Origin of the sequence: Arcicella lustrica (assembly GCF_034930985.1) — a bacterium.
In the GTDB taxonomy this organism is placed as follows: Bacteria; Bacteroidota; Bacteroidia; order Cytophagales; family Spirosomataceae; genus Arcicella; species Arcicella lustrica.
Genome location: NZ_JAYGIM010000001.1, coordinates 346029 through 403699 on the forward strand (window position 1 = coordinate 346029; position 57671 = coordinate 403699).

Below are 57671 nucleotides of genomic sequence, written 5' to 3' on the forward strand. Positions count from 1 at the left end.
AATTATATTTTTGGAGGACAATTGGCTGCTGGTTATGGTGCAAACAATATTGCGAATCCAGACTTAAAATGGGAATCAACAGCGATGTTGAATGTTGGTATAAATACTCGTTTGTTGAACAATCGTTTAGACTTAGCCGTTGACTGGTACAATACCAAAACTTCCGATTTATTACTCTACGTATCAATCGCTCAAAGTACAGGTTTCAGTACTGTTTTGTTGAATTCTGGTTCATTGACCAACAAAGGAGTTGACTTTGAGCTCAATTACAAAGCCATCGACAAAGGAAGTTTAAAATGGGATATTGGTGGAAATATTTCATTCGTAAGAAACGAAATTGCTGATTTAGGAAAAAGTACGCCATACTTTGCAAGTAGCCCGAGTGGTCACTTAGGTATTGATGGAAGTTGGGTAGAAGCTGGAAATCCAATTGGTGTTTGGCGTGGTTACGAGTACGCTGGTTTATTCAAAACGGATGCAGAAGGAGCGAGCTATTCAGCCAAAGCGGGTTATCCAAAATACACTGATGTAAACAACGATGGAAAATATACTTCGGATGACTACAAGATTATCGGCAATCCAAATCCAAAATTTGTGTGGGGCTTGAATACTTCACTGAAATACAAAAACTTTGATTTAGGCGTATTTTTCAGAGGAGTACAAGGCAACCAAATCCGTAATCTTCAACAGTCAGAAATTGGTGATGGTGTTCAGAAAATCAATCAGTTAGCTAATATTTTGACAGATTCTTGGAGTTCAGAAAACCAAAATGGCACTCGCCCTGTGATTGACGGAAGAAGAGATTTTATTTCATTCCGTAAATCTTCATTCTTTATTCAAGATGGTTCTTTTATTCGTCTTCAAAATGTTTCATTGGGTTATAGAATTCCTGTAAACAATAAATTTATTCGTTCGGCAAGAGTATCAGTAAGCGGACAAAATTTATTCTTGATTACGAAATACAAAGGTTTTGACCCAGAAGTAAACAATGGCGGACAAAGTAATTTGAATCGTGGAGATGACTATGATGCTTATCCAAGAGCAAGAACGATTACGTTCGGTTTAAACCTTGGTTTTTAGGCTTTTATCAAAATTAAATTTTACTGTAAATTAAATTCTTAGCAATATAAGAAATGAAAAATTTCATCTTAAAAAATACAAAATCACTCCTTGCTTCGGCCATTATGTTGTCGGCAACGGGATGTTCGGATTTGAAAGAAAATCCAGATTTTATTAATCCAAGTACTTTTTATCAATCAGCTAAAGAACTTGAATTAGGCGTAAATGCCGTTTACGATGACCTTACGATGGGCAATGGCGATTGGTTCAATCACTTTTACAATCGTTATGTATTTGAATGTTTGGTGGGTTATCAAGTAGGTTGGGAGAAAGGTCCACTTCAATATAATTTAGGAAATATTAGTGCTTCTGATGATTATATTAATGCTTATTGGCAACAGTGTTATCGCTCGATTGACCGTGCGAATAATATCATCGAAACGGCTGATAAAATCCAAGATGTAGCCAATGCTGATAAAGTAAAGCGCATCAAAGCAGAAGCTCAGTTTTTAAGAGGTTTTTATTATTATGAATTGGTAAGATATTTTGATAATCCACCTTTGAAAACTACTTCTACGCAGAGTTACAACGATTTACCAAGTAATGATGGCGGAAAACAAAAAGTACTTGAACAAATCTATGCAGATTGTAGTGCAGCGGCAAGCGTATTACCTGCTTCATATTCGGGTACTGATGCTGGTAGAGCAACTAAATGGGCGGCAAAAACTTTGTTGATGAAGGCTCAATTATGGGGACAAAAATGGGCAGAAGCCAAAGCCACTTCTGAAGATATTATCAATAATAGTGGGCTAACTCTTTATGCAGATTTTGGAAGTAATTTTGATATAAGCCATAAAAATCAAGGAGAAAGAATTTTTGAAGGACAGGCTTCTGCCAAAGTAAATTCATCAGAATACACTAATAGCTCTGCACACTTTAACCCTGAAGATTTTCCAAGTGATTTGGGTGGAGCTGGTTGGAGTTGGCTAAGTGCTACAAAAGATTTCAGAATGTCTTATAAAAGTTCTGATAAAAGAATTGACGCTACTTTTATTGAATCGTATCCAACAGGACGCACAGCTAAAAATTCAAAAGGAGAATTCCCTATTGTAAAATGGAGTGAAAAAGCAGATTATAATCTTTCTCGTTTTGGTGGATTAGTTGACCCGAATGCAAACCCAAACAAACCTGAAGAACTGATTTTCAGTAAAGCTTGGTCGGGCAAATTGGTGGAAATGAACACAAACTGGTCAACAACTGAGAAAAATACCATTTATTTACGCTATGCCGATGTTTTACTTGGTCATTCGGAAGCTTGTAATGAAAGTGGTCAAGGTGATGCTTTTGCAAGTATTAATAAACTACGTGATAGAGCTGGTTTAGAACCTTTGAAAGGACTTTCGCAATCGGCTTTGAGAGATGCAATTGTTGATGAAATTATTCATGAGTTTGCTTTTGAACAAGTGGGTTATCCAGAACTTCGTCGTAAAAGTAAATTTGGAGGAAATCCAGATTACCTTGGAGCGTACATCAAACGCTATTCAGATACTTATAAAGTTGGAAGAACTGTAAAAGCCAAAGATTATGTATTGCCGATTCCATTGATTGAAATTCAAGGAAATCCGAAAGTGAAACAGAACATAGAATGGCAATAGTTTTTGATTGAAAATAATAGTTTAAACATTCCAAATCTTCAAGATTTGGAATGTTTTGTTTTTGAAAAGTGATGTTCACTCAACCGCTATTTAAATTTGAACTACCTCAATGAAGAGATTATCAGTACTTCTCCTTTTGTTTTTTTGTGCTTGTCAACCTGAAAAAGGAAAGCTTTTTACCGTAATTCCTGCGACTGAAAGTGGAATTTCTTTTCAAAATACGGTTGTTGAAAATGATTCATTCAATCTGATTGATTACTATTATGTCTATAACGGTGGAGGCGTTGCCGTCGGCGATATTAATAATGATGGTTTTACTGATGTGTATTTTACAGGAAACCAAGTACCCGATAAATTGTATTTGAATTTGGGGAATGCTGAAAAATCATCTTTCAAATTTGAAGACATTACCGAAAAAGCGGGGATTAAAAAAGGAGGTTGGAGTACGGGCGTAACAATGGCAGATGTGAATGGCGATGGACTATTAGATATTTACGTGTGTAAATCGGGAAATTATCCATTTTTTCAGCGAGCTAATCAATTATACATTAATCATTCAAGCGGAGGAAAAATTCGTTTCATCGAATCGGCAAAAGCGTATGGTTTGGCAGATACAACTTTCAGTAACCAAGCCGCTTTTTTTGATTTTGATAAAGACAATGATTTAGATTTATTTCTTATCACAAGTACAAATTCTACCCGTAATCCCAACGCTTTGGTAGCTCCCATTACAGACGGAAGTGGATTATCTGCCGATAAACTTTTTCAAAATAATGGCAATGGTACTTTTACAGATATTTCTCGAAAAGCAGGAATTTTACACGATGGCATGAGTTTGGGTTTATCCATTGCCGATATTAATGAAGACGGTTGGGAAGACATTTTTGTTGGCAATGATTTTCTTTCTAACGATTTACTCTACATCAACAATCATGACGGTACTTTCACAGAATCCGCTAAAGAAAGTTTTGGACATCATAGTCAGTTTTCGATGGGAACTGATGTTGCAGACTTTAACAATGACGGGAAGTTTGATGTAATGTCGGTTGATATGCTTCCTGCCGATAATGAACAGCGAAAAAAAATGGCAGGGCCAGCCAATTATGTGCAGTACGAACAAAGTTTAGCTTTGGGCTATCATCCGCAATTCATGCGAAATATGTTGCATTTGAACGTCGGAAAAACGCCCGATGGCAAAGTACATTTTTCTGAAATTGGTCAGTTGGCAGGCGTTCATAGCACTGATTGGAGTTGGTCTCCATTGTTTACTGATTTTGATAATGATGGCAACAAAGATTTATTCATCAGCAATGGTTATTTGCGAGACATTACCGATTTAGATTTTGTAAGTTATAATACAGAAATGGCGCAAGCGAGTACTTCCAAAAAAGAAATGGATGACTTGATGAAAAAAGGAGCTTTGAAGATGAATACGCTTAAAAAAGTGAATTACTTGTTTCGTAACAAAGGCGATTTGACTTTTGAAGATATTTCCGATAATGCTTTTGGCGATTTGCCTTCGCTTTCAAATGGAGCCGCTTATGCCGATTTTGACAATGACGGCGATTTAGATTTAGTCGTGAATAACATTAATCAAGAGGCTTTTCTGTTGAAAAACAACACGCCTTCAAAAGCTTTTTTAAAAGTAAAACTACAAGGTACAGCTCAAAATACTTTTGGCTTGGGAACAGATGTTACGCTTTTTCAACAAGGGAAATTGCAGAAGATTCATCAGTCTGTCACTAAAGGTTTTCAATCTTCTAGTGATTTTTTGATTCATTTTGGTTTAGGTGAAAATCCTAAAATTGATTCTTTACAAGTACTTTGGTCGGACGGAAAATCGCAGACCATCAAAAAAATCAAGAGTAATCAAACCTTGCTTGTTGATTATAAAAACGCCAAAGTAAACGTTTTAGTACAGCAAAAGCTTCCAAGAATTTTTACAGAAGAATCTGATATGTTGAAAGATTATGTTCATCAAGAAGAACCCTACATGGACTATAATCAGGAAACATTATTGATGCACAAACTTTCTCAGCAAGGACCAAAAATGGCTTCTGGTGATGTAAATGGCGATGGTTTAGACGACTTTTTTGTGGGAGGTTCGTATTTACACGAAGGGAGATTTTTCATTCAAAAACCAAATGGAAAATTTCAGCAAACCGCTCTGACGAAAGTGAAACAGGAAAAAAATGAAGAAGATGTAGGCGTATTATTATTCGATGCTGATAACGATAAAGATTTGGATTTATACATTGTGAGCGGCTCAAACGAGTATTTTGATGGTTCAAAGTACTATCAAGACCGACTGTATTTTAATGATGGAAAAGGGAGATTCACCTTGACAAACAATCACTTACCCAATATTACCCATAGTGGTTCTTGTGTAGTAGCGGCTGATTTTGACCATGACGGAGATTTAGATTTGTTCAGAGGTGGAAGGCTAATGCCTTTGCAATATCCAAAAGCTGGCGAAAGCTATTTATTGAGAAATGAAGGAGGATATTTTAGAAATGTCACCGAAAGTTTTGCGCCAAATTTGAAAACAATCGGGATGATTACTTCAGCCGTTTGGGCTGATGTTGACCATGATTCTTGGGAAGATTTAATCGTAGTAGGTGAATGTATACCCATTACTTTATTTCAAAATAAACAAGGGAAATTGGTAGAAACCAATACTTTTCCAGCATCAAATGGTTTGTGGAATTGTATCAAAGCCGCTGATTTTGACAAAGATGGCGACATCGATTTTGTGCTAGGAAACCTCGGAACAAATAATCGTTACCAATTTTCGAAGCAAGAACCACTGACGATTTACGGAGCGGATTACGATAATAATGGTCGTTGGGATGCTATTCCTTCTTATTTCTTGAAAGGCGTTGAATATCCAATTCCATCCAGAGACGAGCTTGTTCGGCAAATTCCTTCTTTCAAAGCCAAGTTTAATACTTACGCATTGTATGCCAAAGCTACCATGAACGATGTACTTTCTGAAGAACAACGCAAAGCGGCGACGATAACAAAAGCGTTTCTTCAAGAGAGTATTTTTCTTGAAAATTTGGGAAATCAAACTTTTAAATTGAAGGCTTTGCCCAAACCTGCTCAATGGTCAGTTTGTCAAGATATTTTGATAGAAGACTTGAATGCCGACGGAAATTTAGATATGATTTTAGTAGGAAATGATTATGGCGTAGAACCTGTGGCTGGGCGATACGATGCCTCTTACGGAACGGTTTTAAAAGGAAATGGCAAAGGAAATTTTGAAGTACTGGCTTTAGAAAAAACAGGTTTTTTTGCAGATGGCGACTGTAAAAGTATCATTTCAATTCGTAATTCGGCTGGTAAAAAGTCGGTGATTGTTTCTCGAAATGCTTCTTCTTTAAAAGTATTAAGTTTTGAAAAAAGACTTCCAAAATAATAATTGATTTAATTTTTAGAGACTTTTAAACCATAATATTATCCATCAAATTCAAGATAAACTCTATGGTTTTAGGCTCTTGAAATGAGTTGTTTTGTAGAAATGTTTAATCCATCAAAAGACAGGTTTTAGAAAAATGTATAAAAAACAATTACTAATCGGTTTATTTTTCTTAGGAATTTTATTGAATTTTTCCGTAGGCATTTTCGCCCAACAGAAAATCTCATTGGCAGGAACTTGGGAACTAAAACTCGACCCACAAGATAAAGGTCTTCGTGAGCATTGGTGGGCATTACCTTATTCAGATAAAGTAAAATTGCCCGGTTCATTAACTGAAAATGGCAAAGGCGACGATGTTACTTTACAAACCCCGTGGACGGGCGATGTGATTGATAGTAGCTATTACTTCTCAGAAAAATATGCCAAATATCGCCAAAATGATATAAAAATCCCTTTTTGGTTGAAATCAAACAAGTATTTTGCTGCACCCGCTTGGTACAAAAAGAGAATCACTATCCCTGAAAATTGGGCTAAGAAAAAAGTAATCTTGAATTTAGAACGTTGCCATTGGGAAACAAGTGTTTTTGTGAATGGAGCATTTTGTGGTACTCAGAATAGCTTAGTGACGGCACATGAATATGATATTACAGGACTTCTGAAAGAGAAAAACAATGAGATTGTGATTCGTGTTGACAATAGAATTAAAATCTATATCGGTCCCAATTCATCAAGCATTACTGAGCATACACAAACCAATTGGAACGGAATTGTTGGGGAGATTTCTTTAGAAGCAAAAGCCTTGACGAATATCGAAGATATTCAGATTTTCCCCCATCTTTCTGCTTCGTCAGTACAGATTGAACTGGGCTTGAAGCAGGCAAGAAATCAGGCTTTTAAAGGAAAAGTAATTTATCAAGTACAAAGTCTGCAAGGAAATAAAACGCTTTTGCCAGCGCAAGAAGAAGCGGTTAATATTTCTTCTGAAAAGACTAACCTTAGCGCTACTTATCGCATTCCAAATCCTGAACTTTGGGATGAATTTTCACCTAATTTATACCAACTAAAAACCCAATTAGTGGATGAAAAAGGGACAGTCATTTCAGAAAAAGTATCGACTTTCGGTATGCGTGAAATGTCCACAATGGGTTCTCGAATTGCTATCAATGGTCGCCCGATTTTCTTGCGTGGCGATGTAGATTGTGCAGGTTTTCCACTGACGGGCTATCCTTCTACCGAGCGTACTTTTTGGAATAAAATCTTTACAACTATCAAAAGTTACGGACTCAATCATTTACGTTTTCACTCTTGGTGTCCGCCAGAAGTTGCTTTTCAAGTGGCAGATAGCTTGGGTGTTTATTTATATGTAGAAAGTCCGCTTTGGGCAAATCAGGGAAGTGCCGTTGGAACAGGTGGTTTGGTCGATGATTTTATTTACAAAGAATCAGAACGCATTTTGAAAAATTATGGTAATCATCCTTCTTTTTGCATGATGTCTTACGGTAATGAACCAGCGGGTATCAACCAAAATGAATTTCTTGGAAAATGGGTTGAGCATTTCAAACAAAAAGATACTCGTCGTTTATATACCAGCGGTGCGGGTTGGCCAATTTTGCCCGAAAATCAATTCAATATTAGTCCAGATGCTCGTATTCAACGTTGGGGTGAAGAGACGAACAGTATTATTAACAAAGATAAACCAAACACCAACTACGATTGGAGAAAGATAACTGGAAGAACAGCCAATCAGCCATATATCAGTCATGAAATTGGGCAATGGTGTGCATACCCCAACTTAAAGGAAATATCGAAATATACTCGTGTTTTGAAGGCAACCAATTTTGAGATTTTCAAAGAAACCTTAGAAGCCAAAGGCATGGGCAATCAAGCTGAAGATTTTCTTTATGCTTCTGGACGTTTGCAAACACTTTGTTATAAAGCCGATATTGAAGCCGCTTTACGTACTCCCGGTTTTGGTGGATTTCAGTTATTGGGCTTGCATGATTTTCCCGGACAAGGTACAGCTTTAGTCGGTGCTTTAGATGCGTTTTGGGAATCAAAAGGTTATACTTCGCCCGAAGAATACCGTACTTTTTGTAATACTACCGTTTTGTTAGCTCGTTTTCCATCTTTGATTTATACCAATCAAGAAAATATGGAAGCTACTTTAGAGATTGCGCATTTCGGAGTAAAAGTTTTAAAAAATGCTAAAATCTTATGGCAGATTGTAGATGAATCGGGCAAAGTACAGCGAAAAGGATTTTTTATCAAAGAACAAGTAGATATTGATAATGTACAAAAAATTGGTCAGCTAAAAGAATCGTTATCAAGCTTTACGAAAGCTCAGAAATTAGTCTTGAAATTAAGTATTGAAGGCACTGATATTAAAAATAGCTGGGATTTTTGGGTTTATCCTTCCAAACTTGCTGTTGAATCTGCTACGGGAAATGTTGTAATTGCTGAATCTCTAAATCCTGAGATTATACAACAATTAGAAGCTGGAAAAACGGTTTTATTATTGCCTTACAGTCGTGTAAAAAAGGGAAAAGGAGCAGAAGTAAAAGTTGGGTTTTCAAGTATTTTCTGGAATACGGCTTGGACAAGCGGACAAGGTCCACATACTTTGGGAATTACTTGTAATCCGAAAAGTCCAATTTTTAAGGAGTTCCCAACGGAATCTTTTAGCAATTATCAATGGCAAGATATTATGAGTCATTCACAAGCGATAATTCTGGACGAATTTCCCACTTCTTTGAAGGCAAGTATTCAACCAATTGATACTTGGTTTGAAAATCGCCGACTAGCTTTGGCTTTTGAGGCAAAAGTAGGCAAAGGAAAACTGATGGTTTGTAGCATTGATTTAACTAATAATATTGACCAACGACCTGCTACTCGTCAATTAAAATATAGCTTATTAAAATACCTAAACAGCAAAGATTTTAGTCCGACCCAACAAATGGAAGTATCAGCTTTGCAAGGTTTGTTTGAAACTAATAAGTAGTCTTTATTTTACATCTCCTAACTGTGTTTTGTAAAACCTTAACCAAGAAATTACACACAAACTATGAATAATCAATTAGTGAATGTTTGGGAAGAAACCGTCGTGATTCCTACTTATGGCATTGGAAAGCCAGAGAAGAATCCAATGTTTTTAGAGAAAAGAGTATATCAAGGCAGTAGCGGTGTGGTTTATCCGCACGCTGTCATTGAAAAAATAGAAGATACCAAAGAAGATAAAAGTTATCATGCCATTTATCTGGAAAATCAATATTTGAAAATTATGATTTTGCCAGAATTGGGAGGAAGAATCCAAATGGCTTATGACAAAGTAAAACAACGTCATTTTATTTATTACAATCAAGTGATAAAACCCGCTTTGGTGGGTTTAACGGGCCCGTGGATTTCAGGCGGTATTGAATTTAACTGGCCACAACATCACCGTCCGAGTACTTTTGAAGCCATTGATTTTTCGATTGAAGAAAATGCCGATGGCTCAAAAACAGTTTGGGTTAGTGAAGTAGAAAGAATGTTTCGTACCAAAGGCATGGCAGGTTTTACTTTACATCCAGATAAAGCTTATTTAGAAATTCAAGGAGTACTCTATAATCGCACGAGTATTCCGCAGACTTTTCTTTGGTGGGCAAATCCTGCTGTGAAAGTAAATGATTATTATCAATCCGTTTTTCCACCAGATGTTTACGCTGTTTTCGATCACGGGAAACGAGATGTTTCTTCGTTTCCAATCGCCAAAGGCACTTATTATAAAGTAGATTATTCGCCCGGAACGGATATTTCTTGGTACAAAAATATTCCTGTGCCTACTTCTTATATGGCGATAAAATCGAAGTACGATTTTATGGGCGGCTATGAAAATGACAGTAAAGGCGGTTTATTACACGTTGCTAATCATCATGTTTCGCCCGGGAAAAAGCAATGGACTTGGGGAAATGGAGAATTTGGCTATGCTTGGGACAGAAATTTGACGGATGAAGACGGCCCATACATAGAGCTGATGACGGGCGTTTTTACCGATAATCAACCTGATTTTTCTTGGATAATGCCCAATGAAGAGCGTCGTTTTTTGCAGTACTTTATGCCTTATAGCGAAATAGGTATCGTAAAAAATGCTACGAAAGAAGCAGCGATTAATCTGGAATACGAAAATAAAATTATTCACATTAAAGCTTATGCCACGGCTTCGTATCCGAATGCTAAGATTGAATTGAAATTAAATGATAAAGTTATTTTTGCTGAAATAATTGATATTTCGCCAGAGCAAACTTTTCATCATTATTTGCCTTTTCCTGCGGTTCAATTAGAGCAACTACATTTACGTTTATTAACGGCTAAAGGCGTAGAATTGGTCGCTTATCAGCCCGAAGTAAAAGTTGAAAAAGAGATTCCAGAACCTGCTATGGCGGCGAAAATTCCCGCTGAAATTGAAAGTAATGAACAGTTGTTTCTAACAGGACAGCACATCGAACAGTATCGCCATGCTACTTATTTGGCAACTGATTATTACGAAGAAGTACTCCGTCGTGACCCACAAGATACTCGTTCAAACAATGCGACGGGTTTGTGGTATTATAAACGTGGACAATTCGCCAAAGCGAAACCTTATTTTGAAAAGGCAATTCAAACGTCAACGCAAAGAAATCCAAATCCTTATAATGGCGAAGCGTATTTCAATTTGGGACTTTGTTTGACAAAACTGGGACTTTATGATAAAGCCTACGAAGTATTTTTTAAAGCTACTTGGAATGCCGCTTGGCAAGATAATGCCTATTTAGCTTTGGCAAGAATTTCAGTTCGTAAAGGAAAATACGCACAAGCTTTGGAAGAAGTAAGTAATTCGATGCTCAAAAATTGGCATGGACACACTGCTCGTCATTTGAAAGTAGCCATTCTTCGCCATTTGAACAGAAAAGAAGAAGCGTTAAAGCTGATAGAAGAAAGTTTACAAATAGACCAATTCAATGTGGGCTGTTTGTTTGAAAAATATCTCATAGAAAAGTCTTTTGATAAAAATTTAGCAAAAGAAACTTTCACAAGATTTACTACGCTTTTACGCCAAAATGTACATACTTATCTGGAATATGCTACCGATTATTTAGAAGCTGGTCTTTTTCAGGAAGCAGCCGATTTGCTGTCTGTTCATCTTTCTGAAAGTAAAGAAGCCTATCCGATGATATATTATTTTATGGCTTTTACTTACGAAAATCTTGGAGATAATGCACAAAAAACACGTTTTCTTGAGAAAGCTCAACAGGCAAATCCCGAATACGTTTTCCCGAATCGTTTAGAAGAAGTAGTGGTTTTGACATGGGCTGTAGAACAAAATCCATTAGATGCCAATGCTTATTATTTTTTAGGAAATTTTTGGTATGCCAACCGTCAATATCCTGAAGCCATTGCTTGTTGGGAACGTTCAGCGAATTTAAACGACACTTTTCCGACGGTTTTTAGAAATTTATCTTTGGCTTACTTTAATAAACTCAATGATGCAAAAAAGTCACTTGAAGCGATGGAAAAGGCTTTTTCTTTAGACCAGAAAGATGCTAGAGTATTGATGGAGCTTGACCAATTGTATAAAAAATTGAATCATAATCCACAAGAAAGGCTCAATTTACTAGAAAAAGACCTTGAAGTAAGTAACCAGCGAGACGATTTATTTTTAGAGAGAATTACTTTGCATAATCAGTTAGGAAATTATGCAAAAGCGGTTGAATTATTAGCGTCTCGTCAGTTTCATCCTTGGGAAGGCGGCGAAGGAAAAGTAGTAGGACAATACTTGATTTGCCATCTTGAATTAGCCAAAAAGACGATTGTAAATCAAAACTTTGAAGAAGCTTTGAACTTGCTAAATGCAGCCGAAAAGTATCCGATAAATTTAGGAGAAGGCAAATTGTTTGGAGTGCAGGAAAATGATATTTTCTATTTAAAAGGATTGGCTTATGAGGGTTTAGCTATGCCAGAAAAAGCGAAAGAAAATTTTCAGTTAGCGACAATAGGCTTAGATGAACCCGTTCAGGCGGTTTTTTATAATGATCAACAACCCGATAAGATTTTCTACCAAGGTTTGGCTTGGAAAAAATTAGGAAATCTTGAAAAAGCAGAAGCACTTTTTCATAGACTGATTGGTTTTGGAGAAGTTCATCAAAATGATGAAGTAAAGATTGATTACTTCGCTGTGTCTTTACCCGATTTATTGGTTTTTGATGCAGATTTAAACGAAAGAAATCAAATTCATTGCTTTTACTTGATTGGTTTGGGGCATTTAGGTTTAGGTTTTTATGAAGAGACTCAATCTTTTTTTGATAAAATACTGAGCTTGAACATCAATCACCAAGGAGCTATTTTACATAAAAATATGATTGATTTTTTGAAAAGATAGTCGTGTAGTTAATGAATACCATTTTGAGGATTTTTGTGGGAATGATGATAATTAGATGTAATACTGATCACCAATCACTATTTTCTAATCACTAAAAAATTAATGTTTCCCCATTTTTCTGAAATCACGAGGCGACACGCCCATTACGGTTGTGAATACTCTGCTGAAATGATAAGGGTCGTTATAACCAATTTGATAAGCAATCTCTTTGATTCTCAGTTTGCTATATTCTAATAAACGACATGCTTGTTGAATCTTGAGGAAAGTGAAAAAGTTGATAGGTGAGCTTTGTACTTTTTGGCGAAATACTGCTGAAAAGTGCGAAGCTGACATTCCCGCTACTTCTGCTAATTGTTCCAAAGTAAGCGTTTCAGTAAGGTGTTCTTTCATATAAAAAATCACTTTGCTGATGGGGTCTGCATCAGAAGATTGCTGAGGATTTGGGTTGAAAACTGAGGCTTTGAAAGTAGTAAGAAAATGGGCAAAGCTGGTGTTTGCATAGACAATATTATCGTCGTTGAATGACATCTCAATATGTGAAATAATGTCATCAAACATTACTATCCGTTCGCTGTTGGGAGGCATCATAATCGGTGCATAATTTTCTGAAACATCAATCAGAAAATCAAGATAATGAGAGGAGCGTGAACCCGTAAAATGCACCCAATAAATAGACCAAGGGTTACTTAGGTTTGCACCATAACTATGAGCAATATTGGCAGGGAGAATAAAAAAATGGTCAGGTTTTACAAGATATCTTTGGTTGTTAATCTCGAACCAACCTTCGCCATGCACACAGTAAATCAAAATGTGTTGTAAACAGCCATACTTGCGTTCACGAGCGTGAAAACCTGCTTTGGGGTAATAACCAATATCAGTAATATGTAATGCTTCAACCAATGGATGCTTGGCAATTCTGGTCAGTAATTCATTAGGCATGATGTAAGTTCGTTGCCCGACAAAGCCTTCTTGTTTCTCAATCATCAAAATATTGTTTAATAATATTGTCTATGTATTTCGTAAAAATAGACATGTAAAAGTAGTATTGAAACTGATAAATTTGCAATTAAATATAAATATATTTAAACATATTAATGGAAAATATAAACAACAATACTCGATATACATTTGTCATTTCATTCATTTCAGCACTTGGCGGTTATCTTTTTGGTTTCGACTTTGCCGTTATTTCTGGAACATTACCATTTTTAAGAGAAGTATTTGCTCTTAATGCTTGGTGGGAAGGTTTCCTAACTGGCTCATTAGCATTAGGTTGTATGTTGGGTTGTATGTTGGCTGGAAGAATTGCCGATAAATATGGCAGACGTCCCGCACTGATGATTTCCGCTTTGGTTTTTGCCTTATCATCTTTGGGAATGGCGTTTTCCAGTACATTATCCATCTTTATCAGTATGAGATTTATTGCAGGCGTTGGTGTGGGAATGGCTTCAATGCTTAGTCCGATGTACATTGCTGAGGTTTCTCCTGCTGAAATTAGAGGTAGAAATGTGTCAATCAACCAATTAACGATTGTTATTGGAATTTTAATTACCAATTTGGTTAACTACAAACTCTCAACGATTGGTCCAGATGCTTGGCGTTGGATGTTTGGTTTAGGCGCAATTCCTTCGCTTGCTTTTTTTATTGGAGTATTTTGGTTGCCAGAAAGCCCACGCTGGTTAATTCAGAATGGGCAAGTAACTTTAGGAGAAGCTATTTTAACTAAAATTGGTGGAAAAGATTTTGCCCAGAAGACTTTAATCGATGTGGAAAAATCATTGTTAAATGTTCAAAAAGAATCTTTTGCCTTACTCTTCAAAATTGATTACCGCCCTGCTGTTTTGGTGGGAATCGGTTTGGCTGTTTTTCAACAATTATGCGGTATCAATGTGGTTTTTAATTATACTTCAACCATTTTTGAAACGGTAGGTGCAAATCTCGACAGACAACTTTTTGAAACTGTTGCGATAGGAATTATCAATCTGATATTCACGATTGTAGCGATGTATCAAGTAGATAAATTAGGACGAAAACCTTTGATGTTAATTGGTTCTTTAGGACTTTCGGTTTTGTACATCATCATTGCTTTACTCTTGAAAAGCCAAGCTGACCCACGTGTACTTTCGGTGTTTGTATTGATGGCAATCAGTATTTATGCTTGTTCTTTAGCGCCTGTTACTTGGGTGTTGATTTCTGAAATTTTTCCGAATAAAATTAGAGGTAAAGCTTCTTCAATTGCCATTTTAGCTTTGTGGGCAGCCTATTTTGTTCTGGTATTTACATTCCCAATTTTAGCTGAAAAAATGGGTACTTTCGGTCCATTCTGGATGTACGCTGTGGTGTGTTTTGCGGGTTTTTGGTTTATTAAATTGAAAGTAAGAGAAACCAAAGGAAAAACTTTAGAAGAATTAGAAGATGTGTTTTTGGGACATTAGAAAAGAGTTGTGAATTGTGAGTGTCGAATGCTGAGTAAAGAAATGTCATTGCCTAAAGCATATAGCCTATCGCTTTTTCATTACACTTACAGACAGCATTTTAAAGATTTATCTACTATTTAGAAGTGTATTAATTGTTAAGGTATCCCAAGTTTAAAAGACTTTCAATTAATTAATCACTAAATCACTCATTCAGTCAATCACTCAATAGATTAAGAAATCACTCAATAAAATCTTATGAATACAAATAAATTACTCTTCATTAGTAGTATTATCATTATCGGAGGATATTCTGTGTATTCATTTTTAGGTGAAAAAAATAAAGTTGATTATAGCACAGAAGTAAAACCGATTTTGAATAAACATTGCATTGCTTGTCACGGTGGCGTGAAAAAGCAAGGTGGATTTAGTTTGTTGTTTCGTGAGGAAGCTTTGGGTAAAACAGAATCTGGGAAACCAGCCATCATTCCTGGTGATGCCAAACATTCTGAGTTTATCATTCGCCTAACGCACAAAGACCCAGAGGAAAGAATGCCTTTGAAAAAAGAGCCTTTGAAGAAAGAGGAAATAGAAATCTTAACAAAATGGGTGAATCAAGGAGCGAACTGGGGTGAACATTGGGCTTTTGTAAAACCTGAAAAGCCATCAGTACCCAACAAAGGTTTTTTTGCTGGATTTTTTAGCTTGTTTTCTGAAAAATGGGAGAAAAATGACATTGACTATTTCGTGAAAAATAAGTTAGATGAAGAAGATTTAGCTCCTTCTAAACAAGCTGATAAGGCGATTTTATTAAGAAGAGTATGTTTAGATTTAACAGGTTTGCCACCAACCGAAAAGCAAATGCAAGCTTTTTTGAACGATGATTCAGAAAATGCTTATGAGAAATTAGTTGATACTTTGTTGGCTTCTCCACAATATGGCGAACGTTGGGCAGGAATGTGGTTGGATATGGCTAGATATTCTGATACCAAAGGCTATGAAAAAGACGAAGGCCGAAATATTTGGCAATATCGAGATTATGTCATTAAGGCTTTTAACAAAGATTTGCCTTATAATCAATTTATTAAAGAACAATTGGCTGGCGATTTATTGAAAAATCCAACAACGGAACAATATATCGCTACTGCTTTTCATCGTAATACAGTTAATAATGATGAAGGCGGAACGGAAGATGAAGAATTTAGAAACGCCACAATGGTTGACAGAGTAAATACTACTTGGGAGGTTTTTCAATCGACTACTTTTGCTTGTGTGCAATGTCATTCGCATCCTTATGACCCCATTCGGCATGAGGATTATTATAAATCAATGGCGTTTTTTTACAATACTCGTGACGAAGATGTGCCTGATGATTCACCTTATTTAAGACAATTCAATCAGCCAGAAGACAAAGCTAAATTGGCGAATTTACAGCATTGGTTGAAGACAAATTTCAGTGTTCAGCAAGAAAAAGAAATCACCGAATACTTAACTTTTTTAGAACCTAAAATTCATCCGCATTCAGGCGATCAATTTATCAATGGAGCTTTGGCAGATACTAAATACTTGGGTGTGAGAAATGGCGGTTCTGTTCGTTTTAAAGCTTTGCCTTTGTCTGGAAAACGACAGCTTTTAGTGGCTTATGGAAACAAAACGGGAAGTCCTACTTTGATGGAAATTCGTTTGGGTTCTTTAACGGGAAAAGTATTAACCACGATAAAATTAGACACGACTGAGAAAAGAGGTTGGACGAATTCTTGGGATTATCAATTGTATGATTTGCCAAAAATGGACGGTCGTCAAGATTTGTATTTGACTTTTAAAAATCCCAAAGTGAAACCCGACCAAAGTACTTGTATCATCGGAAGCTTTACTTTATTGCCAGAATTTCCGGGAAGAGAAAGAGCAGGTTTTGCCGAAAAGAAAAAGATATTTTTGGAATTGGTCGGAGCAAATACAGAAAACACGCCAGTGATGCTTGATTCTCCCAAAGAGTATGCTCGTCAAACACACGTTTGGGAGCGAGGCAACTGGTTAACTAAAACAACATTGGTGCAGCCAGATATTCCTGCTTCTTTAGGAAAATTACCTAAAAATGCACCTAAAAATCGCTTGGGTTTGGCAATGTGGTTGGGAAGTAAGGAAAATCCATTGACAGCCAGAGTAGCCGTTAATCGTTTTTGGGAACAACTGTTCGGAACAGGTTTGGTAGAAACTTTAGAAGATTTTGGTACGCAAGGTTTTACGCCAACCAATTCGGATTTGTTAGATTTTTTGGCGGTAAAATTCATGGATGAGTATCAGTGGAAACCTAAGAAATTGTTGAAAGAAATGGTGATGTCGGCTACTTATCAACAAGATTCAAAAGCCAATGAGGATTTATTAGCCAAGGACCCGATGAATCGTTTGTTGGCTCGTGGACCAAGAGTACGTTTGTCTGCCGAGCAAATCCGTGACCAAGCGCTTCTGGTCAGTGGTTTACTGAGCGATAAAATGTATGGAAAAAGTGTAATGCCTTACCAGCCAGAAGGCATTTGGAATACGCCTTATAGCAGTATGGCTTGGAAACTGAGCGATAAAGAAGACCAGTATAGAAGAGCGTTATATACTTATTGGAGACGTTCAACGCCTTATCCTTCGATGATTACTTTCGATGGTGCAAACCGTGATATTTGTTTGGCAAGAAGAATCAGAACAAACACGCCTTTGCAGGCTCTCGTTACTTTGAATGACCCTGTGTATCTGGAATGTGCCAAAAATCTGGCAAAGAAAATGGATAAAACAGGAGGGACGATTGACGAACAAATTCGAGGTACTTATCAATTAACGATGTGTAAAACGATTAGCGAAAAGAAATTAGCATTATTAAAAAAGCTATATGTAAGTACTTTTTCAACTTACCAAAAGAATAAAGTGGAAGCAGAAAAATTACTCAATGTTTGTCCAGATGATAATATAAAACCCAAAAATATTCCAGACTTAGCGGCTAAAACATTGGTAGCAAATACTTTATTGAATTTGGATGAATTTATAATGAAAGAATGATTTTGATTTGGGATTTGTGGTTTCGGATGTCGGATTTATTTTTTTAAAGCCTAAAAACCTTTATTCACTGAATGAACTATGAAAAATTTACAACAAGAGCTTCTTTTTGAAACGCTTCGTCATGAAACTCGTCGGCATTTTCTAAAACAGTGTACTACTGGTTTGGGTATGATGGCGATGGGTTCTTTATTACAAAGTTGTGGAAGTACTCAGCAAAATAATTTGGCAAATATTGCCAATCCATTATCGCCAAAAATGCCCCATTTTGCAGGGAAAGCAAAATCGGTTATTTACTTGCACATGGCGGGCGCTCCTTCGCAATTAGAATTATTCGATTATAAACCTGAACTCATGAAACTGGATGGACAAAGCTGTCCGCCATCATTTCTGGAAGGGAAAAAATTTGCTTTCATTCGTGGAGTACCACAAATGATGGGACCACAAGCACAATTTCAACAAGTAGGAAAAAGTGGAGCGTGGATGTCGGATAATATTCCTCATTTACAAACGGTTGCGGATGATCTTTCATTTTTGAAATCAATGTACACCGACCAGTTTAATCATGCTCCAGCACAACTACTTCTTCATACAGGTTCGGCACGTTTGGGGCGACCAAGTACTGGCACTTGGGCAACCTATGGTTTAGGTTCAGAAAACCAGAATTTGCCAGGTTATATGGTACTTACTTCGGGTGGAAAAAATCCAGATGGTGGAAAAGCCTTGTGGGGAAGTGGTTTTTTGCCATCGGTGTATCAAGGCGTTCAATGTAGAAACCAAGGCGAACCCGTTTTGTATATTTCTGACCCATCGGGTGTAAATCGTGATATACGAAAAAGTACGATTGATGCCATTACCGAAATCAATAAAGAATCGTATCAGGAATTCCATGATCCAGAAACTTTAGCCAGAATTTCGCAATATGAAATGGCTTTTAAAATGCAAACTACCGTACCAGAAGTAATGGATATTACTAAAGAACCAGCTTATATTCATGAAATGTATGGGACACAATTGGGTAAAGAATCTTTTGCCAATAACTGTTTATTAGCCAGAAAATTAGTAGAACAAGGTGTTCGTTTTGTGCAATTGTTTGATTGGGGCTGGGATTCTCATGGTGGTGCTTCCGAAAGTACAGATGTTCGGAATGGCTTGAAAAATAAATGTGCTACAGTCGATAAACCGGTTACAGCTTTAATTCAAGATTTAAAACAGCGTGGTTTGTTAGATGAAACACTCATCGTTTGGGGAGCGGAATTTGGTAGAACGCCAATGGCAGAAAATCGTGAAGGCAAAGCCGCAGCATTTAAAGGAAGAGACCATCACACAGAGGCTTTTACTGTTTGGATGGCAGGCGGAGGAATCAAAGGCGGTTACTCGCATGGCGAAACCGACCCTGTTGGTTACGTAGGCATTAAAGACAGAACAACCGTTTTTGATTTACAAGCTACCATCATGCACTGCTTAGGTTTTAATCATGAAGAATTTACTTATCCATTCCAAGGAAGGAATTTTAGATTGACTGATACAGGTGGAAAAGTGATTCAATCTGTGCTGTCCTGATTGGGCAGGATAGAGCAATTAGAGTATAATCAGCAAGATATATCTTACCTCTGTAAAACAAACCTTATATAATATCATGAGAAAGATACAAATTGCATTTTTAGTTTTATTGACAAGTTTGTCAGCCATTGCTCAGACTGGCTATACGCCAAGTCCAGAAAACATTAAAGCTCGTGAAGAATTTCAAAAAGCACGTTTTGGGATGTTTATTCACTGGGGTTTATCAAGTGTTTTAGGCGATGGCGAATGGGTCATGCAAATTAAAAATATTCCTGTAAAAGATTATACCAAACTCCAAAGAGCTTTTAATCCTGTTGATTTCAATGCTAAAACTTGGGTGGACATTGCCAAAGGTGCTGGCATGAAATACATTACTTTGATTACTCGTCACCACGATGGCTTTAGCAATTTTGATACAAAACAATCGAGCTGGAGTATTATGAACACGCCTTACAAACGTGATATTGTAAAAGAATTAGCTGATGAATGTCACAAACAAGGTATCAAAATCTGTTTCTATTACTCTTTGTTGGATTGGTATCGTGACGATTATCCTTATGAAACTGGTAAAACAGGAAAAGGCACTGGACGTACTAAAAAGAGTGATTACGCCAGTTATTTAGCTTTTATGAAAAACCAATTGACAGAGCTTTTGACGAAATACGGTGAAGTATCAGCCATTTGGTTTGATGGACACTGGGATCAATTGGAAAATGACCACGACAAGACTTTACAATCTAAAATTGATTGGAAGTATGAAGAAATTTATAGTTTGATTCATAAACTACAGCCACAATGTTTAATCGGAAATAATCACCATTTGAGTCCGATTCCGGGAGAAGATTTCCAAATGTTTGAACGTGATTTGCCGGGAGAAAATAAAGGAGGTTTAAGTGGACAAGAAATCTCAGCTTTACCATTAGAAACTTGCGAGACACTCAACGGAGCTTGGGGTTATAATATCAAAGATGATAATTATAAATCGCCAAAACAATTGGTAGATTACTTGGTACGTGCTGCTGGTTATGGAGCAAACTTTTTATTAAACGTTGGTCCAATGCCAAATGGTGAAATTCAACCTGAATTTGTAGAGCGTTTAGCCAAAGTAGGAGAGTGGACAAAAGTATATGGAGAAACCATTTATGGCACAAAAGGTGGTTTTATTCGTCCGCAAGAATGGGGAGCAGTCACTGAAAAAGGGAACAAAACATACCTTCATTTATTGAAATTCAAGGATGATAAATTCATGTTGAAAATTCCTCAAGCTTTTAAAATAGCAAAATTGTTCAAGAATGGAACGCCGATTAAATTCCAGAAATTAGATAATAATTACTTCGTTTTTGATATAGCTTCTTTAGATAAAAACGAAATTGACAACGTAATTGAATTAGAAAAATAAGATGAAAATAGAAAAGACAATTCCTTTGTTGAGAATCTTTGATGTCGATAAAGCACGAGAATTTTATATTGATTGGCTTGGTTTCAAAGAAGATTGGACTCATCAATTTGAAGAAAATACGCCTTATTACATTCAGATTTCGAGACAGGAATTGACTTTTCATTTAACAGAACACGTTGGCGATTGTTCGCCTGTAGCAAAAATATTCATCAACTGTACCGACATAGAAAGTTTTTTTAAAGAATTACAAGCGAAGCCATATAAGTATTATCGTCCTTCAATTGAAGAAGCTTTTTGGGATGCCCGAATTATCAACTTAATAGACCCTTTTGGTAATAAATTAGTTTTCAACGAATATCACAAATCATAATCAATGAACGAGCATCAATCAAGAAGAAATTTTCTGAAAACCAGTACTTTAGCTATGGGGACAGGTTTGATTGCTAATACAGCATTAGCTAATAAAATTCCAAAGAAAATGGACGAAGTAATCATCGGACACAATTCACACAAGTACAAAGTAGTGGCAGGATGGGGCGTTTTGGATGCTGATAAAAACCCTGTAAACGATTGCCACGAAATGGTGGAAGACGCCAAAGGTCGTTTGATTATGTGTACCAACGAAACCAAAAACAATATTTTGATTTATGATAAATCAGGAAAATTGTTAGAAGCTTGGGGAACTACTTATCCCGGTGCACATGGTTTGACGATTTCAAACGAAGGCGGAGAACAATTTCTATTTATTTGTGATAATGCTCGTCATCAAGTGATTAAAACAGATTTGAAAGGTCGTGAAGTAATGAAATTGGAGTACCCAAAAGAAACAGGCGTTTACGAATCTCCTAACCGATTTGTCCCAACGGAAACAGCGGTAAATCCAGCCAATGGAGATATTTATGTGGCTGATGGATATGGTTCACAATACATTACTCAGTACGATAATAAAGGAAGATACATTCGTCATTTTGGTGGATACTCGAAAGAATATGCAGATGAGAAATTCGATACTTGTCATGGTATTTTAGTAGATACTCGTGATAAAAAGAATCCAACTTTACTCATCACTGACCGTTCTCATACTTGTATGAAAAGGTTTACTTTAGACGGTAAATTCTTAGCCGTTTATCATTTGCCGGGTACTTTTGTTTGTCGCCCAGTATTGCATGGTGATTATATTTTTGCGGCAGCATACAGAAGTTCAGACCAATCGTGGAATAACTCAGGTTATATTCAAGTAATGGATAAAAACATGAAAGTAATATCAACACCGGGCGGTTCTGAACCGATTTATAAAGACGGGAAATTACAACGCCAGCATAAAGACGACCCGAACCAAGTATTCATGCACCCACATGATGTTTGGGTTGATTCAGACGAAAATATTTACGTTCCACAATGGAGTTCTAAAAAAACATATCCAATTAAATTAGAAAGAATCGCTTAGGAGTGATGAGTTTTGAGTTCGGAATGAGGAGTGATTTTTTGGGTAGTTCAACTGATGGCATGACTCGCAGTCATGCCATCAGTAAATCAGAGTCTTAACTCGCTTAAACTGTATAGTAGCTCAGATTTTCTGTATTCCAATACAGATTTAACGAGCTGGAATACAGAAAATCTGAGTACCAGCTCGCCCACATTGAGTTATTACTCAATAAATCTGAGTTAAAGCTCACTCAAACTGTATTGAAGCTCAGAAAATCTGAGTACCAGCTCACCCATACTGATTTAGTACTCAATAAATCTGAATTAAAGCTCGCTTAAACTGTATTGAAGCTCAGAAAATCTGAGTACCAGCTCGCCCATACAGAGTTAGTACTCAAAAAATCTGAGTTAAAGCTCTGAAAGGCTGTATTGGAACACTCCCTATACCAATCACTTAAAAAAACAACTTTAAACCCTTAAAATATGGATGATTACGCAATAATAAGAAAACTGAAAAGTGAAGGAGTTATTCGGAATTGGTTAAAAGAAGAACTCAAAGATTTTTTGAAAGAACATAATTACAAATTTGCTTCCATACATGGGATTTATGGACTTGTACAACGAAATGAATTGACTGCAAATATATCTACAATTAGTCAAGACTCTAGTGGTTATTTATCGCTAAGAAATCCTTTAATAAGTTTTAAAAAGGTAGAGGACTTGATATTTAAAATAACTCAAGAAGAAGTATTTGCACATGATAGTACTACTGTTAGTATATGTACCCAGAAAATTTCAGATGTTATAGAAAATAGTAGTTTTATTATCAATTCACAAGAAGATGTTAAAATAGCGGCTGAGGTATTTAAGAAGAATTTTGTAGAGTTATATCTTCCAGCCTATGAAAAGTACAGCAACCTCGAAAATGTTTTAGCACTTTGGGATAGTTTGCCAACGCTGGAATGGAAAAATGCTTGGTTTAATGGGCCGGAAAAATATATTAAAATTATCATTATTTCAAAGCTATGCCATGATACTCGCTATTCTTCACGATGTGAAGAATATTTGGAATATTATAAAAGCTTAATAAAAAATGGTAAAGATTATTACCAAGAATTAAAATGGTGCGAAGAGGTGATAGATTATTTATCAAAAAATGAGATTTAATAGCCTTTGTTTCCGTGGCTGGTCTCCCGACCAGACACCAAGCAAATATTATTTTTGTAATTTTTGCAAATACGGTTTAGAATAGAATTCGGGATAATCAATGTGGACTGGGGAGACCAGCCACGGAAATAGGGAATTTATGGGTATTTCCTTCCGAACAGCAATGGTCGGGAAACCAGCCACAGAAACAAAGTGCTTTTACAAAGAGTAAATTTTAAGTAGAAAAAGCTTATAGCCTAAAGATTATAGCTTTTCCAAAACAATAAACAATGATTGTATTACAAGCCAATGCTCCTTCAGACTGGGTAATATTTTTTGGGCATTTTCATCCTGTGGTTGTTCATTTACCCATCGGGATGTTGATGATTGCAGCGATTTTAGAAATTGTTTCACGTAAAAAAGGATTAACAGCCTTACAACCAGCCATCGCTCCAATTTTATTTTGGGGGATGCTAACGGCTGTTGTTTCATGTATTTTTGGTTATTTACTTGCTAGCTCAGGTGAATACAGTGAAGAAACGCTATTCCTTCATCAATGGATGGGCATTGGTGTAGCATTGGTTGCTTTAGCTGCTTGGTATATGAAAGTAAATTGGCAAGAAGACCCAACCATGAAAAAGGCATACATGCCTGCCATTTACTTGATTGTGATTTTGTTGACTGGCACAGGACATTTAGGCGGGAACATGACGCATGGCGAAGATTATCTCTATAGTTTCACTCCAGAGCCTTTTCGTTCTTTAGCAGGTTTACCACCGAGAGAAAAAGGGACATCTGGTGAAAAAAAGGCAATAGAAAATATCAACGAAGCATTGGTGTATCAAGATATTGTAGCACCTGTGATGGAACAAAAGTGTTGGTCGTGCCACAATGCCAACAAAATAAAAGGTGGTTTACGAATGGATACTCAGGAGCTTTTGATGAAAGGAGGTAAAAACGGAGTAATCATTAAAGCAAATGATGTTGCTAATAGTGAATTAATCAAGCGTTTGTTATTGCCCGAAGAAGATGAACACCACATGCCACCAAAAGGGAAAACGCCTTTGACAGCACAAGAAATTTCACTTTTGCATTGGTGGATTCAAAACGGAGCGGCTTTTGATAAAAAAGTAGCACAACTAAAACCCGATGAAAAAATAAAACCATTGTTAGCCTCTTTGGCAAGTGGAAGTGAAGGAAACAATACCGCAACGAGTGGAGAAAGTATTTCAGCGGTCTTTAGTGAGAAAGTTTCTGCTGCTACTGAAAGCGATATTAAGAAACTATCAGTTATGAATGTGATGGTAATGCCAGTATCAAAAAGCCATAATTTTCTGGATGTCAATTTTGTGAATGCCCGAAACTTTGATGATTCAAAAATTAATCTCTTGACAAATTTATCAGAACAAATTATCTGGTTGAAGCTAGGAAGTACAAAGATCTCAGATAAATCATTAACTGAAATTGCTAAACTAAAACATCTCACAAGTTTGCATTTAGAACATACAGCCATTACTGATGCTGGAATAGCTCAATTGAAAGATTTACAATTTTTAGAATACATCAATCTGTTTGATACCCAAATAAGTGATGCTGGATTGAAAGAATTAAGCAAGCTCAAAAACTTAAAGAAAGTATATTGTTGGCAAACAAAAGTAACGAAAGCTGGTGTAATAGCCTTTCAAAAAGCCTTGCCAAATGTAGAAGTAAATATAGGTTGGGAAGATAAAGTCACAAAGGCTGATTCTAATAGAGTAATTGCTCAGAAATAGTTTAGGAAACATGAGTTATCCAGAATTTTATAATCAAACAAAAAAGCGGTCGAAATTAGTTTTTCGACCGCTTTTTTGTTTGATTATAGTTCCGTTAGGAACTATATATCGGTAGATATATCTTGTTTTACTCCTTCAAGCCCCATCGGGGCGAAATATCTCGCCCCGATGGGGCTTAAAGGGATATTTTTACCATAAATATAAATGCTTCTACTACCGATATTTCGCCTCTCCGAGGCTATCTTGCTTTAATTTTATATAGATTTCTATTTTATGAAAAAATCGGATGGATTATTTCATAAAACCTACCAAACATAAGTAGCAACCACACCAGCATCAAGTGTTTGAATCGCTTTTTTTCCTTGATAAGAAATATTGAATTTCTGTGCTTTATTACTTTCGTTTTGAACAATCAAAACCTTTTTGCCTGAAGGTGTTTTGAAAGCAACATTAGGTAAACTTACGGTTGTGTTTGAAAATATTCTAACAGAATTCGGTCTTACAAATTTGGAAGCGTGTGCAATGATATAGTAAGCTGGATTTCTAATTACGTTATTTTTATCAATGGTAATCGCTCCTAAGCATTCTGTACATCCACCTTCAGTATGTGGATTTTGTTTTGGGTCGGCAGCTAAATTCCATTCTAATACTGTTTTACACCAGTTTTTGGGCGCACCGATAATGAGGTTTTTTACATGCCAAGTTAAATCGCCTGAAAAATTTCCTGGACTGCCAATCCATTGTTCTGTAAAATATAAGTTTTTATCTGGATGAGCATTATGTACATCCGACAATGTATTGATATAACCTCCGTACAAATGAAACGCAGAACCATCAATGTATTTTCTGGCTTCTAGGTCGTTCAAAATTGTGATTGGATAATCTGGACGGTCGGCATTATGGTCATAAATGATGATTTTAGTATCCACTTTTGCCGCTTTGAAAATCGGTCCTAAATGTCTTCTTACAAAAAGTCCTTGTTCTTCGGGCAACATCAATAAACTTGGATTATTTCCGGGATGAAGTGGTTCGTTCTGAACTGTCAAAGCATCAATTCTGATGCCTTCTTTTTTCATTTCTTGAATATACTTTAATAAATACTTCGCATAAGTAGTATAATATTCTGGCTTTAAACTTCCTCCTTTTGAGCTTGCATTGCTTTTCATCCAAACTGGTGGCGACCAAGGCGAAGCAAGTATTTTAATTTCAGAATTAATCGCTAAAATTTGTTTTAATACAGGAATTAGATATTGTTGGTCGCCAGCCAAATTGAATTTCTTCAATTCTGGGTCGGTTTCTCCTTCGGGTAAATCATCATAAGAAAAAACATGATTGTCCAAATCAGAAGCCCCAACGCTGATTCTGAGATAACTAATACCAATATTAGCATCATTCGTCGCAAAAAGTTCTTGCAATAAAGCGGCTCTTTCTTTGGTGTTCATCTGGTTGATAAGCATGGCACTTCCTCCAGTCAAAGTAAAGCCAAAGCCATCCATTTTCTGGAAAACCTTACTTTCATCAATAATAATATTCGGTAAAGTATTATTGGTATATTCAAAATTGAAAGTTTTTGCTTGCTTCTTAAATAGAATAGATTCGTCTGAACTGGTTAGCCAAATTTCAGCGAATTGTTTTTGTGCTTGAATGTCAAAAAATGTTAGAAGATTTAAGCCAATGAAGAAGAGTATGTTGAATATAATTTTCATAAGAAAAAAGATTATTTTACACAGTATTAGATTTGTGTGCAAAATAATCTTTTTTACTGAGGAAGTAATATTCTGACTTGTCTGTTTTATTCAGAATAGCAATTTTGGATAAAAACGAATTGAAAATACTTAAAGTCCATTTTCCATTTGCTCCAGAATCAAAGCATGATACTTATCTAGATTGTCTTGTAATTTTAATAGTTGTTCTTTTGAACCCAAATAAGTAATATTTCTTTGATGAATGGATTCGGGGACAATGTCTAAAATATTTTGTGTACCATCGAATGATAAACCACCTGCTTGTTCAATCACAAAAGCTAATGGATAGCATTCATAAAGTAAACGTAATTTTCCTTCTTTGGCTTTTCGAGTTGGAGGATACAAGTAAACGCCGCCTTTTAATAAATTTCGATGAAAATCACCGACTAACGAACCAATATAACGAGCCATGCAGCCAGATTGCTTTCGCATATCCACGATAAAATCTTTGATAGGATTGGTAAATTCATCAAAATAAGCCTCGTTTACTGAATAGATTTTCCCGTTTTCAGGCATTTTTATATCAGCATGTGAGAGGAAGTATTCGCCCAAAGAATTTTCATAAGTAAAGCCATTTACTCCTTTCCCTGTGGTATAAACCATAATCGTCGAAGAACCGTAAAGAATATAACCAGCTGCCACTTGCTTGCGTCCGCCTTGAAGAAAATCTTCCTCAACGGCAGGAGTACCAATTGGACTTACTCTTCTATAAATTGAAAAAATCGTTCCGATAGAAACATTTACATCAATATTAGAAGAACCGTCTAGCGGGTCCATTGCTACCACATATTTCGCATTAACATTACCTGTTTGAATAATTTCATCGTCTTCTTCAGAAAGAATTCCCACCACTTCACCACCATTTACCAATGCTCTAATAAAACGAATGTTGGCAATCATGTCTAGTTTTTGTTGGGCTTCACCCTGAATGTTCTCACTTCCTAAAGCACCCGTAATATCAATCAAGCCCGCTCGATTAATTTCACGATTGATGATTTTGGAGGCAAGTGCAATGTCTCTTAGTAATTGAGAAAGCTCTCCTTTGGCATAAGGAAAAGCCTCTTGTTGGCGATTGATAAATCTATCAAGCGTTGTTCCAACAGGTAAAGCAAGTGTCAGATTACTTTTCATATTCTAAAAGGGTTTATGTATGCGATATTTAGCTTTGAGCAATTGGCTGTGAGCTACGAGCTTTTTACTTTTTATTATTTTAAAAATCTCATAGCTCAAGGCTCATAACTCATAGCTTAAAGCTATTTCCCACTAATTCTCCTATAGTTTTCTTCAAAAGATATTGCCAGACTTCTCGCCTTTTGGTCATAAGCCTCTTTGTCTAACCACGTATTTTTAGGGTTAAGTAAATCTTTAGGCACATCTGTACACATTGTGGGCATTTCTAAACCAAATATATCATGTTTTATGAAATTTACATTGTCAAATTCACCTTTTAATGCAGCATGAATCATCGCACGAGTATATGGTAATTTAATGCGTGAACCTACACCATAACCACCACCCGACCAGCCAGTATTAATTAACCAAACTTTAACATTGCCAGCCTCTAATTTTTCACCCAAAAGATTAGCGTACTTCAATGGATGAAGTGGTAAAAATGCAGCACCAAAGCAAGCTGAAAAAGTAGCTTGTGGTTCTTTAATTCCCATTTCTGTACCTGCCAATTTTGAAGTATAACCTGCCACAAAGTAATACATGGCTTGTTCTATACTTAGTTTTGAAATAGGAGGTAATACACCAAAAGCATCTGCCGTAAGGAAGAAAATATTCTTTGGAGCATTGCCTACAGAAGGAATTGCTACATTCGGAATATAATGAATTGGGTAAGCTGTTCTTGTATTTTCTGTAACACTTTGGTTGCTGTAATCTACACTTTTTGTGTTTTCTTTAAAGCGAGTATTTTCTAAAATTGACCCATAGCGAATCGCTCCAAAAATCTCAGGTTCTTGTTCTTCGCTTAGATTGATTACTTTGGCATAACAACCTCCTTCAAAATTAAAAACCTGTTTGTCGTCCCAACCATGTTCGTCGTCGCCAATCAGATTTCTGTATGGGTCAGCAGAAAGTGTTGTTTTTCCAGTACCAGATAAACCAAAAAATAAAGCAGTGTCTCCGTCTTTCCCAATGTTGGCTGAACAGTGCATTGAAAGTACTTTTTTCTCTTCTGGTAAGATATAATTCAGTACCGTAAAGATGCCTTTTTTCATTTCACCAGCATAAGCTGTTCCGCCGATAAAGATGATTTTTTTCGTAAAATCAATAATGGTAAAATTACTTTGACGAGTACCATCAATTTCAGGATTTGCTTCAAATTCTGGAATGTCTAAAATTGTCCATTCTGGTTCAAAATTTACTAATTCATTTTCAGTTGGACGAATGAATAAATGATGACAAAACAAATTATGCCAAGCCAAAGTATTTACCACCAAGATATTTATTTTATGTTCTGGTGCTGCACAAGCACAAGCGTAGCGTGCATAAAGCTTTTTATTGGCAATAAAAGTTAACATTTTTTGATAAAGTGCCTCAAATTTATCTGCATCAAAAGCCTGATTGATTTCTCCCCAAGCCACAGTGTCAGCCGTTTTGTCGTCATAGACCGTAAACTTGTCTTTTGGCGAACGTCCTGTGAACTTACCTGTATCGCACATAAATGCGCCTGTATCAGTAAGAGTGCCTTCTCCATTTTTTAAAGCTTCCTCAACCAAGGTTGAAACGCTGAGGTTCAGTCGAATATCAGCATGAAGACTTAATAATGGGTGATTTACTTTTTGTTTAGCAGCGTTGCTAAAATCAGAAGTAAGGATGTCATGTTTCATGTTTGTAATTGTTAATTTGATCAAGACTCAAATAAAATTTAGAAGCATTCGAACGCATTGCAAAAGTAATTAGCGTAAAATTAAAAACAAGCGAAATTTCGCTAAAAATAAAAATAATTTATATTTTGCGGTTTATTTTATATGAAATATTTGAAAAGTATAAAATGTGAGTGCTTTTTTGAGCTTGAAAATGAATTTTACAGCAAAAATGTCAAATGAGAAATATTAAGCGAAAATTCGCTATTTTGATTTTTGGAGAAAATCTTTCAATAAATCTTATTAGCTTTGTGGAAATTATAAAGCGATGAGTGTGAATAGCGATAAAGTAAAAATAATTTTCGGACTAAAAATAAGACAATTGCGTCTTGACAAAAAACTCTCTTTGAGTGAAGTCGCCGAAAAGTCTAAACTTTCAATTTCATATTTAAATGAAATCGAAAAAGGAAAAAAATATCCGAAAACAGAGAAAATAATGGCTTTGTCAGAAGCCTTAGAAATAGATTATGATTCATTAGTTTCGCTGAAATTGAGTAAGCAATTAGAGCCGATTGCAGAATTACTCAATTCCAATATTCTAACGGAATTGCCCTTAGAAATTTTTGGAGTAGAACCTTCTGATTTTATCGAGTTGATGTCGGAAGCGCCAGCCAAAATCAGTGCATTTATCAGTACGATAATCGAAATCAGCAGGAATTACGATATGCGTGTGGAGCAGTTTTACTTTTCTGTATTGCGTTCATATCAAGAAATGTATGATAACTATTTTGAAGATTTAGAGCAATCTGCCCAGCAATTCAGAAAGCTTTTTGAAATCTCGGCAACTACTTCACCTAATGAAAAACTGTTAGCTGAAATTTTAGAAAACTTTTATGGCTACCGCATCGAAGAATTTTCAAAAGAACAGTATCCCGAATTAGTTACGATTCGCTCGGTTTATAACCCAGCTACTTCTAAACTATTAATCAATAAAGATTTAAGTACCGAACAAAAAACGTTTACGTATGGTCGTGAAATAGGCTATCAGTTTTTACAACTTAAAAAAAGATCGAATATTTCATCCGTAATAGAAGTAGGTTCTTTTGAAGAAGTACTTAATAACTTTAGAGCATCTTATTTTGCGGGAGCGATTTTAATCAACAAAGATATTTTGATTGATAGGCTCACGTACTTTTTTGCTTCACCCAAATGGGACGAAAACATGTTGCTGAGCATCATGCGTTTGTTCAACGTAACGCCAGAAGTATTTATGCACAGGTTATCGAACTTGATGACAAGTCACTTCAAGATTAATAATCTATTCTTTTTGCGTTTTAATAATCAGGTTGATGACGATTTGTTTTATTTAACCAAGGAAATGCACTTGGCAAAATTGCATACGCCCCATGGCACGGCATTGAGTGAGCATTATTGCAGAAGATGGAAGGCTCTCACTATTTTAAAAGATTTAGAGAAAATACAGAAAGAAGAAGGCTATGATGCCGAAGAAGTATTATGCAAAGCGCAAGTTTCGGAATACATAGACACGGGCAATCATTACTTAGTGATTTGTTTAGCGAAACCTTCGCCACCTAATTTAAAAATGAATAGTAGCGTTACTTTGGGTTTTGCCATTGACGATAACCTGAAAAGTATGGTAAAATTTCTTCCAGATTCATCATTGATTCACCGAAAAGTAAACGAAACATGTGAGCGTTGCGGTGCAATGGACTGTACCGACAGAATGAAACCACCTTATGTATTGCAAAAACAACAAGCCAGAGAAAAAATTAAAGAGTCAATCGCAAAATTGAATTAAGCAAATCTTAGAAAATTTATTAAATCGACCAGAAGAATTTTAAGTGCTTGAAAATCAAATATGATTTCTATGTAATACTTAAAAATCTTTGAAATGTACAAGGCTTTTGATAGTTTGTTGTACAAAAAGAATAAAATTTTGATATTATGGATATTTCAGAATATAATTTTGAAATAAAAAGGTTTTTATTCTTTTTTCGGTTGAAAAAATAAGTTTCTTCAAGATGTTGTATTGTTGCTTAATTGATATATATTTGCTAAATATACTATATCGTATTATTTCTATGAAAAATCCAAATTGTCCTCGTTGCGACGCTCAAAATGTTACTAAAAGTGGCGTAATCAAAGAAAAACAACGTTTTAAATGTAAAGACTGCAATTATAATTTTACGGTTGAGAAACTAGGAAAAGGCATTTCGGCATATTACGTCATCAAAGCCTTACAATTATATATTGAAGGAGTAAGTTATCGTGAAATAGAGCGACTTTTGGGAGTTTCACACGTATCAGTAATGAATTGGGTAAAGAAATATCAAATCAAAATCCCTAAAAACTCAGATTATTATCCTACTTATAAGATTATGAATCACAAAGAGTTAGCCGCTTTTTATGCTGATAGAGAGAATTTGAGAGATTCTGGGATGATTGTAACTGAGCTTGGCGATAAATTTATGTTGATAAAGTGGGAGCGTTTAAAGCATTAATCTTTTACGCAACAAATTTTTTTTGGATATCATGAAAATGGGTTTAGAATATTTTTCTAAACCCATTTTTTATGTAAACTATACTTAAATACCGTTACTATACCAATACTATTGACTGTATAGCTTTTTTTGTGACCTTTGGATTTTGTGCTTGTACAATATAAACACGTTAAAGTACAAATAAGCCTTCGATTTTGAAACATGATTATCAGATTTTGACAATCGAAATACACAGCTTTAATCAATAAGAATAATTTTAGCTTGAATAACCGAAATCCTAAATCCAACATCCCAAATAAAGATATTCACTCAATCAAAACCCCTTATCTATAAACACTATGTCAGAACACACAGTAAAAAAAACATCCACTAAAGCACTCGCCGCCATTATTGGGGCATCATCAGTAGGAACACTCATCGAATGGTACGATTTTTATATATTCGGAAGTTTAGCAACAATTATTTCAACACAATTTTTCCCGAAAGATAATCCCACAGCAGCTTTTCTTTCAACTTTAGCCACTTTTGCTGCAGGTTTTGTAGTTCGTCCTTTTGGCGCATTATTCTTTGGTCGCTTGGGCGATTTGATTGGTCGAAAATATACTTTTATGGTTACTTTGGTGTTGATGGGCGGAGCAACTTTTGCCATTGGATTAGTACCAAAATATGAAACAATTGGTTTTTTTGCGCCATTAATTGTATTGATTCTTAGGTTATTACAAGGTTTGGCGCTTGGTGGAGAATACGGTGGTGCAGCCACTTATGTAGCCGAACACTCGCCAGCAAATGCAAGAGGTTTTTGGACTTCGTGGATTCAAATTACCGCTACAGCAGGTTTGTTTATTTCTTTAGGCGTAATCTTGTTAACCAAAAATTCGATGTCGAAAGAATCATGGGAAGATTGGGGCTGGAGAATCCCATTCATGGTTTCCATCATCATGGTTTATGTTTCAGTCTTGATTCGTAAAAACATGTCGGAATCGCCTCTTTTTGCCAAAGCTAAAGCTGAAGGAAAAACATCAACCAATCCATTGAAAGAATCATTTGGGAATAAATTAAATTTCAAATTTGTCTTGTTAGCACTTTTTGGAGCAACTATGGGGCAAGGCGTAGTTTGGTACACAGGTCAGTTTTACGCACAAACATTTTTGTTAAAAATCATGAATGTGGATTTCGACCAAGCCAATACTTTGTTAATCATTGCTTTGATTATGGGGACGCCTTTGTTTGTATTTTTTGGTTGGTTATCCGATAAAATAGGTCGCAAGCCAATCATGTTAGCAGGTTTATTATTGGCTATTTTCGCTTATCGCCCGATTTACGAAAAAATGTATCAAACCGCTAATTTGAAAAATAAAGAAGAAATTACGGCTCAAACAAAAGTAGCAATAAAAGCAACTTTGCTTGCTAATTCAAGTACAGATTCATTAATAACCACAACAACCAATAAATTTTATACCGACGGAACTACTTATAAAGAAGTAAAAAAACAAACAATTTTAGCAGGCAAAGTTGAATCAGAACAACCAAAAGCAGAAGTATCCAAAACTGTTAAAATCAATGACAGCGATTTATGGACACTCGTTTGGTTGGTTTTTGTACAATTGGTTTTTGTAACGATGGCTTACGGGCCAATTGCCGCTTTCTTGGTAGAAATGTTTCCTGTAAAAATTCGCTATACTTCAATGTCGTTGCCATATCATATTGGGAACGGAGTATTCGGTGGCTTGATGCCAGCCATTGCTACTTACTTAGTAACCAAAGCAAAAGATGCGAATGACATTGCTGAAAAAGCAGGTGAAGCCATCAAAAATACGCAACCATATTTAGAAGGTTTGAACTACCCAATTTTAATTGCAGGAGTATGTTTTGTGATTGGTTTATTGTATATCAAAGAAGACAGAAGTATCAGAGATTAAGCATTTTAGGACTGAAATTAATTTTAAACATATTTTTATAAAAAGACATGAACGGAATTAAAAGAATATTAGGTATCGTTTGGATACTCTTAGGTTTAGCAACGGCTTACTTCGGAATTTATGAATTAGGTATTCCGAAATTTGCTTCCGGAAATCAAGAAGATTTGGTGTTTGGTATCATCATTATGATTATTCTTACGCCAATTATTACGGGTGGATTATTGATTTTTGGAAAGTACGCACTTTCTGGAGAATACGATAATTAAAATATAAAATTTTATTATTTATTCGTGGTTTATCTCGAATTTTAACCATAAAAAAGGGGTCGAAAAACTAATTTCGCCCCCCTTTTTTGTGATTGAGAGACATCGAATTCCTACTGTTTGAGCGGAGCGAGTTTAGGAATTCTTGATTTTCTTTTGTTACTTTTCTTTTATCAAGAAAAGAAAAGTAAGGACAAGATGATAATAAATATAAATCCTCTAAAACTCGCTATTTTATGAGAAAATTCGAAATAAGCCAATTTTTGACTATAAAAAATTAGCAAGTATAGTTCTTTCTTTCTGAGAAGAGTTAAATTTTTACCCTAAATTGTGATAAAATTAATACTCAATCCAAAGGTTAAAATCTTTAGTCATTCATGAAAGAAAAGTTAAAAAATCAAAAACTTTTGGTGCTGGGAATCGTATTTATGATTCTTTTTAACTTTCCTATTTTATCGATTGTTAACCACGATACAAAGATTAAAGGCATTCCAACACTTTATTTTTATGTTTTTACGATTTGGATATTATTCATTGGCATAATTTACTGGAGCCTCCGCAACGAAGAGCAAGAAATTAATAAAGATGAATAGTGTAGTATTAATATTGACTTCATTACTCTATTTGGTTTTCCTTTTTGGAGTAGCTTATTGGGCTGAACAACGTTCTGCCAAAGGCAAAAGCATTGTTAATAATCCATACATTTATGCACTATCGTTGGCAGTTTATTGTACCGCTTGGACTTTCTACGGCTCAGTGGGCAGAGCAGTAACTAATGGAATCGAGTTCATTTCAGTGTATATAGGTCCATCTTTAATGATGCCTTTGTGGTGGATTGTACTTCGTAAAATTATCAGAATCTGTAAAGTACAGCGTATTACTTCAATCGCCGATTTTATTTCTTCACGTTATGGTAAAAATGCCACTTTAGGTGTAATTGTAACGATTATCTGTATTTTGGGCATTTTGCCTTATATTGCTATTCAACTCAAAGCCATTTCCAACAGCTTTTTGATTGTAGCAAAAACTTCTGGCGAAATCAATACCGAAAACTTTTTTGTAGGAGATTTAGCTTTTTACATTACCATTTTACTGTCAATTTTTACCATCATTTTTGGTACTCGCACCATCGACTCTACCGAACGCCACGAAGGAATGGTTACCGCTATCGCCGCCGAATCTATCATAAAATTGGTAGCCTTTTTACTGGTAGGTATTTTTGTTAGCTATTTTATTTTTGATGGCATTACAGATATTTTCCAAAAAGCTTCCAATATTCCAGCACTTCATAAAGTTTTTGTGTTTCATTCTGAACAAGATACCGCTGGTTGGTTTTGGCATTTATTGTTGTCGATGATGGCAATTATGTTTTTACCACGTCAATTTCAGGTTTCTGTCATCGAAAATGTGGATGAAAAACATCTGAACAAAGCATTATGGCTTTTCCCATTATATTTATTGTTGATAAATATTTTTGTAATTCCGATTGCGATGGGTGGCGTATTATTATTCCCGAACCATACTATCAATCCAGATGAATATGTATTGGCGATTCCTCTAAAATTCAATCAACCTTTTATTACGTTATTTACTTATATCGGTGGTTTTTCAGCAGGTACAAGTATGATTATTGTGGAAACAATTGCACTTAGTGTGATGATTTCCAATAACTTAGTAATGCCTGTAATCCTAAAAAGTGCTTACTTACAAGAGAAATTAGCTGGAAATTTGAGCTTATTAGTAAAGACAATTCGACGTGCTTCCATCGTCTTGATTCTTTTAATGGCGTATTTATATTACAAAACCATTGCCGAGCATTACTCTTTGGTTTCAAATGGAATGGTTTCGTTTGCAGCAGTTTCTCAGTTTGCACCAGCCATTATTGGAGGAATTTTTTGGAAAAATGGTACACAAAAAGGAGCATTAATGGGTCTGTTGGTAGGCGTATTGATTTGGTTTTATACATTGGTATTGCCTTCAATGGTCGGAGCTGGTTTCTTCCCGCAGTCTGTAATTGATCAAGGGTTTATGGGTTTTTCTGCCTTAAAACCTTTAGCATTATTTGGATTAGAAGGCATGGATAGCATTTCTCATGGCTTGTTTTGGAGTTTACTCTTGAATATCTTTTGCTACGTTTGTTTTTCACTTAACAGTCATCAAAGTTCGATAGAGCATAATCAAGCGGTAATTTTTGTCGATATTTTCGAGTATTCTGAACAAGTAGAAAGTCCAACAATTTGGCGAGGAACAGCCTATTTTTCTGATATTCAATTGCTCCTAAGTAATTTTCTTGGAGAAAAAAGAGCAGAGAAAATATTAAAACTCTATGCACAAAAGCATAAAATTCGATTGCCTTCCCAGATAGCTGAACCGCAAATGGTTAGTTATGTTGAAAAATTATTAGCTGGAATTGTTGGAACGGCTTCTGCCAGAATCATGATTTCTTCGGTTTCAAAAGAAGAAAAAATTTCTACGGAAGAAGTAATCAGTATTTTAAAATCTTCACAAAGCTTATTGTCGGCGAATAAAGAACTCAAACGTAAATCGGTCGCTTTAGAAAAAGCAACAACAGAATTAAAAGAAGCGAATGAAATACTTCAAAAAACAGACAAACTAAAAGACGATTTCCTTTCAACGGTAGCTCATGAAATCAGAACGCCACTTACTTCGATTAGAGCTTTATCTGAAATCGTTTTTGATAATCCAGAAATGGATTTAAGTGAAAGAGAACACTTTTTAGGAACAGTCGTAAAAGAATCTGACCGACTTAGCCGATTAATCAACCAAGTACTTGATTTAGAAAAATACGAATCTGGAAAACAAAAGTTGATTTTGGAGGATGTTGATATTCAGGAAGTTGTAAAAGATTCTATCGACGCACTTTATCAGCAAGCGAAAGAAAAAGAGATAAAAGTAATCTTTATGCCCGATCGTTTTACGCCAAGATTTGAAGCCGATAGAGATAAATTAATACAAGTAGTGGTGAATCTTTTATCGAATGCCATTAAATATTGTGAGCCACAAAAAGGAGAAATTATTTTAGCCACACATTATGCAGAAGGCTGTGTTTATACCAGTGTTCATGATAATGGTGCTGGCATTGATAAAAATTTTCAACGATTAATTTTTGATAAATTTTTCCAAGCAGAAGACCAAACTATCAAAAAACCAAAAGGAAGTGGTTTGGGTTTAGCCATTTCAAAAAAGATTATAGCATTACACAACGGACAAATCTGGGTAGAAAGCCAAGTAGGAAAAGGATCAAAATTCACCTTTTCGATACCCATCGTTTAGATTACCATAAAGAAAATCAACATTTACTTATTTTATACGATATGAAAAAGACAATAAAAGTATTAATCGTTGATGACGAACCTAGCATTTTGATGTCTCTTGAGTTTTTAATGAAGAAAGAAGGCTACAGTGTTTTCATCGCACGTGATGGCTCTGAAGCCTTAGAAATTATTGAAAAAGAAGTGCCTTCCATCATTCTATTAGATATTATGATGCCCCATGTAGATGGCTATGAAGTATGCCGACTTATCAAAGAAAGTATTCGTTTTCAACATATTAAAATCGTTTTTCTAAGTGCTAAAAATAAAGAAGCTGATATTGAAAAAGGATATTTAATTGGGGCGGATTTATATGTTTCTAAACCTTTTTCTACTCGTACTTTGGTGGCAAAAATCAATACATTAGCATTGGGGATTGTTTCAAATTAAGAAAGGGAGAATGTTGATGTATGGATTTTTACTTATAGATAGCATAAAAAACTAATTTCAGTCAAATTGGGCTTATATTATGATAAAAGTTCAAAATATCAATTGAAAAGCTATACTTTGTTTAGTAAAGATAGCTATATTTTTTTAGCGTAAAACCTGTAAAACAGTATTCAAATAAAAAAAATGTCTTGTACTTTTACAGTAGAAAATATTAAAATCTGAAGCAATTCAATACCAACTCAATTTCTAATATCCGATTAATGATGAATTTACAAATTAGCTCCTTTGATGATTACGAATCAGCATATAACCATTCAGTTTCAGACCCTGAAAGTTTCTGGGCTGAAATAGCACAAAATTTTCAATGGCGTAAACCTTGGAAAAAAACATTAGAATGGGATTTTACGACAGGAACAACCAAATGGTTTGCTGGCGGTAAAATGAATATTACTGAAAATGCTTTAGACCGCCATTTAGCTACTCGTGGCGACCAGCCCGCTATCATTTGGGAATCTAATGACCCACAAGAAGAGTCAATAACGCTTACTTACAAAATGCTTCATCAAAGAGTTTGTCAGTTTGCAAATGTGTTGAAAAAGCATGGAGCTAAAAAAGGGGATAGAATTTGTATTTATATGCCAATGATTCCAGAATTGGCAATTGCTGTATTGGCTTGTGCTAGAATTGGAGCTATCCATTCAGTGGTTTTTGGAGGTTTTTCTTCACAATCAATTGCTGACCGTATTAATGATGCGCAATGTAATATCGTGATTACTTCTGATGGTTCTTTCCGTGGAAATAAAGAAATTGGCTTGAAATCTACGGTGGATGATGCTTTGATTCAATGCCCATCAGTGCAAAAAGTAATCGTTTCTACTCGTACTCGCACACCAGTTTCAATGCTGAAAGGGCGTGACGTTTGGTGGGAAAATGAAGTAAAAACAGTTTCATCTGATTGTCCAGCAGAAGAAATGGATGCAGAAGATATGCTTTTCATTCTTTATACTTCTGGTTCAACAGGTAAACCAAAAGGCGTTGTACATACTTGTGGAGGCTACATGGTTTATACCACTTATACTTTTGCGAATGTTTTCCAATATCAACCCGGACAAGTACATTTTTGTACGGCAGATATTGGTTGGATTACTGGTCACTCATATATCGTTTATGGACCATTATGTTATGGCGCTACTTCATTGATGTTTGAAGGCGTACCAACGTATCCAGATGCTGGACGTTTCTGGGATGTGATTGATAAACATAAAGTAGATATTTTATATACCGCACCAACAGCGATTCGCTCGTTAATGGGTTTTGGACTTGACTATGTAAATGATAAAGATTTAAGTTCATTGAAAGTATTAGGTTCGGTAGGAGAGCCAATTAACGAAGAAGCTTGGCATTGGTATAACGATCATATTGGTAAAGGAAAATCTCCGATTGTAGATACTTGGTGGCAAACAGAAACGGGAGGGATTTTGATTTCTCCAATTGCTGGCATTACCAAAACAAAGCCTTCGTATGCTACTTTACCTTTGCCGGGCGTTCAACCAATTTTGGTAGATGAAAAAGGAGAGGAGATTGTCGGAAATGGCGTTTCTGGAAATTTATGTATTAAATTCCCTTGGCCGGGTATTATTCGTACTACTTATGGCGACCACGAACGTTGTATCCAAACATACTTCTCTACTTATAAAAACCTTTATTTTACAGGAGACGGTTGTATGCGTGATGAAGATGGTTATTACAGAATCACAGGTCGTGTTGATGATGTAATCAATGTTTCTGGTCATAGAATTGGAACAGCAGAAGTTGAAAATGCCATCAATATGCACTTGGGCGTGGTAGAATCTGCGGTGGTAGGTTATCCGCATGACATCAAAGGACAAGGCATTTATGCTTATGTAATTTGTGAAAAATCGACAGGACATGATTCTGATTTAACTCGTAGAGATATTTTAGCAACTGTTACTCGTGTAATTGGACCAATTGCTAAACCTGATAAAATTCAATTTGTGAGTGGTTTGCCTAAAACTCGTTCAGGTAAAATCATGAGAAGAATTTTAAGAAAAGTAGCGGAAGGAGATACTTCAAATTTAGGCGATACTTCTACTTTGCTAGACCCAAGCGTAGTGGATGAAATCAGAGAAGGAGCTTTGTAATAGATTACTGGTATGTTGAATGAAGAGGTTTCGTTAAAAGCGAGACCTCTTTTTTATGCAATGAGATTCAAAAATCTTTTATGTTAATTTTTGTTAAGAGCAGTTAGATTTAATATTGTCTAAACTTTTAGACATAATCGCTTCATCAACAAGCCTATTATTTTGTTAATGATGGAATGAAAATTTGAAATGTACTGATAATCAGCTAATTTGTGTAAGATTTGGACTAAGTATTTTTGGGGGAATTATTAATAAATGATGATTTTAATCGTCTTTTTAAAACTTAGCGAGCGTTTTAGTTAGTTAATGTAAGGGATAGACCCTCCTTTTTTTGGATAAAAATGTGTAAATTGCACCCTTGATTTATCAAAAGCTATTTGAAAAAGTAGAAATTGATGAATTTTTCTTACAATTTTTTAAGGTTTAAGTTAACGTTAGCGTACCTGAATATTAAATGATTGTTTCACGAAACCCTTATTGTAAAACGATTTGATATAATCATTTTCAATATCAATTGTACTACATAGTTAGGCTTTTGCGGTAGGTTTCTAAATATGTTATTATGATTTTAAAAACAGTTTTCCTACTTTTTACTGCCACGGTTACTGCATTTACGACTCCTTCCAAACCGAAAAAAACGATTAGTGGAAAGATTTCATATTATGCAAGTAAGTTTGAAGGACGAAAAACTTCTAGCGGTCAACGTTACAAAGCTAACCGCAGAACAGCTGCCCACAAATCGCTTCCATTCGGTACTTTATTAGAAGTAACCAATAAGGAAAATGGGAATGTGACCATCGTAAAAGTAAACGATAGAGGTCCACACAGTAGAGGAAGAATTTTAGATGTATCTTATGCAGCGGCGAAAGATTTAGGATTAATTGGCAAAGGAACAGCTTCTGTAGCGATTAAAGTACTCTCATTTGGTGATGGCGTCCTTAGCCTGAATGAGGAAGAAGAAGAAGAAGTACCATTAATTGCCAAAGACACCACACAACAAGTATCAATGGTTGATATACTTCTTAGTAAAAAACCAATGTATATGATGGTTGTAAAAGATTCAAATGGAAGAATCAGGTTAGATTCAACAACAGTCAGACCTTTAAATCTTGGCATTAAGGAATAACAAAAAAGGCTTCGCAATTTGCGAAGCCTTTTTTGTTGGTAAGATTTTCGATAAAGTTTTACTTTCCACCGAAGCCAAAAGTTAAACCTGCATTCACCATAAAGAATTTAGAGGAAGTACTAAAATCTGCATTACCCGGCGAACCGTTGTTTGAACCATCTTTATTATCAAAAATAAAGTTATAAGTACCTTCTGCAAAAATTCCCAAATTCCCCACTGGAATAGCGATACCAAATTTTGGAGCAGCTCCAAATTTAGAGGAAGTTGTTTCAGAATTAACACCCAATACATTGCCTTTTAACGTAGAAGTAAAAACTCCCGCTTCAGCACCAAGATAAGGACGAACAATTCCTTTTGTTAAATAATATTCAAACATACCCGTAATCGGAACGATAGTATTTGTGAACTGATACCCCGTTCCATTAAATTCTTCTTTGATTGATTTTACACCTACACCCACAGCAAATTGTTCGCTAACAAATACTTTGGCTTGTAAACCTGCTCCATATAGCCCTTTTGCATCTTTAGCATCGGGTGCAAAATATGATCCATGAATTCCTAATGAGAATTGTGCAGCAGCTTTCTGAGTTGTAGCAACTAAAGCGGTCGCTAAGATGGCGAATGTTAAAAATAGCTTTTTCATATTTTAATAATTTTATGAAGAGATAGAATATTCTTCTGTTGTTGTAGAGTAATTAAAAAGATTTGTTCCAGCCTAATTTTTACTTTAATGTGTGGTTTTTTTTACACAAATTAATTGATGAGCATAATTTTTATGGAATAGAGGAATAAAAAAATGGGGAAAATCAAGCTGATTTTCCCCATTTTCCTGTCAAAAAATTGATTCGTTTTCTATTTTACTCCGATATATCTCTCGAAAAATTCATAAATTCTAAGCATTCTATCTATTTTCTGGCGAACATTTCCAGTCCTAGAAAGTTCGTGCGTTCCACCTGGCATACGCACGTACTCAACTTCTTTGCCCATAATTTTTAGCGATTTATACATCATTTCAGACTGTATTACGCCAGTTCTTAAATCATTTTCACCGTGTTTAATCAAAAAAGGAGTTTTGATTTTATCCACATAAGTATAAGGAGATTCTCTTTCCAAAATTGGTTTGATATTACTTTCCCAAGGATAACCGCCAAAATAATTTGGGGTAAGTCGCCAAGCATTTCCTTCGCCCATGAAAGTAGATAATTCATAAACACCTCTTTGTGCAAAAGCAGCTTTAAAACGGTGATCGTGCGAAATAATCCAAGCCGTTAAATAACCAGCATAGGAACCGCCCGTGATTACTTGTTTGGAAGTATCAACCCAGCTTGCTTTGGCAGCATCGCTTGTTGCAGCTAAAACATCTTCCGTTGGTCCATTTCCCCAATCTTGATAATTTGAAAACTGAAAATCTTTTCCATAACCGCCCGAACCTCTTGGGTTGGCATAAACCAAACCATAACCTTGCGAACAAAAGTATTGGAATTCATGCCACATCGATGCTTCGCCTGGTCCCCACATGGCAGTTGGTCCACCGTGCATATTTAATAGTAAAGGATATTTCTTGCCAGCTTCATAATTGGCAGGTTTCATAATCCAATACTCTACTGATTGTCCTTTAGAGTTTTTGTAAACTCTTTTTTCAGGAAAGCTCAAGGCTTTATTTTGTAGCCATTCGTCATTATGAGCGCTTAATTTAACAGCATTTTTCATCAATAAATCTGCTGTATATAATTCAGAAGGGTTTTTTACTTCAGTTTTAGCAAAAACAATGCGTTCTTTAGAAATGTCAAAACTGCTGATTCCTGTATCGTAGTCACTTAGTTTTTCGATTTTTTTAGTCTGCACATCTAATTTATAAATAGGTACTCCACCATTTGAACTTGCTGTGAAATACACAAATTTACTGTCGTCTGTCCATTCAAAATTATTAGCAGCTCTGTCGAAAGTAACTATCGTTTTGTTACTTCCATCGGCATTGGCTAAAATGATTTGATTGAAGCCCAACCAATCTGTTTTAGACATCGTGGCAATCAACAATTTTCCATCAGGCGATGGCGTAGCACTATTATATGAAATGCCTTTTTCAGCGATAATTTGTTTAATGCCCGAACCGTCAGCATTCAATAAAACAATCGAAGCATTCAATTCTCTATCTGGATGTTGTAAACTATCTCTACCACTCGACGCATAGATTTTCTTACTATCAGCTGACCAACTTCCGCCGTTATACGACCAGAATCCTTTTGTCAATTGTACTGGTTTTGCGCCTTCTTTCGCATCAATCACAAATAAAAGATTAAAGCGAATTTCTGGTTCAGTCGTAGATTCTCCTTGAAAATTCAAGCGGGTAATTACTTTTGCTTTTTTATCTTCAACATCTTTTTCAAGATATGCTCTGATTTCTTCGATACTTCCATTTGGATTAGCTTTTACTTTTTTATCAGTTTTCAAGAAATCATTACTTTTAAAACCAGCTTTTTCAATCGACCATGAAGGCAGTTTTTTACTTGGATTGATTAATGAATCTTTCAGTAAATCCGAAAAAGTAACATTGGTAGAAAACAAAATCTTACTCCCATCTGGCGACCATTGTGGATTACTCGCTCCGTATTTAAAATCTGTTAATTGAAATGCTTCACCACCATCTAAAGGCATTAAAAAGATTTGAAATTTACCTTTTACATTTCTTGAAAAAGCAATTTGTTTGCTATCTGCCGACCAAGTAGCAGCACCAACGCTTTCAGTACCACGAGTTAATTGTTTTACCGTTTGGAAGTCAGTCAACCATAAATGTGAGCGATAGTCGAAATCTAGTTTATCTGTTTCGTTACTTTCGTTAGTTCTTAAAGCATAAATGGCTTTTTTACCATCAGGCGCTATAGATACGCTAGCAACTTGTTTGATTTTGGTCATGTCAGTAACCAAAATTTTCTCTTTTCCCTTTTGAGAAAAGGCTACTTGTGAGAAGGTTAATACTAAAAGAAGGAGTGTTTTTTTCATGATTGATGAAGGATTTTGAATTTTAGCAAAGCTAATAAAAAATGGCTAAATTCTTTTCTTCTGTATTTGAGGGCTTTGATTCTCCTCACTAGTTCAAGTCTGTGGCTTGGACAGGTGTTTTATTTCGAAATGACTTTATAAAAGTACAAGTAACGCTTTACTTAACACTTGAACTGGTTTTGTGATGCTTAGACTTTCATAATGTCCAAGTGGGAGTAACTCATGGCATGACTTCCAATTAATTGGAACTATGATAAAACTAGCAAAGTCATGTTATGAGTAATTTTGCTTGCAAATTGAAAAAATCTATTCCGTCCGAGAAATCTTGTAAGATGGGGAAGAAATTTTCTAATCCGTCCGAGAAATCTTGTAAGATGGGGAAGAAATTTTCTAATCCGTCCGAGAAATCTTGTAAGATGAGAAAGAAATTTTCTAATCCGTCCGAGAAATCTTGTAAGAAGGGAAAGAAATTTTCTAATCCGTCTGAGAAATCTTGTAAGGTGGGAAAGAAATCTTCTAATCCGTCCGAGAAATCTTGTAAGGTGTGAAAGAAATTTTCTAGCCCGCCTGAGAAATCTTACGAGATGGGAAAGAAATGTTCTATTCCGTCCGAGAAATCTTGCGAAGTGGAAAAGAAAACTTGTAATCCATAAAACAAAAGAGGTGTCTCACTTATCGTAAAACACCTCTTTTGAATATATCAGTCAAGAAAAATTATTTTCTATCAGCAAGATCAACATAAGCACGTTCAGTAGCACCAACATAAACTTGACGTGGACGACCGATAGGCTCTTTGTTAGCTTTCATTTCTTTCCATTGAGCAATCCAACCCGGAAGACGACCAATTGCAAACATTACTGTAAACATATCTGTTGGAATACCTAATGCACGGTAAATGATACCTGAATAGAAGTCAACATTTGGATATAATTTACGAGCTACGAAGTATGGGTCGCTCAAAGCAGCCGCTTCTAATTCAGCAGCAATTTTCAATACTGGATCGTTGATTCCCAAAGCAGATAATACATCGTCAGCTGCTTTTTTAATGATTCTAGCACGAGGGTCAAAGTTTTTATAAACACGGTGACCAAAGCCCATCAAACGGAAACCAGAATTTTTATCTTTCGCCATCGCAATGTACTTAGAAGTATCACCGCCGTCAGCTTTAATAGCTTCCAACATTTCAATTACTTCTTGGTTTGCACCACCGTGAAGCGGTCCAGAAAGTGCATTGATACCTGCTGAAATCGAAGCATATAAACTAGCATGAGAAGAACCCACTAAACGAACTGTAGAAGTTGAACAGTTTTGTTCGTGGTCTGCATGAAGAATCAATAATTTATTTAAAGCCGCCGAAACTACAGGGTCAACATTGTAAGGAGCAACTGGCAAAGCAAACATCATGTTCAAGAAGTTTGAGCAATAATCCAAAGAGTTGTTTGGATAGTTTACTGGATGTCCTTGAGATTTTTTGTAAGACCAAGTAGCCATTGAAGGCATTTTTGCCATTAAACGAATAATGTTCAATTCATCAGCACCTGCTTTATCGCCAGTGTAGAAAGCCGACATCGCACAAACCATTGCAGAAAGTACGCCCATTGGGTGTGCATTCACAGGGAAGCCTTCAAAAATTTTACGCATATCCTCGTTAACGATGGTGTGCATTTTGATTTCGTGCTCAAATGCTGCGTATTGTTCAGTAGTAGGAAGTTCACCGTAAATTAATAAATAAGCAACTTCCAAGAAAGTAGCTTTTTCAGCTAATTCTTCAATTGAATAACCTCTATAACGAAGAATCCCTAGCTCACCGTCCAAAAACGTAATCGCACTTTTAGTAGCTCCAGTGTTTTTATAACCAGAATCAATGGTGATATGACCTGTTTCATCACGGAGTTTGGCAATATCAATTGCTTTTTCATCTTCACTTCCTGTGATTACAGGAAATTGATACTTTTTGTCACCTAACGAGAGTTCTGCAAATTCTGACATAACCTATATTTTATTGGGCTTTATCTTGAAAAAATATGTTTTTATTTTGTTGATACGAAATTAAATGAAAAATCCTCTTTCTAATGTTTTAGTGGGTTTTTCTTTGCAAAATTTAGATAGTTGTTGAAAAAGTTCTATTTTTAAATAAGAACCTTATATTCTTGTAATTATCTTGGCGCAAGTTAATCACGAAAATTTAAACCTTTGTTACCTTTGTGAATAAATTACCTGTTTTATTAAACACAGATTTAATCATTGAATAAATGCTAAAGAACTATAAAAATACTTCGACCGAACGCTTCTTGAAATATGTTCAAATCGATACACAATCAGATTCAAATTCCAATACACAGCCATCAACCTTAAAACAGAAGGATTTAAGTAAGCTTTTAGTTCAGGAACTTATTCAAATGGGCGTACAAGATGCCCATTTAGATGAATTTGGTTATGTATATGCTACCATTCCAAGTAATTCTGAAAAACCTGTACCTGTTATTTGTTTTTGTTCGCATGTGGATACTTCGCCTGATTGTTCTGGAGAAGGTGTTAAACCAATTATTCATCAGCATTATCAAGGACAGGATATTGTTTTACCAGATGATAATTCTCAAATTATCAGATTGACAGAGCATCCAGATTTAGCACATCAATTTGGTAACGATATTATAACGGCAAGCGGAACTACTTTATTGGGTGCAGATAATAAAGCTGGCGTTGCTGAAATTATGGATGCGGCTTATCACTTAGTCAATAATCCTGAAATAAAACACGGAACAATTAAAATACTCTTTACACCAGATGAAGAAATAGGAAGAGGAACGGCAGCGGTAGATTTAGAAAAATTAGGAGCAGATTTTGGTTATACGATTGATGGAGAAACTTTGGGTTCTTTAGAAGACGAGACTTTCTCGGCAGATGGTGTGAAAATTACGATTCATGGAGTAAGTCAGCACCCCGGTTTTGCGAAAGGTAAAATGGAAAGTGCTTTAAAAATTGCGGCTGAAATTGTAGCGAAACTTCCCAAAGAAACACTTTCGCCAGAAACAACAGAAGAAAAAGAAGGATTCATTCATCCAGTAGGGATTTCGGGTATGGTAGAGACAGCTACGATTGAATTTATTATTCGTGATTTTTCGGTAGAAAAACTGCATGAGCATGAAGCTGTTTTGAAGACAATTATGGAAGAAGTATTATTGAATTATCCGAATTCAAAAGCTACTTTTGAAGTACTTGAACAATACCGAAACATGAAAGAAGTATTGGATAATTACCCAGAAGTAACCGCTTATGCTTTAGAGGCGATTGAAAGAAGTGGAATTGTAGGAAAGCAAATGAGTATTAGAGGAGGAACGGACGGTTCTAGGCTGTCATTCATGGGTTTACCTTGTCCGAATATCTTTGCAGGCGAACACGCATTTCATGGAAAACATGAGTGGGTTTCTGTACAAGACATGGAAAAAGCTACCGAAACTATTGTAAATTTGTGTAAAATTTGGGAAGAGAAAACTCAATAACAATTACCGATAAATCAAATGATTAAGATTAAAAACGAAGCTGAATACGAAAAAGCCTCGGAACGAGCAGACAAACTTTACAATGCCAAAAAAGGCTCGTCGGATTACAACGAATTACAAGCATTATTAAAAGCCCTAAAAGCTTATGAAGATGATTTTGTAAAGATGTTGAAAGATGAGTATTAAAAGGAAGTAAAGAAAAAACGGCTATTTTCTATGATGAGAATAGCCGTTTTTTTGTTTTAATTAACCATCTTTTCAATCTTCGTGAAACAGAACCAATAGATTTTGGTATTTTTGAGGAAATCTTGCCTTTTTAGGCATACACTCTTCGTTACAATCAGATGAAAAAACTATTTCTTCTCGATGCAATGGCATTGATTTATAGAGCGCACTTTGCTTTCCAGAAAACTCCTCGTATTACTTCTAAGGGTTTGAATACCAGTGCGGTATTTGGCTTTACTAATACTTTGTTGGAGGTGCTTACTAAAGAAAAACCTACGCATCTTGGCGTGGCTTTTGATACGCCAACTCCGACGTTTAGACATATTCAGTTTGAGGCCTACAAGGCTCAACGTCAGGCTCAACCAGAAGATATTACGATTGCCATTCCATATATTAAGCGTCTTTGTACTGCCATGAATATTCCGATGTTAATCATGGAAGGTTACGAGGCGGATGACGTTATCGGTACTATCGCCAAACGTGCTGCTCGTGAACATGATGATATGGAAATTTATATGATGACGCCCGATAAAGATTACGGTCAGCTCGTGGAGGAACGAATTTTTATGTACAAGCCTGCTTTTATGGGAAAAGGCGTTGAGGTTTTGGGCGTTAAGGAAATCTGTGAGCGTTGGGGAATTCAAGATGTGTCGCAAGTAATTGATACTTTGGGTTTGATGGGTGATGCTTCTGATAATATTCCGGGGATTCCGGGAATAGGGGAGAAGACCGCCCAAAAGTTAATTCAAGAGTACGGTTCTTTAGAAAACTTGATTGCCAACGTCAATAAACTAAAAGGCAAGCAGCAAGAAAACGTTAGAAATTTTGCTCAACAAGGTTTATTGTCGAAAGAATTAGCGACTATTCACTGCGAAGTACCTGTTACTTTCGATGAGGAAGATTTAAAAGTTTGTGAAGTAAACAAAGAATTGCTTTCTCCGCTTTTGGATGAATTAGAATTTAGAACTTTACGTCGTAGATTACTGGGTGAAGAAGCTGTTGTAGAACAGCCTACTGCCATTCCAGAAGCTAAAAAAGCTACTGTGGCGGCAAAAGCAAAAGCTTCATCTGGTCAGTTTGACTTGTTCGGAAGTATTGTTGAAGAAAAGAAATTAGAACTTTTTGACGATACCGATACGCCTTCTGAAAGTAATCCGAAAGCTACTATTGATACTACTGTTCACCAATATCATTTGATTGATACGCCAGAGTTGCGTCAATCTTTGATTCATTTCTTGAGTTTACAAGATGAAATTTGTTTCGATACGGAAACGACCAACGTTGATGCCGTCGAAGCCGATTTGGTGGGTTTGTCTTTTGCTTATCGTGCAGGCGAAGCTTATTATGTGCCAACTCCTGCCAATCGTGAAGAAACACAAGCGATTGTAGATGAATTTAAGCCGATTTTTTCCAATGAAAAAATCACTAAAATCGCTCAAAATATCAAGTATGATTTAATGGTGCTTGCTCAATATGGCGTAGAAGTAAAAGGTAAAACTTATGATACGATGTTGGCACATTATATCATCGAGCCAGAGAAACGTCACGGAATGGATATTTTGGCGGAGGATTTCTTGCATTATACACCAGTTTCAATTGATGAATTAATCGGTAAAAAAGGAGCGAAGCAAGGCAATATGCGTGATGTGGAATTTGAGAAAATCAAAGAATACGCTGCCGAAGATGCTGATATTACTTTACAATTGAAAGGTAAATTACATCCACTTTTAGCACAAAATCCAAGTGCGGTGAAGCTACTGGAAGAAGTAGAAATGCCTTTGACACAAGTACTTTCTGATATTGAAATGGAAGGCGTAAGGCTTGATATTGATTTCTTGAAAGATATGTCGAAAACTTTGGAAAAAGATATGTTGGAAGTACAAACCAAAGTTTTTGAATTGGCGGGACAAGAATTCAACATTGGTTCGCCAAAGCAATTAGGGGAAATTTTATTCGATAAATTAAAGCTTGACCCTAAAGCTAAGAAGACAAAAACGGGTCAATATATGACGGGTGAAGAAGTATTGTCTAAATTAGAATCTGAACACGAAATTGCTCGTAAAATTCTGGATTTTAGAGAATTACAAAAATTGAAATCAACCTATGTAGATGCTTTGCCTTTGATGATTTCGCCAAGAACGGGCAGAGTACATACTTCTTTTAATCAGGCAGTTACGGCTACTGGTCGTTTGTCGAGTACCAATCCTAACTTACAAAATATTCCGATTCGTACCGCTCGTGGACGAGAAATTAGAAAGGCTTTCATTCCTAAAAATGATGATTTCTTGATTCTTTCTGCCGATTATTCGCAAATTGAATTACGTATCATGGCGGCTGTTGCCAAAGATGAATCTATGATTGAAGCTTTTAATCAGGGAAGAGATATTCACGCTACTACTGCCGCAAAAGTATTTAATGTAAGTTTGGATGAAGTGACTTCTGATATGCGTAGAAAAGCGAAAACAGTCAATTTTGGTATTATTTATGGCGTTTCGGCTTTTGGTTTGGCTCAGCAAATTGCCATTTCAAGAACGGAAGCGAAAGAAATTATTGACAGTTATTGGCGAGAATTTCCAGCTATCAAACGCTACATGGATACGGCTGTGATTGACGCTCGTGACAAAGGTTATGTAGAAACCATTTTGGGAAGAAGACGTTACTTGCGCGACATCAATTCAAACAATATGGTAGAACGTGGTTTTGCCGAACGAAATGCTGTAAACGCCCCGATTCAAGGTTCGGCGGCGGATATGATAAAGGTGGCGATGATTAAAGTAAATGATTTTATCAAACAAGAAAAACTTCAATCTCGTATCATTCTTACCGTGCATGACGAATTAGTTTTTGATGTACATAAATCAGAATTGGAATTGATGAAAACCAAAGTAAACGAATTGATGGTAAACGCCATTCCTTTCCCCGTAAAAATGGAAACAGGTATGGGCGTTGGCTTAAACTGGTTAGAAGCACATTGATTTTGAGTTTTGAATTTGGAATGCGGAGTGAGGAATACATTTTTGTCAACTTTTTAAAAGTTGACAAAAATGTTCAACTATACTACACGTTTTTATTAGCGGATTAGGAGTGAGGGTGTGAAGATTCCCCCACAGTTATCAATTGGTTTTCACCCTATTAGCCTCAGTTTCTGAACCAGTTTTACGATTACGACTTGCTTTCAAGACGTCATTTCCAAATGAATAGGTGAATCCTAAACGGACGTTTCTTGATGATTCTCTGTGGAAATAACGGAGGTCTATGTCTTGATATTTAATTGTTGCTGTATTCTTTTCAGTGTATAAAATATCATTTACTGACAGTGATATTCTACCTTTTCCATTCAAAACTTTTTGTTGTAAACCTACAGACAAGCTTCCTAGTGGATTTAAAACAAGGAATTCTTGCTGAGATTTCGTCATATAAAATCCATTGACTTCAGCACTCAATGTCTTTGTAATTTTTGCATTTACATTGATATATGCCAACCAATTTACTCTTCCTTGATTGAAATTTCCACCTAAATAATTAGCATCATATACATTATAAATCAACTGATTACCACCATATCCAGAGATTCTTTTTCCAATATTGATAGGGAAATTTAATTCCACAAAATAATTTTTGTAAGTGGCTAAATTCTCCGCCGTTGTAAATGTTCTTTTCGTTACATTGTCTTGTTGTGGAGCATTTTCGATAATTACGTCATTGGTTTTGTTATATCCAAACGCAAAAAATGGTTGTCCATCAAATGTTACCTGAAATTTTAATTCATTGGTTAATTGTGGCTTCAATAATGGGTTACCTCTGGTAAATGTTAAAGAATCTAACTGAAATTCAAAAGGGTTTTGTTGCTGATAACTCGGTCTATCTATTCTACGAGTAAAAGACGTAGTGATGCCTAAATTCTTACCAATTTTACGGGTTAAAAATACACTTGGAAACAACTGCCAATAATTTCTATCTAACACATTTTTATTTTCAATTTTGCTAAATCCCTCAGCTACAGTTTGTTCTGCTCTTAAGCCTGTTTGTAATTCCCAATTGTTCCCAAAACTTGTATTGAATGTACCGTAGAGGGCATTAATGTTCTCTTTATAATTAAAAACATTGCTTCGTTTAGTATCCAATATTGTTTCACGGTAGAAATTCAAATCATTATCAATGGTGGCAAAACTACTTTTTCCACCCACTTCCAATTTCGTTTTACTTGAAAAAGGATGTGTATAATCCAGTTTAAAGGTTGTAAAAACCACAGGATTATCAACACTTTGGCTTTGGTTTCGTTGTTGATTTCTATCAATAATCGTAATAATATTCTGATTTTTTAGTCGGTAAGTAACATAGTCAATATCAACATTTAGGTCCTTACCTGTTGTGTCGAATGAATGTTTCCAGTTGATATTATACCCAATATTTGTGCGTGTGGTGGGTTGGCTATTCATGGTTCTAAAACTATTAATGACTTCACCACTTTCAACATCTGTAACTTTAGTGTTTGCATCACTCAAATTTCCCCCATCACGGGCAAAGCCCGTAATTAGAAAACCAAAAGTATTTTTCTTATCCGCATAAAAATCCATTCCCGCTCTTGTGTTATGTACCTGAACAGTCAGCGGAGAAAATTGGGTATTATCAAAATTTTGAGTACCAATGATTCTACCAATCCTTGTGAGTTCAAAAAGGTTTCTATTTGCATAGCTATAACTTCCAAAAACATTAACTTTTCCTTTGCGATGGTTGATAGAAAATGTAGGTGAAATGCCATTAAACATATCATTTGAGCTTCTGCCAACGTCGGTATTGTTAATGACCGAGCCTCTAAGATTTAAACCGATTGAGCCATTTGTTCCTAAATTGGCATTGCGTTTCATTACAATATTGATAATTGCCCCACCCGCAGCATCATAACGAGCCGATGGATTTTTGATAACCTCAATTTTATCAATATTAGTGCTTGGCAAGTCCTTCAAAACTTCGTTCATATCAGTATATTGCGAAGGTTTGCCATCAATCATGATCATCACCGAAGCCTTGCCCACAATAGTAATTCGGTCTTGAGCGATAATCAATCCTGGCACTTTTCTCAGCACTTCCAAAGCGGTTGCACCTGCTGCTGTTGGGCTACTTGCTACATTCACGACGAGTTTGTCGGCACGTTGTTCTAAGAAAGGTTTTTGGGCAGTTACTGTCACTTCATTTAATGCTGTAGAAGCAACATTTAATTGAATATCTGGTATTTGTATGGATTCAGATATTACTTCAAAAGGTTTAGAGAAGGTCCTTTTGTAGCCTACCATCGAAGTAGCAATTAAATACTTCCCTGAATTTATGGCTTCAAAAGTATATAAGCCCTCCAAGTTTGTAATGTCAGCTTTTACCATAGAAGAGTCTTTGGCATTCAATAAAGCAGCAGTTGCGAATTCGGCAGGCTTTTGTTTTTCGTCTAAAACTTTCCCAGAAATTTTACTTTGAGCCTGTACTTGAGCAAATATTATAATGGTTAAGAGAATGGTAATAATAAATTTCATATTTTTTGATGTTTTATATTCGATGTTATGATGCAAACTATATTCAAATGGATGCACGATGTACAAAAAATATTTGCTTAATAAGCTGTGGATTTAATTTTGTCAACCGCACATAACAAATCGGTATCAAGGCTGTCGTATTTCTACTACTTTTGAAAAATCAATTAGACCATCCTTGAACCTTATGGATACTTTATTCAATCTTTACCTTACTGTACGACGCAATAAAAACCTTTCGTTTTTTGTAATCTGGATGAGGTATTTAATTGGCTTTGCCTTTGTGCCTTCTGGCTTAACGAAATCAATGGGCAATCGTTTTACTTCTATTGCTACCTCAAATCCTATCGGATTCTTCTTTGAGGCACTTTATCAAACAGGTATTTATTGGCAGTTTTTGGGCTTGATGCAAGTAATGGCAGCATTTTTGTTGATGACGCAACGCTTTGCTACCATCGGAAATCTTATTTTCTTGGGTATTATTACCAATATCTTTCTGATTACTTTTTCCTTACAGTTTCAAGGGACAGTTTATATCACTTTTCTATTATTTGTTGCTTCTTTGGGCTTATTGTTATGGGATTTTCCTAAATGGAAAAGTCTTTTCTTTCCTGATAATTTCAAAATGGAAGTAACGATTGAGGAGCTACCAACCTACAATACTTGGTGGATTTATACAGGAGTCATTTTCTTTGTAGAATCCCTTATTTGTAGTTTTGTAGAAGGCATCTTTAAGAGTGCAACGTCTGTTGTTGGCGTATTAATTTTAATCGTTGCAACGGCTGTAATGTCTTTGATTTTGTATAGGAAGTATCGAAAAGAGTTTTGATAACTTTCTAAAAAGCCATCAAGTATAATTAGAGTCTGTTCAGCAAACTGTGTCAGTTTAAATTTAAGTTTATTTTTTTACTTTTACTCAGACACACTTTATTATGGAGACTCCTGACAATTTTGATTTTGAGACTTTTAAGCAAGAAGCGATAAAAGGTCTTTATTCTGGCAAACCTCTTACTGGGGAGAATGGTATTTTTGCTCCGATGTTGAAACATTTTTTAGAAAGTGCTTTACAAGGAGAATTGGATAATCACCTGAATGCTAACAAGGCAGAAGGGATTAAAAACCGCAAAAATGGTTTGTCTAAAAAAACTATTAAGAGTAATGGAGGAAGCTTTGAATTAGAGACTCCATGTGACCGAGACGGTAGTTTTAACCCACAAGTCGTTGGAAAGAGACAATTAGTTTTAACGGATACTTTAGAGCGTCAGATTATTTCAATGACTTGGCGTCCCCGTCTCTCACGGCATGAGTTATTCTTCTATCAATGAGCAGTTGGAAGAACTTTATGGCTATCATCTTTCAGTAGGCGAACTCTCAAACATCACCGATAGAGTAATTCCACGACTTCAAGAGTGGCAATCTAGACCTCTTTCAAGGGTTTATGCAGTAGTTTGGATGGATGCGATGTTTTACAAAGTTCGTATTGATGGTAAGGTAAGTTCCAGAGCCATGTATAGTGTAATAGGCTTAGGTTTAGATGGCAAAAAGGAAGTATTAGGAATCTATCTGGCTGAAACAGAAGGCGCTAAGTTCTGGTTGTCAGTATTGACTGATTTCAAAGCAAGAGGAGTTGAGGATATTTTAATCAGCTGTGTTGACGGTCTCAAGGGTTTCCCTCAAGCCATTGAAGCAGTATTTCCTAAAACACAGATACAACTTTGTGTTATCCATCAAATCCGATACTCTACTCGCTTTGTCTATGATAAGCATTTAAGAGAATTTGTAAAGGATTTACAGCTTGTTTACAAAGCAGAGAATCTTAATATGGTAGAAAAACATCTAGGGACTTTAGCAGAAAAATGGGGCAAATTATATCCCAAAGCAGTTGAAACTTGGACGAATAATTGGGAGAATATCTCTACCTATTTTCAATACTCCCCAGCAATCAGGAAAATCATTTATACGACTAATACTATAGAAGGTTATCATAGACAAATTAGGAAAATCACAAAGAGTAAAGGAGCTTTTGCTTCAGATAATGCTCTTTTGAAATTAGCCTATTTGGCAATTCAGAACATGGATAAGGTTTGGAATGCAAAAATTAAGAACTGGAGAGAAATGCGTGCAGAACTAATCATTACATTTGAAGACAGAATTTCACAAGTTGATTTATTGAGTTAGGGGGCTAGCCCCCTAACTCAATAAATCAAATGACACAGTTTAATGAACACTCCCTCAAAAAAAAACACATCCGCCCAAAGAGAGCGGATGTGTTTATAATAAAAAGATTGATACGATTATTGCAATTTGAATGGTAAAAACCAGTTCTCTTTGTTCATCAGTTTGCTTCTTACGGCTGCTGCATTAGGGTTGTTGGCTTTTCTTAATTTATCATATACTTTGTCTGCCAAGAAAGTTGGGTCTTCTCTACGAAGTGCTACTCTTACTAAATCGCCCCAACGGTGTCCTTCAAAAGCTAATTCTAAAGCACCTTCTTGTATGATAGAGTTTTCGATGGCAATGGTACTATCGCCTACTACTTCAGTATTTTTCAACATGGCTCTACCTCTGATACCCGTCGCTAAGTGCCATGACGAACGATAACGTACTGGTGCATCGCCGTTTCTAGCATCAAAGTCGAATGGAGGAACATCAAAAGTATTCATCAAGTTGGTTTTATCGGTTGAAGTACCGTTATACACAGATGCTACACCGCTGTTTAACAAAGCAAAAGCTAACTTTCTACGTCCTTCACGGTTGGCAGCTTCAGCAAATTTCAAGTGTACATTGGCTGCTCTGTTCAAGAACCAACGACCATTTTTTTCTTGTAAACTTTTACCTACTAAAGAAATCACAGAACCCGTCAAGTTTGGATTCAAGTAGTTATAAAGGTATTTATAGACTACTGGTTTGCCATTAACTGTTTTGTAAGACATCTTTCCACGAGCATCAAAATTGAAGTTGTTCGTTTGTGTTTGCGAATTCCACATATCTTGTACTTGCTGAGAAGGCTGTAACAAATATTTACCACCTACATTCGAGAACAATTCTACAAATGGGTTTTCAGGTAGAAACTTATTGTCGAAAGGTAATAACCAAAGCCATTCTGGGTCACGAGAAATGTTTGAAGTATTCGATAAACCATTATAAGTAGTATTAGAACGATCACGTGCGAAGATTGAACGCCAGCCAGTGCTGTTGTTATCAAGCAATCTGTTTTCGTCGTTGATGTTGGCATCATAACTTACTGCGATTGGTCCCATACCACTGCTGATTTGCCCACGAGTGATTTTGTATAAATGATACCAAACGTTAATATCAGTTGCTTCAAAACCAAGGCGGTCGGATGTTGTCATAATGTATTTGTACATCGTAGCCGCTTTGGTAAATTGGTTATCCCACAAGTACAAATCTCCCAATAAAATAGTTTTATTAATGAAGAAAGTAGTAGGAGAGTAGCCATCCACGTTGTTCGAAACGAAAGTATTATCTAAACTATAAGGGTCAAGATATACACTTGGAATCGTTTCCATGTCCGTAATAAGTTGCTTAATCATTTCCTTTAAGGGAATAGCAGGCTTACTAGCAATAGCTGATACATCACCAATTTTTTCAATTGATTCTGTGATGTATGGAACACTATTGTAGTGAATTGCTAATTGCAAATAAATCCAGCTTCTTAAAGCAATTACATCGGCATAACGTTGGTTGTATTCTGTTCTTTTGATTTTGTTGGTTTCAACCATCATCTTGAAGTTCTTCAAGATGTCGTTACAGTTAAGGATTAATTCATAATACGGACGAGGGTTCGCATAAGCATTACTTTCTGTAACATTATGGTTATTGATTTCACGCAAGGCTACGTCGGCAT

At 35.8% G+C, this 57671-nt stretch carries 35 protein-coding genes and 1 pseudogene (2 of these 36 cut by a window edge); 27 read left to right on the forward strand and 9 right to left on the reverse strand.

Features of this window, described 5'->3' with window-relative positions; translation table 11 throughout:
- From VB798_RS01380 to VB798_RS01400, 5 genes are all read left to right on the forward strand, one after another.
- On the forward strand, positions 1-1080 hold the end of the coding sequence (locus VB798_RS01380) for a SusC/RagA family TonB-linked outer membrane protein (RefSeq protein ID WP_323255181.1). It extends 1992 nt beyond the left edge of the window; only the last 1080 of its 3072 coding nucleotides appear in the window; the start codon falls outside the window, past its left edge; the stop codon is at positions 1078-1080.
- Between the two features lie 53 nt (positions 1081-1133).
- Positions 1134-2714, forward strand: a complete 1581-nt coding sequence (locus VB798_RS01385) for a RagB/SusD family nutrient uptake outer membrane protein (protein WP_323255183.1) — start codon at positions 1134-1136, stop codon at positions 2712-2714.
- Between the two features lie 109 nt (positions 2715-2823).
- Positions 2824-6132 carry a VCBS repeat-containing protein gene (locus VB798_RS01390; RefSeq protein ID WP_323255185.1) on the forward strand — a complete coding sequence of 1103 codons (3309 nt, stop codon included), beginning with the start codon at positions 2824-2826 and terminating at the stop codon, positions 6130-6132.
- Positions 6133-6268: 136 nt separating this feature from the next.
- Positions 6269-9130, forward strand: a complete 2862-nt coding sequence (locus tag VB798_RS01395; protein ID WP_323255187.1) for a sugar-binding domain-containing protein — start codon at positions 6269-6271, stop codon at positions 9128-9130.
- A gap of 63 nt (positions 9131-9193) precedes the next feature.
- A complete protein-coding gene (locus tag VB798_RS01400; protein WP_323255189.1) occupies positions 9194-12523 on the forward strand; it encodes a DUF5107 domain-containing protein in 3330 nt (1109 codons plus the stop codon).
- A 99-nt stretch (positions 12524-12622) separates the two neighbouring features.
- On the opposite strand, the gene VB798_RS01405 is transcribed toward VB798_RS01400, so the two are convergent.
- Complete coding sequence (locus VB798_RS01405; protein WP_323255191.1) at positions 12623-13507, reverse strand: AraC family transcriptional regulator; 885 nt, start codon at positions 13505-13507, stop codon at positions 12623-12625.
- A gap of 110 nt (positions 13508-13617) precedes the next feature.
- On the opposite strand from VB798_RS01405, the gene VB798_RS01410 reads away from it, so the two are divergent.
- From VB798_RS01410 to VB798_RS01445, 8 genes are all read left to right on the forward strand, one after another.
- Positions 13618-14958, forward strand: coding sequence for a sugar porter family MFS transporter (locus tag VB798_RS01410; RefSeq protein WP_323255193.1), 1341 nt, complete (start codon positions 13618-13620; stop codon positions 14956-14958).
- 237 nt (positions 14959-15195) lie between these two features.
- Positions 15196-17982, forward strand: a complete 2787-nt coding sequence (locus VB798_RS01415) for a DUF1553 domain-containing protein (protein ID WP_323255195.1) — start codon at positions 15196-15198, stop codon at positions 17980-17982.
- 78 nt (positions 17983-18060) lie between these two features.
- The gene (locus VB798_RS01420; protein ID WP_323255197.1) at positions 18061-19542 is read left to right on the forward strand and encodes a DUF1501 domain-containing protein; all 1482 of its coding nucleotides are present in this window, start codon (positions 18061-18063) and stop codon (positions 19540-19542) included.
- A gap of 76 nt (positions 19543-19618) precedes the next feature.
- Entirely contained in the window at positions 19619-20941 is a 1323-nt protein-coding gene (locus tag VB798_RS01425; RefSeq protein ID WP_323255199.1) for an alpha-L-fucosidase, read from the forward strand.
- Position 20942: 1 nt separating this feature from the next.
- Positions 20943-21311: a glyoxalase superfamily protein gene (locus tag VB798_RS01430; RefSeq protein WP_323255200.1), complete on the forward strand. Its 369-nt coding sequence runs from the start codon at positions 20943-20945 to the stop codon at positions 21309-21311.
- 3 nt (positions 21312-21314) lie between these two features.
- Entirely contained in the window at positions 21315-22388 is a 1074-nt protein-coding gene (locus tag VB798_RS01435; protein WP_323255202.1) for a twin-arginine translocation signal domain-containing protein, read from the forward strand.
- A 461-nt stretch (positions 22389-22849) separates the two neighbouring features.
- On the forward strand, positions 22850-23533 hold the full coding sequence (locus VB798_RS01440) for a hypothetical protein (RefSeq protein WP_323255204.1): 684 nt from the start codon (positions 22850-22852) through the stop codon (positions 23531-23533).
- A gap of 269 nt (positions 23534-23802) precedes the next feature.
- Positions 23803-25284, forward strand: coding sequence for a c-type cytochrome domain-containing protein (locus VB798_RS01445; RefSeq protein WP_323255206.1), 1482 nt, complete (start codon positions 23803-23805; stop codon positions 25282-25284).
- Positions 25285-25589: 305 nt separating this feature from the next.
- Here the strand turns inward: VB798_RS01445 and VB798_RS01450 are convergent, their stop codons facing one another.
- The 3 genes from VB798_RS01450 to pckA all read right to left on the reverse strand — a co-directional run bounded on the left by VB798_RS01450 (position 25590) and on the right by pckA (position 29863).
- Complete coding sequence (locus VB798_RS01450; protein ID WP_323255208.1) at positions 25590-26990, reverse strand: glycoside hydrolase family 30 protein; 1401 nt, start codon at positions 26988-26990, stop codon at positions 25590-25592.
- A gap of 129 nt (positions 26991-27119) precedes the next feature.
- Positions 27120-28160 (reverse strand): class 1 fructose-bisphosphatase, encoded by a 1041-nt coding sequence (gene fbp, locus VB798_RS01455; protein ID WP_323255210.1) that lies wholly within the window; start codon positions 28158-28160, stop codon positions 27120-27122.
- A 122-nt stretch (positions 28161-28282) separates the two neighbouring features.
- A complete protein-coding gene (gene pckA / locus VB798_RS01460; RefSeq protein WP_323255212.1) occupies positions 28283-29863 on the reverse strand; it encodes a phosphoenolpyruvate carboxykinase (ATP) in 1581 nt (526 codons plus the stop codon).
- A gap of 304 nt (positions 29864-30167) precedes the next feature.
- Here pckA and VB798_RS01465 point away from each other — a divergent pair, with 304 nt between their 5' ends.
- From VB798_RS01465 to VB798_RS01505, 9 genes are all read left to right on the forward strand, one after another.
- The gene (locus tag VB798_RS01465; protein WP_323255214.1) at positions 30168-31658 is read left to right on the forward strand and encodes a helix-turn-helix domain-containing protein; all 1491 of its coding nucleotides are present in this window, start codon (positions 30168-30170) and stop codon (positions 31656-31658) included.
- 283 nt (positions 31659-31941) lie between these two features.
- The gene (locus VB798_RS01470; protein ID WP_323255216.1) at positions 31942-32361 is read left to right on the forward strand and encodes an IS1/IS1595 family N-terminal zinc-binding domain-containing protein; all 420 of its coding nucleotides are present in this window, start codon (positions 31942-31944) and stop codon (positions 32359-32361) included.
- A gap of 338 nt (positions 32362-32699) precedes the next feature.
- Positions 32700-34280: an MFS transporter gene (locus tag VB798_RS01475; protein WP_323255218.1), complete on the forward strand. Its 1581-nt coding sequence runs from the start codon at positions 32700-32702 to the stop codon at positions 34278-34280.
- 47 nt (positions 34281-34327) lie between these two features.
- Positions 34328-34546 (forward strand): DUF6814 family protein, encoded by a 219-nt coding sequence (locus tag VB798_RS01480; protein WP_323255220.1) that lies wholly within the window; start codon positions 34328-34330, stop codon positions 34544-34546.
- A gap of 374 nt (positions 34547-34920) precedes the next feature.
- Positions 34921-35136 (forward strand): hypothetical protein, encoded by a 216-nt coding sequence (locus VB798_RS01485; RefSeq protein WP_323255222.1) that lies wholly within the window; start codon positions 34921-34923, stop codon positions 35134-35136.
- On the forward strand, positions 35129-37837 hold the full coding sequence (locus tag VB798_RS01490; RefSeq protein WP_323255224.1) for a sensor histidine kinase: 2709 nt from the start codon (positions 35129-35131) through the stop codon (positions 37835-37837). Before VB798_RS01485 ends, VB798_RS01490 begins: the two co-directional genes overlap by 8 nt.
- Positions 37838-37878: 41 nt before the next feature.
- Entirely contained in the window at positions 37879-38265 is a 387-nt protein-coding gene (locus VB798_RS01495; protein ID WP_323255226.1) for a response regulator, read from the forward strand.
- Positions 38266-38525: 260 nt separating this feature from the next.
- Complete coding sequence (gene acs, locus VB798_RS01500) at positions 38526-40427, forward strand: acetate--CoA ligase (RefSeq protein WP_407654130.1); 1902 nt, start codon at positions 38526-38528, stop codon at positions 40425-40427.
- Positions 40428-40989: 562 nt separating this feature from the next.
- Positions 40990-41553: a septal ring lytic transglycosylase RlpA family protein gene (locus VB798_RS01505; RefSeq protein ID WP_323255229.1), complete on the forward strand. Its 564-nt coding sequence runs from the start codon at positions 40990-40992 to the stop codon at positions 41551-41553.
- A gap of 58 nt (positions 41554-41611) precedes the next feature.
- Here the strand turns inward: VB798_RS01505 and VB798_RS01510 are convergent, their stop codons facing one another.
- The 3 genes from VB798_RS01510 to VB798_RS01520 all read right to left on the reverse strand — a co-directional run bounded on the left by VB798_RS01510 (position 41612) and on the right by VB798_RS01520 (position 46542).
- Complete coding sequence (locus VB798_RS01510) at positions 41612-42196, reverse strand: hypothetical protein (RefSeq protein ID WP_323255231.1); 585 nt, start codon at positions 42194-42196, stop codon at positions 41612-41614.
- A gap of 209 nt (positions 42197-42405) precedes the next feature.
- Positions 42406-44553: a S9 family peptidase gene (locus tag VB798_RS01515; protein WP_323255233.1), complete on the reverse strand. Its 2148-nt coding sequence runs from the start codon at positions 44551-44553 to the stop codon at positions 42406-42408.
- Positions 44554-45267: 714 nt separating this feature from the next.
- Positions 45268-46542, reverse strand: a complete 1275-nt coding sequence (locus tag VB798_RS01520) for a citrate synthase (RefSeq protein WP_323255235.1) — start codon at positions 46540-46542, stop codon at positions 45268-45270.
- Positions 46543-46805: 263 nt separating this feature from the next.
- Here VB798_RS01520 and pepT point away from each other — a divergent pair, with 263 nt between their 5' ends.
- The 3 genes from pepT (at position 46806) to polA (ending at position 51256) form a co-directional block, all read left to right on the forward strand.
- Complete coding sequence (gene pepT / locus VB798_RS01525) at positions 46806-48056, forward strand: peptidase T (protein ID WP_323255237.1); 1251 nt, start codon at positions 46806-46808, stop codon at positions 48054-48056.
- Between the two features lie 18 nt (positions 48057-48074).
- Complete coding sequence (locus VB798_RS01530) at positions 48075-48242, forward strand: hypothetical protein (protein ID WP_184135319.1); 168 nt, start codon at positions 48075-48077, stop codon at positions 48240-48242.
- A 158-nt stretch (positions 48243-48400) separates the two neighbouring features.
- A complete protein-coding gene (gene polA, locus VB798_RS01535) occupies positions 48401-51256 on the forward strand; it encodes a DNA polymerase I (RefSeq protein WP_323255239.1) in 2856 nt (951 codons plus the stop codon).
- Positions 51257-51394: 138 nt separating this feature from the next.
- Here polA and VB798_RS01540 read toward each other — a convergent pair whose 3' ends face one another.
- Positions 51395-53806, reverse strand: a complete 2412-nt coding sequence (locus VB798_RS01540; RefSeq protein WP_323255241.1) for a TonB-dependent receptor domain-containing protein — start codon at positions 53804-53806, stop codon at positions 51395-51397.
- Between the two features lie 184 nt (positions 53807-53990).
- Here VB798_RS01540 and VB798_RS01545 point away from each other — a divergent pair, with 184 nt between their 5' ends.
- Both VB798_RS01545 and VB798_RS01550 read left to right on the forward strand, forming a co-directional pair.
- Positions 53991-54632 carry a hypothetical protein gene (locus VB798_RS01545; RefSeq protein WP_323255243.1) on the forward strand — a complete coding sequence of 214 codons (642 nt, stop codon included), beginning with the start codon at positions 53991-53993 and terminating at the stop codon, positions 54630-54632.
- A gap of 103 nt (positions 54633-54735) precedes the next feature.
- Positions 54736-55981, forward strand: a pseudogene (locus tag VB798_RS01550) (IS256 family transposase).
- A gap of 116 nt (positions 55982-56097) precedes the next feature.
- Here the strand turns inward: VB798_RS01550 and VB798_RS01555 are convergent.
- A protein-coding gene (locus VB798_RS01555; protein ID WP_323255245.1) for a RagB/SusD family nutrient uptake outer membrane protein crosses the window boundary here: on the reverse strand, positions 56098-57671 show its 3' portion. The gene runs 235 nt beyond the window's last position; only the last 1574 of its 1809 coding nucleotides appear in the window; the start codon falls outside the window, past its right edge; it ends in the stop codon at positions 56098-56100.

Excerpts from the sequence above, each read along its gene's own strand:
- VB798_RS01515 (WP_323255233.1), bottom strand. The coding sequence starts at position 44,553 with ATGAAAAAAACACTCCTTCTTTTAGTATTAACCTTCTCACAAGTAGCC.
- VB798_RS01415 (WP_323255195.1), top strand. The coding sequence starts at position 15,196 with ATGAATACAAATAAATTACTCTTCATTAGTAGTATTATCATTATCGGA.
- pepT (WP_323255237.1), top strand. The coding sequence starts at position 46,806 with ATGCTAAAGAACTATAAAAATACTTCGACCGAACGCTTCTTGAAATAT.
- VB798_RS01420 (WP_323255197.1), top strand. The coding sequence starts at position 18,061 with ATGAAAAATTTACAACAAGAGCTTCTTTTTGAAACGCTTCGTCATGAA.
- fbp (WP_323255210.1), bottom strand. The coding sequence starts at position 28,160 with ATGAAAAGTAATCTGACACTTGCTTTACCTGTTGGAACAACGCTTGAT.
- VB798_RS01475 (WP_323255218.1), top strand. The coding sequence starts at position 32,700 with ATGTCAGAACACACAGTAAAAAAAACATCCACTAAAGCACTCGCCGCC.
- VB798_RS01440 (WP_323255204.1), top strand. The coding sequence starts at position 22,850 with ATGGATGATTACGCAATAATAAGAAAACTGAAAAGTGAAGGAGTTATT.
- VB798_RS01465 (WP_323255214.1), top strand. The coding sequence starts at position 30,168 with ATGAGTGTGAATAGCGATAAAGTAAAAATAATTTTCGGACTAAAAATA.
- acs (WP_407654130.1), top strand. The coding sequence starts at position 38,526 with ATGATGAATTTACAAATTAGCTCCTTTGATGATTACGAATCAGCATAT.
- VB798_RS01545 (WP_323255243.1), top strand. The coding sequence starts at position 53,991 with ATGGATACTTTATTCAATCTTTACCTTACTGTACGACGCAATAAAAAC.
- VB798_RS01480 (WP_323255220.1), top strand. The coding sequence starts at position 34,328 with ATGAACGGAATTAAAAGAATATTAGGTATCGTTTGGATACTCTTAGGT.
- VB798_RS01510 (WP_323255231.1), bottom strand. The coding sequence starts at position 42,196 with ATGAAAAAGCTATTTTTAACATTCGCCATCTTAGCGACCGCTTTAGTT.
- VB798_RS01470 (WP_323255216.1), top strand. The coding sequence starts at position 31,942 with ATGAAAAATCCAAATTGTCCTCGTTGCGACGCTCAAAATGTTACTAAA.
- VB798_RS01410 (WP_323255193.1), top strand. The coding sequence starts at position 13,618 with ATGGAAAATATAAACAACAATACTCGATATACATTTGTCATTTCATTC.
- VB798_RS01490 (WP_323255224.1), top strand. The coding sequence starts at position 35,129 with ATGAATAGTGTAGTATTAATATTGACTTCATTACTCTATTTGGTTTTC.
- VB798_RS01505 (WP_323255229.1), top strand. The coding sequence starts at position 40,990 with ATGATTTTAAAAACAGTTTTCCTACTTTTTACTGCCACGGTTACTGCA.
- VB798_RS01450 (WP_323255208.1), bottom strand. The coding sequence starts at position 26,990 with ATGAAAATTATATTCAACATACTCTTCTTCATTGGCTTAAATCTTCTA.
- VB798_RS01445 (WP_323255206.1), top strand. The coding sequence starts at position 23,803 with ATGATTGTATTACAAGCCAATGCTCCTTCAGACTGGGTAATATTTTTT.
- VB798_RS01540 (WP_323255241.1), bottom strand. The coding sequence starts at position 53,806 with ATGAAATTTATTATTACCATTCTCTTAACCATTATAATATTTGCTCAA.
- VB798_RS01405 (WP_323255191.1), bottom strand. The coding sequence starts at position 13,507 with ATGATTGAGAAACAAGAAGGCTTTGTCGGGCAACGAACTTACATCATG.
- VB798_RS01435 (WP_323255202.1), top strand. The coding sequence starts at position 21,315 with ATGAACGAGCATCAATCAAGAAGAAATTTTCTGAAAACCAGTACTTTA.
- VB798_RS01520 (WP_323255235.1), bottom strand. The coding sequence starts at position 46,542 with ATGTCAGAATTTGCAGAACTCTCGTTAGGTGACAAAAAGTATCAATTT.
- VB798_RS01385 (WP_323255183.1), top strand. The coding sequence starts at position 1,134 with ATGAAAAATTTCATCTTAAAAAATACAAAATCACTCCTTGCTTCGGCC.
- VB798_RS01395 (WP_323255187.1), top strand. The coding sequence starts at position 6,269 with ATGTATAAAAAACAATTACTAATCGGTTTATTTTTCTTAGGAATTTTA.
- VB798_RS01400 (WP_323255189.1), top strand. The coding sequence starts at position 9,194 with ATGAATAATCAATTAGTGAATGTTTGGGAAGAAACCGTCGTGATTCCT.
- VB798_RS01485 (WP_323255222.1), top strand. The coding sequence starts at position 34,921 with ATGAAAGAAAAGTTAAAAAATCAAAAACTTTTGGTGCTGGGAATCGTA.
- VB798_RS01430 (WP_323255200.1), top strand. The coding sequence starts at position 20,943 with ATGAAAATAGAAAAGACAATTCCTTTGTTGAGAATCTTTGATGTCGAT.
- polA (WP_323255239.1), top strand. The coding sequence starts at position 48,401 with ATGAAAAAACTATTTCTTCTCGATGCAATGGCATTGATTTATAGAGCG.
- VB798_RS01530 (WP_184135319.1), top strand. The coding sequence starts at position 48,075 with ATGATTAAGATTAAAAACGAAGCTGAATACGAAAAAGCCTCGGAACGA.
- VB798_RS01425 (WP_323255199.1), top strand. The coding sequence starts at position 19,619 with ATGAGAAAGATACAAATTGCATTTTTAGTTTTATTGACAAGTTTGTCA.
- pckA (WP_323255212.1), bottom strand. The coding sequence starts at position 29,863 with ATGAAACATGACATCCTTACTTCTGATTTTAGCAACGCTGCTAAACAA.
- VB798_RS01495 (WP_323255226.1), top strand. The coding sequence starts at position 37,879 with ATGAAAAAGACAATAAAAGTATTAATCGTTGATGACGAACCTAGCATT.
- VB798_RS01390 (WP_323255185.1), top strand. The coding sequence starts at position 2,824 with ATGAAGAGATTATCAGTACTTCTCCTTTTGTTTTTTTGTGCTTGTCAA.